At 48.1% G+C, this 56444-nt stretch carries 46 protein-coding genes and 3 pseudogenes; 33 read left to right on the forward strand and 16 right to left on the reverse strand.

Annotation, left to right across the window (positions count from 1 at the left end; translation table 11 throughout):
* Positions 1 to 235: 235 nt before the first annotated feature.
* Positions 236 to 928: a FadR/GntR family transcriptional regulator gene (locus ACJHX7_RS22645; protein WP_001131164.1), complete on the forward strand. Its 693-nt coding sequence runs from the start codon at positions 236 to 238 to the stop codon at positions 926 to 928.
* 22 nt (positions 929 to 950) lie between these two features.
* A complete protein-coding gene (gene mdtD / locus ACJHX7_RS22650) occupies positions 951 to 2378 on the forward strand; it encodes a multidrug transporter subunit MdtD (RefSeq protein ID WP_001280828.1) in 1428 nt (475 codons plus the stop codon).
* On the opposite strand, the gene rbsR is transcribed toward mdtD, so the two are convergent.
* From rbsR to kup, 7 genes are all read right to left on the reverse strand, one after another.
* Positions 2344 to 3336: a ribose operon transcriptional repressor RbsR gene (rbsR, locus tag ACJHX7_RS22655; RefSeq protein ID WP_000224467.1), complete on the reverse strand. Its 993-nt coding sequence runs from the start codon at positions 3334 to 3336 to the stop codon at positions 2344 to 2346. The two genes, mdtD and rbsR, sit on opposite strands and share 35 nt — an antisense overlap.
* 3 nt (positions 3337 to 3339) lie before the next feature.
* The gene (gene rbsK, locus ACJHX7_RS22660) at positions 3340 to 4269 is read right to left on the reverse strand and encodes a ribokinase (RefSeq protein WP_001361088.1); all 930 of its coding nucleotides are present in this window, start codon (positions 4267 to 4269) and stop codon (positions 3340 to 3342) included.
* 125 nt (positions 4270 to 4394) lie between these two features.
* A complete protein-coding gene (gene rbsB / locus ACJHX7_RS22665) occupies positions 4395 to 5285 on the reverse strand; it encodes a ribose ABC transporter substrate-binding protein RbsB (protein ID WP_001297966.1) in 891 nt (296 codons plus the stop codon).
* Positions 5286 to 5309: 24 nt separating this feature from the next.
* Positions 5310 to 6275: a ribose ABC transporter permease gene (gene rbsC / locus ACJHX7_RS22670; RefSeq protein WP_000211858.1), complete on the reverse strand. Its 966-nt coding sequence runs from the start codon at positions 6273 to 6275 to the stop codon at positions 5310 to 5312.
* Positions 6276 to 6279: 4 nt separating this feature from the next.
* Positions 6280 to 7785, reverse strand: coding sequence for a ribose ABC transporter ATP-binding protein RbsA (gene rbsA, locus ACJHX7_RS22675; protein ID WP_032172585.1), 1506 nt, complete (start codon positions 7783 to 7785; stop codon positions 6280 to 6282).
* A gap of 7 nt (positions 7786 to 7792) precedes the next feature.
* Positions 7793 to 8212, reverse strand: a complete 420-nt coding sequence (gene rbsD, locus ACJHX7_RS22680) for a D-ribose pyranase (RefSeq protein ID WP_000715936.1) — start codon at positions 8210 to 8212, stop codon at positions 7793 to 7795.
* A 166-nt stretch (positions 8213 to 8378) separates the two neighbouring features.
* Positions 8379 to 10247 carry a low affinity potassium transporter Kup gene (gene kup, locus ACJHX7_RS22685; RefSeq protein WP_000102319.1) on the reverse strand — a complete coding sequence of 623 codons (1869 nt, stop codon included), beginning with the start codon at positions 10245 to 10247 and terminating at the stop codon, positions 8379 to 8381.
* Between the two features lie 222 nt (positions 10248 to 10469).
* Between kup and ravA the strand changes: the two genes are divergently transcribed.
* On the forward strand, positions 10470 to 11966 hold the full coding sequence (gene ravA, locus ACJHX7_RS22690; RefSeq protein ID WP_094030524.1) for an ATPase RavA: 1497 nt from the start codon (positions 10470 to 10472) through the stop codon (positions 11964 to 11966).
* A complete protein-coding gene (gene viaA, locus ACJHX7_RS22695; protein ID WP_094030525.1) occupies positions 11960 to 13411 on the forward strand; it encodes an ATPase RavA stimulator ViaA in 1452 nt (483 codons plus the stop codon). The genes ravA and viaA overlap by 7 nt, the downstream gene beginning before the upstream one ends.
* A 4-nt stretch (positions 13412 to 13415) precedes the next feature.
* Here viaA and asnA read toward each other — a convergent pair whose 3' ends face one another.
* A complete protein-coding gene (gene asnA, locus ACJHX7_RS22700) occupies positions 13416 to 14408 on the reverse strand; it encodes an aspartate--ammonia ligase (protein ID WP_000845107.1) in 993 nt (330 codons plus the stop codon).
* 151 nt (positions 14409 to 14559) lie between these two features.
* Here asnA and asnC point away from each other — a divergent pair, with 151 nt between their 5' ends.
* The 26 genes and pseudogenes from asnC to ACJHX7_RS22830 all read left to right on the forward strand — a co-directional run bounded on the left by asnC (position 14560) and on the right by ACJHX7_RS22830 (position 42765).
* A complete protein-coding gene (gene asnC, locus ACJHX7_RS22705) occupies positions 14560 to 15018 on the forward strand; it encodes a transcriptional regulator AsnC (RefSeq protein ID WP_000432970.1) in 459 nt (152 codons plus the stop codon).
* Positions 15019 to 15107: 89 nt separating this feature from the next.
* Positions 15108 to 15551, forward strand: coding sequence for an FMN-binding protein MioC (gene mioC / locus ACJHX7_RS22710; RefSeq protein ID WP_000763742.1), 444 nt, complete (start codon positions 15108 to 15110; stop codon positions 15549 to 15551).
* 378 nt (positions 15552 to 15929) lie between these two features.
* Positions 15930 to 17819 carry a tRNA uridine-5-carboxymethylaminomethyl(34) synthesis enzyme MnmG gene (gene mnmG, locus ACJHX7_RS22715; RefSeq protein WP_000499788.1) on the forward strand — a complete coding sequence of 630 codons (1890 nt, stop codon included), beginning with the start codon at positions 15930 to 15932 and terminating at the stop codon, positions 17817 to 17819.
* Positions 17820 to 17882: 63 nt separating this feature from the next.
* Positions 17883 to 18506 (forward strand): 16S rRNA (guanine(527)-N(7))-methyltransferase RsmG, encoded by a 624-nt coding sequence (gene rsmG / locus ACJHX7_RS22720; protein ID WP_000932863.1) that lies wholly within the window; start codon positions 17883 to 17885, stop codon positions 18504 to 18506.
* A gap of 616 nt (positions 18507 to 19122) precedes the next feature.
* Positions 19123 to 19503, forward strand: coding sequence for a F0F1 ATP synthase subunit I (gene atpI / locus ACJHX7_RS22725; RefSeq protein WP_000116695.1), 381 nt, complete (start codon positions 19123 to 19125; stop codon positions 19501 to 19503).
* A gap of 8 nt (positions 19504 to 19511) precedes the next feature.
* Positions 19512 to 20327: a F0F1 ATP synthase subunit A gene (gene atpB, locus ACJHX7_RS22730; RefSeq protein WP_000135618.1), complete on the forward strand. Its 816-nt coding sequence runs from the start codon at positions 19512 to 19514 to the stop codon at positions 20325 to 20327.
* Between the two features lie 46 nt (positions 20328 to 20373).
* Positions 20374 to 20613 (forward strand): F0F1 ATP synthase subunit C, encoded by a 240-nt coding sequence (gene atpE / locus ACJHX7_RS22735; RefSeq protein WP_000429386.1) that lies wholly within the window; start codon positions 20374 to 20376, stop codon positions 20611 to 20613.
* Positions 20614 to 20674: 61 nt separating this feature from the next.
* Positions 20675 to 21145 (forward strand): F0F1 ATP synthase subunit B, encoded by a 471-nt coding sequence (gene atpF / locus ACJHX7_RS22740; protein WP_001052219.1) that lies wholly within the window; start codon positions 20675 to 20677, stop codon positions 21143 to 21145.
* Between the two features lie 14 nt (positions 21146 to 21159).
* The gene (gene atpH / locus ACJHX7_RS22745; protein ID WP_001288587.1) at positions 21160 to 21693 is read left to right on the forward strand and encodes a F0F1 ATP synthase subunit delta; all 534 of its coding nucleotides are present in this window, start codon (positions 21160 to 21162) and stop codon (positions 21691 to 21693) included.
* A gap of 12 nt (positions 21694 to 21705) precedes the next feature.
* Positions 21706 to 23247 carry a F0F1 ATP synthase subunit alpha gene (atpA, locus tag ACJHX7_RS22750; protein ID WP_001176745.1) on the forward strand — a complete coding sequence of 514 codons (1542 nt, stop codon included), beginning with the start codon at positions 21706 to 21708 and terminating at the stop codon, positions 23245 to 23247.
* Between the two features lie 50 nt (positions 23248 to 23297).
* Positions 23298 to 24161 (forward strand): F0F1 ATP synthase subunit gamma, encoded by an 864-nt coding sequence (gene atpG, locus ACJHX7_RS22755; protein ID WP_000896498.1) that lies wholly within the window; start codon positions 23298 to 23300, stop codon positions 24159 to 24161.
* Between the two features lie 26 nt (positions 24162 to 24187).
* The gene (gene atpD / locus ACJHX7_RS22760; RefSeq protein WP_000190506.1) at positions 24188 to 25570 is read left to right on the forward strand and encodes a F0F1 ATP synthase subunit beta; all 1383 of its coding nucleotides are present in this window, start codon (positions 24188 to 24190) and stop codon (positions 25568 to 25570) included.
* 20 nt (positions 25571 to 25590) lie between these two features.
* On the forward strand, positions 25591 to 26010 hold the full coding sequence (locus tag ACJHX7_RS22765; protein ID WP_001251965.1) for a F0F1 ATP synthase subunit epsilon: 420 nt from the start codon (positions 25591 to 25593) through the stop codon (positions 26008 to 26010).
* 348 nt (positions 26011 to 26358) lie between these two features.
* Positions 26359 to 27729, forward strand: a complete 1371-nt coding sequence (gene glmU / locus ACJHX7_RS22770; RefSeq protein WP_000933723.1) for a bifunctional UDP-N-acetylglucosamine diphosphorylase/glucosamine-1-phosphate N-acetyltransferase GlmU — start codon at positions 26359 to 26361, stop codon at positions 27727 to 27729.
* A gap of 161 nt (positions 27730 to 27890) precedes the next feature.
* Positions 27891 to 29720, forward strand: a complete 1830-nt coding sequence (glmS, locus tag ACJHX7_RS22775; RefSeq protein ID WP_000334081.1) for a glutamine--fructose-6-phosphate transaminase (isomerizing) — start codon at positions 27891 to 27893, stop codon at positions 29718 to 29720.
* A 307-nt stretch (positions 29721 to 30027) separates the two neighbouring features.
* Positions 30028 to 30600, forward strand: a complete 573-nt coding sequence (lpfA-O113, locus tag ACJHX7_RS22780; RefSeq protein ID WP_000827811.1) for a long polar fimbria major subunit LpfA-O113 — start codon at positions 30028 to 30030, stop codon at positions 30598 to 30600.
* A 47-nt stretch (positions 30601 to 30647) separates the two neighbouring features.
* Positions 30648 to 31379 (forward strand): long polar fimbrial chaperone LpfB-O113, encoded by a 732-nt coding sequence (lpfB-O113, locus tag ACJHX7_RS22785; protein WP_000088122.1) that lies wholly within the window; start codon positions 30648 to 30650, stop codon positions 31377 to 31379.
* A gap of 24 nt (positions 31380 to 31403) precedes the next feature.
* Positions 31404 to 33926, forward strand: a complete 2523-nt coding sequence (gene lpfC-O113 / locus ACJHX7_RS22790; RefSeq protein WP_094030232.1) for a long polar fimbrial usher protein LpfC-O113 — start codon at positions 31404 to 31406, stop codon at positions 33924 to 33926.
* A gap of 10 nt (positions 33927 to 33936) precedes the next feature.
* Positions 33937 to 35010, forward strand: a complete 1074-nt coding sequence (locus ACJHX7_RS22795) for a fimbrial protein (RefSeq protein ID WP_001330695.1) — start codon at positions 33937 to 33939, stop codon at positions 35008 to 35010.
* A 249-nt stretch (positions 35011 to 35259) separates the two neighbouring features.
* Complete coding sequence (pstS, locus tag ACJHX7_RS22800; protein ID WP_000867146.1) at positions 35260 to 36300, forward strand: phosphate ABC transporter substrate-binding protein PstS; 1041 nt, start codon at positions 35260 to 35262, stop codon at positions 36298 to 36300.
* Between the two features lie 86 nt (positions 36301 to 36386).
* The gene (pstC, locus tag ACJHX7_RS22805; protein ID WP_000741620.1) at positions 36387 to 37346 is read left to right on the forward strand and encodes a phosphate ABC transporter permease PstC; all 960 of its coding nucleotides are present in this window, start codon (positions 36387 to 36389) and stop codon (positions 37344 to 37346) included.
* Positions 37346 to 38236, forward strand: coding sequence for a phosphate ABC transporter permease PstA (pstA, locus tag ACJHX7_RS22810; protein WP_001251985.1), 891 nt, complete (start codon positions 37346 to 37348; stop codon positions 38234 to 38236). The genes pstC and pstA overlap by 1 nt, the downstream gene beginning before the upstream one ends.
* 90 nt (positions 38237 to 38326) lie before the next feature.
* Complete coding sequence (gene pstB, locus ACJHX7_RS22815; protein WP_000063125.1) at positions 38327 to 39100, forward strand: phosphate ABC transporter ATP-binding protein PstB; 774 nt, start codon at positions 38327 to 38329, stop codon at positions 39098 to 39100.
* Between the two features lie 14 nt (positions 39101 to 39114).
* Positions 39115 to 39840, forward strand: coding sequence for a phosphate signaling complex protein PhoU (gene phoU, locus ACJHX7_RS22820; protein ID WP_000377785.1), 726 nt, complete (start codon positions 39115 to 39117; stop codon positions 39838 to 39840).
* 426 nt (positions 39841 to 40266) lie between these two features.
* Positions 40267 to 40414, forward strand: a pseudogene (locus ACJHX7_RS22825) (hypothetical protein).
* Positions 40381 to 42765 carry a type III effector protein gene (locus ACJHX7_RS22830; protein WP_410231702.1) on the forward strand — a complete coding sequence of 795 codons (2385 nt, stop codon included), beginning with the start codon at positions 40381 to 40383 and terminating at the stop codon, positions 42763 to 42765. Before ACJHX7_RS22825 ends, ACJHX7_RS22830 begins: the two are co-directional and overlap by 34 nt.
* 469 nt (positions 42766 to 43234) lie before the next feature.
* Here ACJHX7_RS22830 and ACJHX7_RS22835 read toward each other — a convergent pair whose 3' ends face one another.
* Positions 43235 to 44422: a type III effector protein gene (locus ACJHX7_RS22835; protein WP_094030233.1), complete on the reverse strand. Its 1188-nt coding sequence runs from the start codon at positions 44420 to 44422 to the stop codon at positions 43235 to 43237.
* 300 nt (positions 44423 to 44722) lie between these two features.
* On the opposite strand from ACJHX7_RS22835, the pseudogene ACJHX7_RS22840 reads away from it, so the two are divergent.
* Positions 44723 to 47131, forward strand: a pseudogene (locus tag ACJHX7_RS22840) (type III effector).
* Between the two features lie 136 nt (positions 47132 to 47267).
* Here ACJHX7_RS22840 and yieH read toward each other — a convergent pair.
* The gene (yieH, locus tag ACJHX7_RS22845) at positions 47268 to 47933 is read right to left on the reverse strand and encodes a 6-phosphogluconate phosphatase (protein ID WP_000078050.1); all 666 of its coding nucleotides are present in this window, start codon (positions 47931 to 47933) and stop codon (positions 47268 to 47270) included.
* A 166-nt stretch (positions 47934 to 48099) separates the two neighbouring features.
* Between yieH and adeP the strand changes: the two genes are divergently transcribed.
* A complete protein-coding gene (adeP, locus tag ACJHX7_RS22850) occupies positions 48100 to 49437 on the forward strand; it encodes an adenine permease AdeP (protein ID WP_000082693.1) in 1338 nt (445 codons plus the stop codon).
* Between the two features lie 53 nt (positions 49438 to 49490).
* On the opposite strand, the gene yieF is transcribed toward adeP, so the two are convergent.
* From yieF to tnaA, 6 genes are all read right to left on the reverse strand, one after another.
* The gene (yieF, locus tag ACJHX7_RS22855) at positions 49491 to 50057 is read right to left on the reverse strand and encodes a class I chromate reductase YieF (protein WP_001291261.1); all 567 of its coding nucleotides are present in this window, start codon (positions 50055 to 50057) and stop codon (positions 49491 to 49493) included.
* Between the two features lie 21 nt (positions 50058 to 50078).
* Positions 50079 to 50828 carry a 4'-phosphopantetheinyl transferase family protein gene (locus ACJHX7_RS22860; protein ID WP_032172577.1) on the reverse strand — a complete coding sequence of 250 codons (750 nt, stop codon included), beginning with the start codon at positions 50826 to 50828 and terminating at the stop codon, positions 50079 to 50081.
* 156 nt (positions 50829 to 50984) lie between these two features.
* Positions 50985 to 51944 (reverse strand): HTH-type transcriptional regulator YidZ, encoded by a 960-nt coding sequence (gene yidZ, locus ACJHX7_RS22865; RefSeq protein ID WP_001361797.1) that lies wholly within the window; start codon positions 51942 to 51944, stop codon positions 50985 to 50987.
* Positions 51919 to 53094 carry a multidrug efflux MFS transporter MdtL gene (gene mdtL, locus ACJHX7_RS22870; RefSeq protein ID WP_094030234.1) on the reverse strand — a complete coding sequence of 392 codons (1176 nt, stop codon included), beginning with the start codon at positions 53092 to 53094 and terminating at the stop codon, positions 51919 to 51921. Before mdtL ends, yidZ begins: the two co-directional genes overlap by 26 nt.
* Before the next feature lie 132 nt (positions 53095 to 53226).
* Positions 53227 to 54474 carry a low affinity tryptophan permease TnaB gene (tnaB, locus tag ACJHX7_RS22875; RefSeq protein WP_000131911.1) on the reverse strand — a complete coding sequence of 416 codons (1248 nt, stop codon included), beginning with the start codon at positions 54472 to 54474 and terminating at the stop codon, positions 53227 to 53229.
* Between the two features lie 90 nt (positions 54475 to 54564).
* Entirely contained in the window at positions 54565 to 55980 is a 1416-nt protein-coding gene (gene tnaA, locus ACJHX7_RS22880; RefSeq protein ID WP_094030235.1) for a tryptophanase, read from the reverse strand.
* A gap of 150 nt (positions 55981 to 56130) precedes the next feature.
* On the opposite strand from tnaA, the pseudogene ACJHX7_RS22885 reads away from it, so the two are divergent.
* Positions 56131 to 56444, forward strand: a pseudogene (locus ACJHX7_RS22885) (IS1-like element IS1A family transposase); the annotation flags it as partial.

Raw genomic sequence — 56444 nt, forward strand, 5'->3', positions numbered from 1 at the left:
AGAACCCCGCTGACCCGGCGGCGTGTTTGCCGTTGTTCCGTGTCAGTGGTGGCGCATTATAGGGAGTTATTCCGGCCTGACAAGAGGAAATTTAAAATAATTTTCTGACCGAGCATTTTTTCAGCAAAAGCCCCGTTAATGTGCCATAAAACAAGCAATTTGCCGTTTTTGCAACCGTAATCACACTTCCTGGTGGCATACTAAGGAGGAATAAAAAGAAAAAGGAAGATTAGTAATGCCTTTAAGCGCACAACAGTTAGCTGCACAGAAAAACCTTTCGTATGTTCTGGCTGAGAAGCTGGCGCAACGCATCTTAAAAGGTGAATATGAACCCGGCACCATTTTGCCTGGTGAGATTGAGCTGGGCGAGCAATTTGGAGTGAGTCGTACAGCGGTACGCGAAGCGGTCAAAACGTTAACGGCAAAAGGGATGGTTTTACCGCGACCGCGAATTGGTACCCGGGTCATGCCACAATCAAACTGGAATTTTCTTGATCAGGAATTGCTTACCTGGTGGATGACAGAAGAGAACTTTCATCAGGTCATCGATCACTTTCTGGTTATGCGTATCTGTCTGGAGCCGCAAGCTTGCCTACTGGCAGCAACGGTTGGCACCGCGGAACAGAAGGCGCATCTCAATACGTTAATGGCCGAAATGGCGGCATTAAAAGAGAACTTTCGCCGTGAACGCTGGATCGAAGTCGATATGGCCTGGCATGAGCATATCTATGAAATGAGCGCCAATCCGTTTTTGACCTCATTCGCCTCGCTATTCCATTCGGTTTATCACACTTACTTCACGTCAATTACCAGCGACACAGTGATAAAGCTGGATCTGCACCAGGCGATTGTTGACGCGATTATCCAAAGCGATGGCGACGCGGCATTTAAAGCTTGTCAGGCGCTGCTACGCTCACCTGATAAGTGACACCCCGATAACAGGACATTGAATGAGCGATAAAAAGAAGCGCAGTATGGCGGGTTTGCCGTGGATCGCGGCGATGGCCTTCTTCATGCAGGCACTTGATGCCACTATTCTGAATACCGCCTTACCCGCAATCGCTCATAGCCTTAATCGTTCTCCTCTCGCGATGCAATCAGCCATCATCAGTTATACGCTGACGGTGGCGATGCTTATTCCGGTAAGCGGATGGCTAGCCGATCGCTTCGGTACACGTCGCATTTTTACCCTTGCCGTGAGTCTGTTCACGTTGGGTTCTCTGGCCTGCGCACTTTCCAACTCGCTACCACAGCTGGTTGTCTTCCGGGTTATTCAGGGGATAGGCGGCGCAATGATGATGCCTGTTGCTCGGCTGGCCTTACTGCGCGCTTATCCTCGTAATGAACTTCTTCCTGTATTGAATTTTGTCGCCATGCCGGGTCTGGTGGGGCCAATTTTAGGCCCCGTTCTTGGCGGCGTGCTGGTCACCTGGGCAACCTGGCACTGGATATTTTTAATCAATATCCCCATAGGTATTGCGGGCCTTCTTTACGCGCACAAACATATGCCCAATTTCACCACCGCACGACGCAGATTCGATACCACTGGCTTTTTGCTGTTTGGCCTCAGCCTTGTTCTCTTCTCAAGCGGAATAGAGCTATTCGGGGAAAAGATTGTCGCCAGCTGGATTGCCTTGACGGTAATTGTCACCAGCATCGGGTTACTGCTTCTCTATATTCTCCATGCGCGACGCACGCCAAACCCATTAATTTCATTAGATTTATTTAAAACCCGCACTTTCTCGATCGGTATCGTAGGCAATATTGCAACCCGTCTGGGGACCGGCTGTGTACCGTTCCTTATGCCATTGATGTTACAGGTAGGATTTGGGTATCAGGCGTTTATTGCTGGCTGTATGATGGCACCGACAGCGTTAGGTTCCATTATTGCAAAATCGATGGTTACCCAAGTCTTACGTCGTCTGGGCTATCGCCATACGTTAGTGGGGATCACGGTGATTATTGGGCTAATGATCGCTCAGTTCTCTTTGCAATCACCAGCAATGGCGATATGGATGCTGATCTTGCCGTTGTTTATATTAGGGATGGCTATGTCGACACAATTTACCGCGATGAATACCATCACACTTGCCGATCTGACCGATGACAACGCCAGCAGCGGTAACAGTGTTCTGGCGGTCACGCAGCAACTGTCTATCAGTTTAGGCGTTGCTGTAAGTGCGGCCGTCCTTCGCGTTTACGAAGGGATGGAAGGCACAACGACAGTCGAACAATTCCACTATACGTTTATCACGATGGGGATTATTACTGTTGCTTCAGCAGCAATGTTCATGCTACTGAAAACAACCGATGGTAATAATTTGATCAAAAGACAGCGTAAATCTAAGCCGAACCACGTTCCATCAGAATCGGAGTAAGTTGTAATCGTTGTTGCTGTAGGGCCGGCTGGGTTATCCGATGGATGAGTACATCAATCGCCAGCTCCCCCAGTTCATCTTTCGGTTGGTGGATAGTTGTTAATGGTGGCGTCATAAAGCTTGCCAGTTCGATATCGTCATAGCCAATCACCGCGATATCCTGCGGAACCTGTAACTCTGCCTGATATAACGCTTGGTAAACGCCAACAGCCATAGCGTCATTTCCGGTAAAGACAGCCTGAGGACGCAGCGGATGTGATAACAGTTGGCGCATGGCGTCAAACCCGCCGTTAAATTCAAAATCACCAGTGACTTCATAGCCATCAGGAATGTTGAGACCCGCACGTTTCATCGCCGCCCGATAACCTTCCAACCGCAGGCGCGCCGGAGTTTTATCCAGCGGACCGGTAATACAGGCAATACGGGTATGACCTTTATCGATCAGATATTGCGTTGCTAAGTCTCCGCCCAGCAACGAGTTATCCTGAATAAGATCGCTGTCGCCATCGAACGGAGCCCAGTCCATCATCACGGTAGGCACTGTCGGATAACGTTGCATGATTTCACGCGAAGGCTGATGCGTTTCGGTGCACAGTAACAGCAAGCCATCAACGCGTTTTTGCATCAGCGTTTCCAGATTACGATTCATCCGCTGTTCATCGCCTTCGGTATTGCAAAGGACAAGACTATAACCGCGTTCGAAGCAGCTGCGTTCAACGCCACGCACCAGTTCTGAATAGAAAGGATTGGTACTGGCAGTGATCAACATGCCAATGGTATGTGTTTGATTGAGTTTGAGGCTACGCGCCAGAGCTGATGGCGCGTAATTGAGTTCTTTAATCGCCGCTTCAACTTTGGCTGTAATCGCTTCACTGACGAAGCGATCTTTATTGATAACGTGAGAAACTGTTGAGGTAGAAACGCCCGCCAGGCGGGCAACATCTTTCATTGTAGCCAAGCGTCACCTCTGCCTGTCTAAAAATGCGTCGATCTCTTCACGCCACGGTACGGAAGGTTGTGCGCCTTTACGTGTTACGGCAATCGCAGCGGCTGCATGGGCAAAACGAATCGCCTCTGGCAATGGTTTTTCTTCCAGCAACGCCGTGATTAACGCGCCGTTAAAGGTATCTCCGGCAGCAATAGTATCGACAGCCTGCACCCGGAATCCAGGAACGCGCTGACCTTCACCATTCACGCTAGCCCATACACCACGACTTCCTAAAGTAATCAGTACAGTACGGATACCTTTTTCATGCAGTACCTGCGCCGCCTTCGCTGCATCTTCATCATTTTCAACACGAATACCGGTGAGCTTTTCTGCTTCCGTTTCGTTTGGCGTAATAATGTCCACCAGCGCCAGCAGTTCGTCAGGAAGTTCGCGAGCCGGAGCCGGGTTAAGCGCAACGATAGTCTTATTTTGATGGGCGATTTTCGCCGCTGCCATCACACTTTCGAGTGGTGATTCCAGCTGCATTAATAATGCTGACGCGTTGGCAATACGCTCACGTTGCGCTTCCACCAGCGCCGGGGAAAGGGCAGCATTAGCGCCGGCATGAATACCGATGACATTCTCACCTTCGCCATTAACAAAAATCAGCGCCACACCTGTTGATTCGCCTTTGATCACGCTGACCGGAGAAATATCGATGTTATCAGTGGCGAGCTGCTGGCGAACGCTCTCACCAATGCTGTCATCGCCAGTGCAGGCAATAAACGCGATATTCGCACCGCTACGCCCAGCAGCCACCGCCTGATTCGCGCCTTTGCCGCCAAATGCAACCTGATAGTGGTTACCGGTTACGGTTTCGCCTGGAGTAGGAAAAGATTGAAGATTAAGAATGTGGTCAGCATTAATGCTGCCAAGAACAACGAGGCTGCCTGCGTTTTGCATATTCGGGATGTCCATAAAATGCGCCACCGTGTTAGGGTGGCGCGTGCCCTGCTTTTCTTTATATTACACGTTCATCTGTCGATGACGTATTTATGTCACCATCAGGTCATACAACCTGATTAAAACTACTGCTTAACAACCAGTTTCAGATCAACCGGATACTTAGCCTGAACTTTCTCGCCTTTCAGCACTTTATCTGCGGTTTCGACGCCTTTCGCGCCAATCTGATCGGGTAGCTGAGCGATAGTCGCTGCTAGTTTGCCATCATTCACCGCTTTTTCGCCATCCGGTGTACCGTCAAATCCGACGACCATCACATCCGATTTACCGGCAGTTTGCAGTGCGCGCAGCGCGCCAAGCGCCATTTCATCATTCTGCGCGAATACAGCCTGAACATCCGGATGAGCGGTCAACAGGTTCTGCATTACGTTCAAACCTTTGGTGCGATCAAAATCTGCAGGCTGGCTGGCAAGAACATTAAACTTGTGAGCAGCAACGGCCTGCTGGAAACCTTCGCCACGTTCACGGGCTGCGGATGTACCGGCAATGCCTTGCAGCTCGATAACTTTGGCACCTTCACCCACTTTCTTCGCGATGTAATCACCGGCGATTTTGCCGCCCAGTACGTTATCAGATGCAATGTGGCTCACCACTTCACCTTTCGTTGCCTGGCGGTCAAGAGTGATAACCGGGATGTTCGCCTGGTTAGCCATCTTCACAGCATTACCTACTGCGTCGGAGTCGGTCGGGTTAATCAGCAGAATTTTGGTGCCGCGGACGGTTAAGTCCTGCACGTTCGCCAGCTCTTTCGCCGGGTTGTTCTGGGAGTCCAGCACCACCAAGTTATAGCCAAGTTTATCCGCCTCTTTCTGCGCGCCATCTTTCAGCGATACAAAGAATGGGTTGTTAAGCGTGGAGACCACCAGCGCGATGGTGTCTTTTGCCATCGCATTCGCACTGACGGTGGCGCTTAGCGCAACAGCGGAAACCAGGGTAGCCAGTTTTTTCATGTTCATATTCAAGATGTCCTGTAGTCGTTATTACTGCTTTTTGTTGTCTACCAGCACCGCCAGCAAAATCACCACCGCTTTGACGATCATCTGGTAATAGGAGGAAACACCTAACAAATTCAATCCATTATTAAGGAAGCCAAGAATTAATGCGCCGATCAACGTCCCAACAATGCGACCTTTTCCGCCCGCCAGACTCGTACCGCCCAGAACCACCGCAGCAATAGCATCCAGCTCATAGCCAGTCCCCGCCGTGGGTTGTGCGGAGGAGAGACGCGCCACTTCAATGATCCCGGCCAGCGATGCCAGCAGACCACAAAGAGAATAGACGATGATTTTGATTTTATTGACGTTGATACCAGAAAGACGCGTTGCCGCTTCATTGCCGCCCAGCGCGTAGATGTAACGCCCCAGACGCGTGTGATGCAGCATGTACCAGGCCGCGAGGAAGACAATCCCCATGATCCAGACTGGCGTCGGTACGCCCAGCGGACGACCAATACCAAACCAGCCAAACAGATCGGCGTTCTCAGTAAAGCCGGTATTCACTGGGCTACCATTGGTATAAACCATGGTCACGCCGCGCAGTAAAAGCATCATAACCAGCGTAGCGATAAACGCCTGGACGCGACCTTTCGCTACAATCACCCCAGTTACCGCACCAATTGCGGCACCTAACGCGAGAGCGGCAGCGACAGCCACCAGCGCATTGACTTCAATGCCGACGATAGATGCAGCAACTGCGCCGGTCAGCGCCAACAGAGAACCTACCGACAAGTCGATACCCGACGTCAGGATCACCAGCGTCATCCCGACCGCCATAATGGCGTTCACCGAGGTTTGCTGAAGAATATTGAATAAGTTATTGATGGTGAAAAAGTTCGGGCTTAACGTCGAGACAATCGCGATCAGCACCAGCAGAGCGATAAGCGATTTCTGCTCCATCAGCCACGCTTTCGTGAAATAACGGCGACCAGAGACAGTCTGGGTTGTCATTTTTTTACTCCTGATTCACGCGATTAAGCTTGCCCACAGCGGCAGCCATTAACACTTCCTGGGTGGCCTGCTCACGAGTAAATTCCCCGCTGAGATGCCCTTCATGCATGACGATGATGCGATCGCTCATGCCTAATACTTCTGGCATCTCCGATGACACCAGAATGATGCTCAAGCCATCGGCTTTGAACTGGTTAATCAGTTGATAGATCTCTTTTTTCGCGCCGACATCTACGCCACGGGTAGGCTCATCGAGGATCAACACTTTAGGGCGTGTCATCAGACCACGGGCAATCGCTACTTTTTGCTGATTGCCACCGGAAAGCAGACCAATTGCCTGTTCCATTGACGGCGTTTTCACATTAAACAGACGAATGAAATCACTTACTGCCTGCTGTTCATCGGCATGCTTCAAACTGCCGCCAGCGCGGCTGAAGTAGCGCAGCGCTGTCAGCGACATGTTCTCTTTTACTGACATGCCCAGCACTAAACCGTCACGTTTACGGTCTTCGGAGATATACACAATGCCGTTTGCCAGGCCATCCTGCGGTGAACGGGTAACGACTTCATGCCCATCCAGGGTGACGTAACCGCTGGTGCGCGGCAGTGCGCCGTAGAGCACTTTCATCAGTTCGGTACGACCTGCGCCCATCAAACCAGAGACGCCAAGAATTTCGCCTTTGCGTAAAGTAAAAGAGACATCGTTAACGCCAGGTCCGCAGAGATTATCGACTTTCAGGCGGATATCTCCCGGCGCTTTGTCCAGGTGCGGATATTGCTCTTCCAGCTTGCGACCCACCATCATCTCAATCAGCGAATCTTCGGTCAGTGATGCTACTTCACGCTCAGCAATAAATTGCCCGTCACGAAAAACGGTAACGTCATCGCAAATCTCGAAGATTTCTTTCATGCGGTGGGAGATATAGACAATACCGCGGCCTTGCGATTTCAGCTCGCGGATGACGCGGAACAAGGATTCGGTTTCGGTATCGGTCAGCGCATCGGTCGGTTCATCCATAATGATGACTTTCGACTCAAAGCTCAGCACTTTGGCGATTTCAACCATTTGCTGGTCACCGATGGAAAGATCGCCCACCAGCTTGTCGCTTTTAAAGCGCAGGTTAAGTTTAGCCAGTAATTTATCCGCTTCGGCATACATGGTTTTCCAGTCAATTTTGCCAAAGCGATTAACAAACTCACGACCGAGGAAAATGTTTTCGGCAATGGTTAACTGCGGGATCAGGTTCAGTTCCTGGTGGATAATCCCAATCCCGGCTTCCTGGGAAGATTTCGGCCCGGTAAATGTCGTTTCTTTCCCCAGCCATAAAAGCGTGCCGGCATCGCGAGTATAGATACCAGTAAGCACTTTCATCATGGTGGATTTACCCGCGCCGTTTTCGCCCACCAGCGCCATCACGCGGCCCGGATAGACATTTAACGCTGCGCCCGAGAGGGCTTTTACGCCCGGGAAGGCTTTATCGATGCCTTTAAGCTGAAGTAATGCTTCCATGACGGCCTCAGAACGTCACGCCAGCACAGAGAATGATATTCGCATACGGAGAACATTCTCCGCTGCGAATTACCGCCTGACTTTCTGCGGTTTGTTGTTTGAATTGTTCATGCGTGGTGTAACGAATTTCAATGGTATTTCCCTGGTGTTTTTGCAGCTGCTCAAGGTGAGTGAGCAACGTTTCGTGGAGTTGCGGATTATGTTGTTTGATCTCTTCCGCGATAATGGCAGCTTCGACCTGCATTTCATTTGTGACGACGCCCAGCACCTGCATAAAAGAAGGTACCCCCTGGGTTAATGCCATATCGATACGCGTTGTACTTTTGGGGATGGGTAAACCAGCATCACACACCACCAGCGTATCGGTATGTCCCAGACGGGAGATCACCGATGAAATATCAGAATTAAGAACGGTGCCTTTTTTCATTTTTTTCTCCATCAGCGAAACGTTTCGCTGACCCGCAGTTTAATCCTGACTGAGTTGGGAAAACCATCGTGACGTTACGGAAATGTGATCAACCTCGAAACGTTTTACATGGTGATTAACCATGAAAACAAAAACGCCCCCTTATGGAGAAAGGAGGCGTCTGGCGTTAGATTTCGACCTGAGTACCCAGTTCGATAACCCTGTTTGGCGGGATTTCAAATTGATCCGGCGCACGCAGCGCATTACGTTGCAGCAGCAAGTACAGCTTGCCGCGCAGACGCAAATACCACGGGCGTTTGCCGAGGATCAACGACTCATGCGACATAAAGAAGGAGGTTTCCATCATCCGGCAACTTAATCCTTCCAGACCGCAGCGGTGGAAAACTTCTTCCACGTTTGGCGTTTCTCGCCAACCATAACTTGCCACCACGCGCCAGAAAGTGGGCGACAGTTGTTCAATCTGTACCCGACGGACGTTATGGACATAAGGCGCGTCTTCGGTGCGCAGAGTTAACAGAATCACCCGCTCATGCAATACCTTGTTATGTTTCAGGTTATGCATCAGCGCAAAGGGAATGACGTTGATTGCACGCGACATATACACCGCGGTCCCAGGCACGCGAACGGGCGGTGATTTCTCCAGCGAAGCAATCATCGCCTCCAGAGAGTTACCATGTTCATGCATCCGCCGCAGCAAACGGAAACGTTCGCTCTTCCAGGTGGTCATCACGATAAACATCACCGTACCGAGGCTCAATGGCAACCAGCCGCCGGAGAGCAGTTTATCGAGGTTAGCGGTGAACAAGGGAATATCGACACAAAGGAAAGCAATCAGGATCAGCGCAACAAAATACTTATTCCAGTGCCAGTTCTGACGTGCCACGGTAGTCGAGAGAATAGACGTCAGCACCATGGTTCCGGTCACCGCAATCCCGTACGCCGCCGCCAGGTTGCTGGAGTGCTCAAAGCTGACAATCACAATCACGACCGCGACATAGAGCATCCAGTTCACAAAGGGAATATAGATTTGCCCTGACTCCATTTCGGAAGTGTGAATAATGCGCATCGGCGACAAATATCCCAGACGTACCGCCTGACGCGTCAATGAGAAGACGCCAGAGATAACCGCTTGCGAGGCAATTACCGTCGCCAGTGCGGCGATGATCAGCAGCGGGATCAGCGCCCAGTCCGGTGCCAACAGGAAGAACGGGTTCTTAATCGCTTCCGGATTCTTTAACAACAGCGCTCCCTGGCCGAAGTAATTAAGGGTTAAGGAAGGCAATACGACGGTGAACCACGCCAGACGAATAGGGAACTTACCAAAGTGCCCCATATCAGCATACAGCGCCTCGACCCCCGTAATCGACAGCACCACTGCCCCTAATGCAATAAAAGAAACCGTTTTGTATTCAAGGAAGAAATGCACCGCCCACATCGGATTCAGTGCATGCAGCACTTCCGGGTTAGCAATAATGCTACGTAACCCCAGCCCTGCCAGAATCAAAAACCAGGTCAGCATGATCGGCGCAAACAGCTTACCGACCATAGCCGTGCCATGTTTTTGAATCATGAATAATAATGTGAGAACGATAATTGAGAGGGGAACTATCCAGGTATCCAGCTGCGGGGCGACGATTTCCAGACCTTCAATGGCGGACATCACCGAAATAGCGGGAGTAATGACGACTTCACCATAGAAAAAGCTGCCGCCGATTAGCCCCATAATCACCAGCATTGATGTGGTTCGCGCCGACGTATTACGCCCGGCAAGCGACATCAACGTCAGGATCCCCCCTTCACCGGCGTTATCTGCCCGCATCACGAAGGTGAGATATTTAATGGAAACCACAAAGATTAGCAGCCAGAAGATCAGCGATAAAAAGCCAAACACGGCATCGCGTTCAACGCCAAAACCAAACTGGCCGGACAAACATTCACGAAGTGTATATAACGGGCTGGTACCAATATCGCCGTAGACAACTCCAATCGCCGCGAGGGTAATCGCGGGCAATGATTGCTTATTATCAGTGCTCATAGACTAGTCTTTCGTTGAAATATGAAATGTGTGCTTAGTCCCTTGGCCCACAAAAAAGCGCACAGTATGCACGATTAACGGCAAAATCGTACTCCTAAATGCGGCCACATTAACCTGGCTCAAAGAAAAATACCCCTCCTTTGAGACTATTTTAGCCACCAGCAAGAAACGTCTATACTCGCAATTTACGCAGAACTTTTGACGAAAGGACGCCACTTCATTATGGCTCACCCTCATTTATTAGCGGAAAGAATTTCCCGCCTGAGCAGTTCGTTGGAAAAGGGGCTTTATGAACGTAGCCACGCCATCCGCTTGTGTTTATTAGCGGCATTAAGTGGTGAAAGTGTGTTCCTCCTTGGCCCACCAGGTATTGCCAAAAGTTTGATCGCCCGGCGCTTAAAATTCGCCTTTCAGAATGCCCGCGCGTTTGAATATCTGATGACCCGCTTCTCCACGCCGGAAGAAGTTTTTGGTCCCCTTTCTATTCAGGCGCTAAAAGATGAAGGGCGCTATGAACGTTTAACCAGCGGTTACCTGCCGGAAGCTGAAATCGTCTTTCTGGATGAGATCTGGAAAGCGGGTCCGGCAATTCTTAATACCCTGCTCACCGCCATTAACGAGCGCCAGTTCCGCAACGGCGCACTCGTAGAAAAAATCCCGATGCGTCTGCTGGTGGCGGCCTCCAACGAGCTGCCGGAAGCAGACAGCAGTCTGGAAGCGTTATATGACCGCATGCTGATTCGTCTGTGGTTAGATAAAGTGCAGGATAAAGCGAATTTCCGCTCCATGCTGACCAGTCAACAGGATGAAAATGACAATCCGGTTCCTGCCTCCTTGCAGATCACAGATGAAGAATATGAACGCTGGCAGAAAGAGATTGGTGAAATTACGCTGCCCGATCATGTATTTGAGCTGATTTTTATGCTGCGCCAGCAACTGGATAAATTACCGGATGCGCCTTATGTCTCGGATCGTCGCTGGAAAAAAGCGATCCGCTTATTGCAGGCCAGCGCCTTTTTTAGCGGTCGCAGTGCTGTCGCCCCGGTTGATCTCATTTTGCTGAAAGATTGCCTGTGGTATGACGCGCAAAGCCTGAATTTGATACAACAACAAATTGATGTATTGATGACCGGTCACGCCTGGCAACAGCAAGGGATGTTGACCCGCCTGGGCGCGATTGTGCAACGTCACCTGCAACTCCAGCAGCAACAAAGCGATAAAACAGCCTTAACGGTAATTCGTCTGGGCGGCATTTTCAGCCGTCGTCAGCAGTATCAACTTCCTGTTAACGTTACTGCTTCCACTCTGACTCTGCTGCTGCAAAAACCGTTAAAATTGCATGATATGGAAGTGGTTCATATCTCCTTTGAGCGTAACGCGCTGGAACAGTGGCTGAGTAAAGGTGGTGAAATTCGCGGCAAACTGAACGGTATTGGCTTTGCCCAGAAACTGAATCTGGAAGTTGATAGCACCCAACATCTTGTTGTACGCGATGTAAGTTTACAAGGCAGTACGCTGGCACTTCCCGGTTCATCGGCTGAAGGTCTGCCAGGTGAAATAAAACAACAACTGGAAGAGCTTGAAAGCGACTGGCGCAAGCAACACGCTTTATTCAGCGAACAGCAAAAATGTCTGTTTATCCCTGGCGACTGGTTAGGTCGCATTGAAGCCAGCCTACAGGATGTCGGCGCACAGATTCGCCAGGCACAACAATGCTAACGCTGGATACGCTTAATGTGATGCTGGCCGTCAGCGAAGAGGGATTGATCGAAGAGATGATCATCGCGCTGCTGGCCTCACCGCAGCTGGCGGTCTTCTTTGAAAAATTCCCACGACTGAAGGCGGCTATCACTGATGATGTTCCCCGCTGGCGTGAGGCGCTGCGCAGTCGGCTGAAAGATGCCCGAGTCCCGCCGGAACTCACCGAAGAGGTGATGTGCTATCAGCAAAGCCAGCTCCTCTCCACGCCGCAGTTTATTGTGCAGCTACCACAGATCCTGGACTTACTGCATCGTCTGAATTCCCCATGGGCAGAACAAGCCCGACAGTTGGTTGATGCTAACAGTACGATCACTTCAGCGTTACACACGCTTTTTCTCCAGCGCTGGCGTTTAAGCCTGATCGTGCAAGCAACGACGTTAAATCAGCAGCTATTAGAAGAAGAACGCGAACAACTGTTGAGTGAAGTTCAGGAACGCATGACGCTGAGCGGGCAACTTGAACCGATTCTCGCAGATAACAATACCGCAGCTGGTCGTCTGTGGGATATGAGCGCCGGTCAGCTTAAACGTGGCGACTATCAGTTGATTGTGAAATACGGTGAATTTCTTAACGAACAGCCGGAACTGAAACGTCTGGCAGAACAACTGGGGCGTTCCCGGGAAGCCAAATCAATACCGCGCAACGATGCGCAGATGGAAACCTTCCGCACCATGGTGCGCGAACCGGCGACGGTTCCTGAGCAGGTTGATGGTCTGCAGCAAAGCGATGATATTTTACGTCTCTTGCCTCCAGAACTGGCGACACTAGGGATAACGGAACTGGAGTATGAGTTTTACCGTCGGCTGGTGGAAAAACAGTTGCTCACCTATCGCCTGCACGGTGAGTCGTGGCGTGAAAAAATGATCGAACGCCCGGTGGTGCATAAAGATTACGACGAACAGCCGCGCGGACCGTTTATTGTCTGCGTGGATACTTCCGGCTCAATGGGCGGCTTTAATGAACAGTGTGCGAAAGCGTTCTGCCTGGCCTTGATGCGCATAGCCCTCGCTGAAAACCGGCGCTGCTATATTATGCTATTTTCCACCGAGATCGTCCGTTATGAGCTTTCAGGCCCACAAGGTATTGAGCAAGCGATCCGCTTTTTAAGTCAGCAGTTTCGTGGCGGCACCGATCTTGCCAGTTGTTTTCGCGCCATTATGGAACGCTTGCAAAGCAGGGAATGGCTTGATGCCGATGCGGTGGTGATTTCTGATTTTATCGCCCAGCGGTTGCCTGACGACGTGACGAGTAAAGTGAAAGAGCTACAGCGGGTACATCAGCATCGCTTTCATGCCGTGGCGATGTCGGCACATGGCAAACCCGGCATCATGCGCATTTTCGATCATATCTGGCGCTTTGATACCGGGATGCGAAGCCGCCTGCTCAGACGCTGGCGGCGATAAATTATTACAGCAGAGAAGGGACGCTCTCGCGAACAGCTGCCGGCCATACACCACACTGAACCTGGCCGATATGTGGCAGTTGCAGCAGCAGCATGGTCAAACGAGACTGCCCGATACCGCCGCCGATGGTCTGCGGCATTTCACCGCGCAGCAGCGCCTGATGCCACTCCAGCTGCAGGCGATCTTCGTCACCGGTCAGCGCCAGCTGATGCTTCAGCGTGTCGGCATCCACGCGGATCCCCATGGAAGAAAGCTCAAACGCATCTTCCAGTACCGGGTTCCATACCAGAATATCGCCGTTCAGACCCGCATGGCCCAGCTCTGACGGGGTGCTCCAGTCATCATAATCCGGTGCGCGCACGTCGTGGCGATGACCATCACTCAACTTGCCGCCAATCCCGACGAGGAATACCGCGCCAAGATCTTTCGCAATCGCCCGCTCACGCCCTTTGGCATCGAGATCCGGATAACGAGACAGTAACTCCTGGCTGTGTACGAAGTGGATCTGATCCGGCAGGAACGGTGCCAGGCCAAACTCTTCGCTAACTGCAGCTTCGGTTGCTTTAATTCCCGCCCAGATCGCCTCTACCGTGCTTTTCAGAGTCGAGAATTGACGCTCGCCGTCGCCCATTACGCGTTCCCAGTCCCACTGATCAACATAGACCGAGTGCAACGGGGAAAGACGGTCTTCATCGGGGCGAAGGGCTTTCATGTGCGTGTACAGCCCTTCGCCCGCGCTGAAGTCGTGTTGCCCTAAGGTCTGACGTTTCCACTTCGCCAGTGAATGAACCACTTCGAACTGGGCATCAGGCAGAGCTTTCACTTTTACCTGCACCGCTTTTTCACAGCCCGACAAGTTATCCTGCGTGCCATCCCCCACACGGCTAAGAATCGGCGCCTGGACTTCGATCAGCCCCAGACGTTCTTCCAGTTGACGAGAAAAGTGAGATTTCACGAAGCTAATTTGACGTTGTTTGGCAATGTAAGCGGTTTTCATTTTTTATACTCCTGCGTCCTGTTGCTTATGATTAAGCAACAAAAACCGACACACATGCAATAATCATTCAATAAAAAGCCTCATGCACTTTTGATTCATTAAAAAAGAAGGCTAAAATAGAATGAATCATCAATCCGCATAAGAAAATCCTATGGAAAATTATCTGATCGACAATCTGGACCGTGGCATCCTGGAAGCATTAATGGGCAATGCGCGCACCGCTTACGCCGAACTGGCGAAACAATTTGGCGTCAGTCCGGGGACGATTCACGTTCGAGTAGAGAAAATGAAGCAGGCGGGGATCATTACCGGGGCGCGTATTGATGTCAGCCCGAAGCAGCTCGGTTATGACGTAGGCTGCTTTATCGGCATTATATTAAAGAGCGCCAAAGACTATCCTTCCGCGCTGGCAAAGCTGGAAAGCCTCGATGAAGTCACTGAAGCCTATTACACAACTGGCCACTACAGCATCTTTATCAAAGTAATGTGCCGTTCGATCGATGCTCTCCAGCATGTACTTATCAACAAGATCCAAACAATTGATGAAATTCAGTCCACCGAGACATTGATCGTCCTGCAGAACCCGATCATGCGTACCATCAAGCCCTGATCGGCTTTTTTAATCCCATACTTTTCCACAGGTAGATCCCAACGCGTTCACAGCGTACAATACGCCACTCTTAATAAAGGTGGCGGTTTATGGCAGATATCACTCTTATCAGCGGCAGCACCCTCGGCGGTGCCGAATATGTAGCAGAACACCTGGCTGAAAAGCTGGAAGAGGCGGGTTTTACCACCGAAACGCTGCACGGTCCGCTGTTGGAAGATTTATCTGCCTCGGGGATCTGGCTGGTTATCAGCTCCACCCACGGTGCCGGAGATATTCCGGACAACCTTTCTCCTTTCTATGAAGCATTGCAGGAACAGAAGCCCGATCTTTCTGCGGTCCGCTTTGGCGCAATCGGTATTGGTAGTCGTGAATATGACACCTTTTGTGGGGCTATTGATAAACTCGAGGCTGAACTCAAAAATTCCGGTGCAAAACAGACGGGCGAAACACTGAAGATCAACATTCTTGATCACGACATTCCGGAAGATCCGGCAGAAGAATGGCTGGGATCGTGGATTAATTTACTCAAATAAGTATACAGATCGTGCGATCCACTGTGGATAACTCTGTCAGGAAGCTTGGATCAACCGGTAGTTATCCAAAGAACAACGGTTGTTCAGTTTTTGAGTTGTGTATAACCCCTCATTCTGATCCCAGCTTATACGGTCCAGGATCACCGATCATTCACAGTTAATGATCCTTTCCAGGTTGTTGATCTTAAAAGCCGGATCCTTGTTATCCACAGGGCAGTGCGATCCTAATAAGAGATCACAATAGAACAGATCTCTAAATAAATAGATCTTCTTTTTAATACCCAGGATCCCAGGTCTTTCTCAAGCCGACAAAGTTGAGTAGAATCCACGGCCCGGGCTTCAATCCATTTTCATACCGCGTTATGCGAGGCAATCACCATGTTTTATCCGGATCCTTTTGACGTCATCATCATTGGCGGGGGTCATGCAGGCACCGAGGCCGCGATGGCCGCGGCGCGTATGGGTCAACAGACTCTGCTTTTGACACACAATATCGACACTCTGGGGCAGATGAGCTGCAACCCGGCGATCGGCGGTATTGGGAAGGGACATCTGGTAAAAGAAGTGGATGCACTCGGCGGTCTGATGGCGAAAGCGATCGATCAGGCGGGTATCCAGTTTAGGATACTAAACGCAAGTAAGGGACCGGCAGTTCGCGCTACCCGAGCTCAGGCGGATCGTGTGCTCTACCGGCAGGCGGTACGTACGGCGCTGGAGAACCAACCGAACCTGATGATCTTCCAGCAGGCGGTTGAAGATCTTATTGTCGAAAACGATCGCGTGGTCGGTGCTGTTACCCAAATGGGACTGAAATTCCGTGCCAAAGCCGTCGTGCTCACCGTTGGGACGTTCCTCGACGGTAAAATTCATATCGGTCTGGATAACTACAGCGGTGGCCGTGCTGGTGATCCGCCGTCCATTCCGCTCTCTCGCCGTTTGCGTGAACTGCCGCTGCGCGTTGGTCGTCTGAAAACCGGGACACCGCCGCGTATTGATGCGCGTACTATCGACTTCAGCGTGCTGGCGCAACAGCATGGCGATAACCCAATGCCGGTATTCTCGTTTATGGGCAATGCGTCCCAGCATCCCCAGCAGGTGCCGTGTTATATCACTCATACCAACGAGAAAACCCATGATGTGATCCGCAGTAACCTCGATCGTAGCCCAATGTACGCAGGGGTGATCGAAGGTGTCGGCCCACGCTACTGCCCGTCGATCGAAGACAAAGTCATGCGCTTCGCCGACAGAAATCAGCATCAGATCTTCCTTGAACCGGAAGGGCTGACCTCTAACGAAATTTATCCGAACGGTATCTCCACCAGCCTGCCGTTCGATGTGCAGATGCAAATCGTCCGCTCCATGCAGGGGATGGAAAACGCAAAGATCGTGCGTCCGGGTTATGCCATTGAGTATGACTTCTTCGATCCACGCGACCTGAAACCGACGCTGGAGAGCAAGTTTATCCAGGGGCTGTTCTTTGCTGGTCAGATTAACGGCACTACCGGTTACGAAGAAGCCGCTGCGCAAGGTTTGCTGGCCGGTCTTAACGCTGCCCGTCTGTCTGCTGACAAAGAAGGTTGGGCTCCGGCGCGTTCTCAGGCGTATCTCGGCGTACTGGTTGATGACCTGTGCACTTTAGGAACCAAAGAACCGTATCGTATGTTTACCTCGCGCGCAGAATATCGTCTGATGCTGCGCGAAGATAATGCGGATCTGCGTTTGACTGAAATCGGTCGTGAACTGGGCCTGGTGGATGACGAACGTTGGGCGCGCTTTAACGAGAAACTTGAGAATATCGAGCGTGAGCGTCAGCGTCTGAAATCGACCTGGGTAACCCCGTCGGCGGAAGCTGCAGCCGAAGTGAATGCTCACCTGACTGCGCCACTTTCCCGTGAAGCCAGTGGTGAAGATCTGCTGCGTCGTCCGGAAATGACTTATGAAAAATTAACCACGCTGACGCCGTTTGCCCCTGCGTTGACAGACGAACAGGCGGCGGAACAGGTTGAGATTCAGGTTAAATACGAAGGTTATATCGCGCGCCAGCAAGATGAGATCGAAAAGCAACTGCGTAACGAGAACACCCTGCTACCAGCGACGCTGGATTACCGCCAGGTATCCGGTCTTTCTAACGAAGTGATCGCCAAACTTAACGATCACAAACCGGCCTCTATCGGTCAGGCTTCGCGTATTTCTGGCGTCACGCCTGCGGCCATCTCCATTCTGCTGGTGTGGCTGAAAAAACAGGGTATGCTGCGTCGTAGCGCATAACGCATTAAAAATGCCTGGTAAGCACCCGCTTACCGGGCAACGCATCAAGAACAGGTAATCACCGTGCTCAACAAACTCACCTCTCTGCTGAAAGACGCAGGAATTTCGCTTACCGATCACCAGAAAAACCAGCTAATTGCCTACGTGAATATGCTGCATAAATGGAATAAAGCGTACAACCTGACTTCGGTCCGCGATCCTAATGAGATGCTGGTACGCCATATTCTCGATAGCATTGTGGTGGCACCGTATCTGCAAGGTGAACGGTTTATCGATGTCGGCACCGGACCAGGACTGCCTGGCATTCCACTCTCTATCGTGCGTCCTGAAGCCCACTTCACGTTGTTGGATAGCCTTGGTAAACGCGTGCGTTTCCTTCGTCAGGTGCAACATGAGCTTAAACTGGAGAATATTGAGCCAGTACAGAGCAGGGTAGAAGAGTTTCCTTCTGAGCCGCCATTTGATGGCGTAATTAGCCGCGCTTTTGCCTCTCTGAACGATATGGTGAGCTGGTGCCACCATCTTCCTGGTGAGCAAGGTCGTTTCTACGCGCTGAAAGGCCAAATGCCGGAAGATGAAATCGCTTTGTTGCCCGAAGAATATCAGGTCGAATCAGTGGTTAAACTTCACGTTCCGGCCCTGGATGGCGAACGTCATCTGGTGGTGATTAAAGCAAATAAAATTTAATTTTTATCAAAAAAATCATAAAAAATTGACCGGTTAGACTGTTAACAACAACCAGGTTTTCTACTGATATAACTGGTTACATTTAACGCCACGTTCACTTTTTTGCATCAACAAAGTAACGTGGCTTTTTTTGGTAAGCAGAAAATAAGTCATAAGTGAAAATATCAGTCTGCTAAAAATCGGCGCTAAGAATCATCATTGGCTGTTAAAACATTATTAAAAATGTCAATGGGTGGTTTTTGTTGTGTAAATGTCATTTATTAAAACAGTATCTGTTTTTAGACTGAAATATCATAAACTTGCAAAGGCATCATTTGCCAAGTAAATAAATATGCTGTGCGCGAACATGCTCAATATGTGATCTGAAGCACGCTTTATCACCAGTGTTTACGCGTTATTTACAGTTTTTCATGATCGAACAGGGTTTGCAGAAAAGTCGCAATTGTATGCACTGGAAAAATATTTAAACATTTATTCACCTTTTGGCTACTTATTGTTTGAAATCACGGGGGCGCACCGTATAATTTGACCGCTTTTTGATGCTTGACTCTAAGCCTTAAAGAAAGTTTTATACGACACGCGGCATACCTCGAAGGGAGCAGGAGTGAAAAACGTGATGTCTGTGTCGCTCGTGAGTCGAAACGTTGCTCGGAAGCTTCTGCTCGTTCAGTTACTGGTGGTGATAGCAAGTGGATTGCTGTTCAGCCTCAAAGACCCCTTCTGGGGCGTCTCTGCAATAAGCGGGGGCCTGGCAGTCTTTCTGCCTAACGTTTTGTTTATGATATTTGCCTGGCGTCACCAGGCGCATACACCAGCGAAAGGCCGGGTGGCCTGGACATTCGCATTTGGCGAAGCTTTCAAAGTTCTGGCGATGTTGGTGTTACTGGTGGTGGCGTTGGCGGTTTTAAAGGCGGTATTCTTGCCGCTGATCGTTACGTGGGTTTTGGTGCTGGTGGTTCAGATACTGGCACCGGCTGTAATTAACAACAAAGGGTAAAAGGCATCATGGCTTCAGAAAATATGACGCCGCAGGATTACATAGGACACCACCTGAACAACCTTCAGCTGGACCTGCGTACATTCTCGCTGGTGGATCCACATAACCCCCCAGCCACCTTCTGGACAATCAATATTGACTCCATGTTCTTCTCGGTGGTGCTGGGTCTGTTGTTCCTGGTTTTATTCCGTAGCGTAGCCAAAAAGGCGACCAGCGGTGTGCCAGGTAAGTTTCAGACCGCGATTGAGCTGGTGATCGGCTTTGTTAATGGTAGCGTGAAAGACATGTACCATGGCAAAAGCAAGCTGATTGCTCCGCTGGCCCTGACGATCTTCGTCTGGGTATTCCTGATGAACCTGATGGATTTACTGCCTATCGACCTGCTGCCGTACATTGCTGAACATGTACTGGGGCTGCCGGCACTGCGTGTGGTTCCGTCTGCGGACGTGAACGTAACGCTGTCTATGGCACTGGGCGTATTTATCCTGATTCTGTTCTACAGCATCAAAATGAAAGGCATCGGCGGCTTCACGAAAGAGTTGACGCTGCAGCCGTTCAATCACTGGGCGTTCATTCCTGTCAACTTAATCCTTGAAGGGGTAAGCCTGCTGTCCAAACCAGTTTCACTCGGTTTGCGACTGTTCGGTAACATGTATGCCGGTGAGCTGATTTTCATTCTGATTGCTGGTCTGTTGCCGTGGTGGTCACAGTGGATCCTGAATGTGCCGTGGGCCATTTTCCACATCCTGATCATTACGCTGCAAGCCTTTATCTTCATGGTTCTGACGATCGTCTATCTGTCGATGGCGTCTGAAGAACATTAATTTACCAACACTACTACGTTTTAACTGAAACAAACTGGAGACTGTCATGGAAAACCTGAATATGGATCTGCTGTACATGGCTGCCGCTGTGATGATGGGTCTGGCGGCAATCGGTGCTGCGATCGGTATCGGCATCCTCGGGGGTAAATTCCTGGAAGGCGCAGCGCGTCAACCTGATCTGATTCCTCTGCTGCGTACTCAGTTCTTTATCGTTATGGGTCTGGTGGATGCTATCCCGATGATCGCTGTAGGTCTGGGTCTGTACGTGATGTTCGCTGTCGCGTAGTAAGCGTTGCTTTTATTTAAAGAGCAATATCAGAACGTTAACTAAATAGAGGCATTGTGCTGTGAATCTTAACGCAACAATCCTCGGCCAGGCCATCGCGTTTGTCCTGTTCGTTCTGTTCTGCATGAAGTACGTATGGCCGCCATTAATGGCAGCCATCGAAAAACGTCAAAAAGAAATTGCTGACGGCCTTGCTTCCGCAGAACGAGCACATAAGGACCTTGACCTTGCAAAGGCCAGCGCGACCGACCAGCTGAAAAAAGCGAAAGCGGAAGCCCAGGTAATCATCGAGCAGGCTAACAAACGCCGCTCGCAGATTCTGGACGAAGCGAAAGCTGAGGCAGAACAGGAACGTACTAAAATCGTGGCCCAGGCGCAGGCGGAAATTGAAGCCGAGCGTAAACGTGCCCGTGAAGAGCTGCGTAAGCAAGTTGCTATCCTGGCTGTTGCTGGCGCCGAGAAGATCATCGAACGTTCCGTGGATGAAGCTGCTAACAGCGACATCGTGGATAAACTTGTCGCTGAACTGTAAGGAGGGAGGGGCTGATGTCTGAATTTATTACGGTAGCTCGCCCCTACGCCAAAGCAGCTTTTGACTTTGCCGTCGAACACCAAAGTGTAGAACGCTGGCAGGACATGCTGGCGTTTGCCGCCGAGGTAACCAAAAACGAACAAATGGCAGAGCTTCTCTCTGGCGCGCTTGCGCCAGAAACGCTCGCCGAGTCGTTTATCGCAGTTTGTGGTGAGCAACTGGACGAAAACGGTCAGAACCTGATTCGGGTAATGGCCGAAAATGGTCGTCTTAACGCGCTCCCGGATGTTCTGGAGCAGTTTATTCACCTGCGTGCTGTGAGTGAGGCTACCGCTGAGGTAGACGTCATTTCCGCTGCCGCACTGAGTGAACAACAGCTCGCGAAAATTTCTGCTGCGATGGAAAAACGTCTGTCACGCAAAGTTAAGCTGAATTGCAAAATCGATAAGTCTGTAATGGCAGGCGTTATCATCCGAGCGGGTGATATGGTCATTGATGGCAGCGTACGCGGTCGTCTTGAGCGCCTTGCAGACGTCTTGCAGTCTTAAGGGGACTGGAGCATGCAACTGAATTCCACCGAAATCAGCGAACTGATCAAGCAGCGCATTGCTCAGTTCAATGTTGTGAGTGAAGCTCACAACGAAGGTACTATTGTTTCTGTAAGTGACGGTGTTATCCGCATTCACGGCCTGGCCGATTGTATGCAGGGTGAAATGATCTCCCTGCCGGGTAACCGTTACGCTATCGCACTGAACCTCGAGCGCGACTCTGTAGGTGCGGTTGTTATGGGTCCGTACGCTGACCTTGCCGAAGGCATGAAAGTTAAGTGTACTGGCCGTATCCTGGAAGTTCCGGTTGGCCGTGGCCTGCTGGGCCGTGTGGTTAACACTCTGGGTGCACCAATCGACGGTAAAGGTCCGCTGGATCACGACGGCTTCTCTGCTGTAGAAGCAATCGCTCCGGGCGTTATCGAACGTCAGTCCGTAGATCAGCCGGTACAGACCGGTTATAAAGCCGTTGACTCCATGATCCCAATTGGTCGTGGTCAGCGTGAATTGATCATCGGTGACCGTCAGACCGGTAAAACCGCACTGGCTATCGATGCCATCATCAACCAGCGCGATTCCGGTATCAAATGTATCTATGTCGCTATCGGCCAGAAAGCGTCCACCATTTCTAACGTGGTACGTAAACTGGAAGAGCACGGCGCACTGGCTAACACCATCGTTGTGGTAGCAACCGCGTCTGAATCCGCTGCACTGCAATATCTGGCACCGTACGCTGGTTGCGCAATGGGCGAATACTTCCGTGACCGCGGTGAAGATGCGCTGATCATTTACGATGACCTGTCTAAACAGGCTGTTGCTTACCGTCAGATCTCCCTGCTGCTCCGTCGTCCGCCAGGACGTGAAGCATTCCCGGGCGACGTATTCTACCTCCACTCTCGTCTGCTGGAGCGTGCTGCGCGTGTTAACGCCGAATACGTTGAAGCCTTCACCAAAGGTGAAGTGAAAGGGAAAACCGGTTCTCTGACCGCGCTGCCGATTATCGAAACTCAGGCGGGTGACGTTTCTGCGTTCGTTCCGACCAACGTAATCTCCATTACCGATGGTCAGATCTTCCTGGAAACCAACCTGTTCAACGCCGGTATTCGTCCTGCGGTTAACCCGGGTATTTCCGTATCCCGTGTTGGTGGTGCAGCACAGACCAAGATCATGAAAAAACTGTCCGGTGGTATCCGTACCGCTCTGGCACAGTATCGTGAACTGGCAGCGTTCTCTCAGTTTGCATCCGACCTTGACGATGCAACACGTAAGCAGCTTGACCACGGTCAGAAAGTGACCGAACTGCTGAAACAGAAACAGTATGCGCCGATGTCCGTAGCGCAGCAGTCTCTGGTTCTGTTCGCAGCAGAACGTGGTTACCTGGCGGATGTTGAACTGTCGAAAATCGGCAGCTTCGAAGCCGCTCTGCTGGCTTACGTCGACCGTGATCACGCTCCGTTGATGCAAGAGATCAACCAGACCGGTGGCTACAACGACGAAATCGAAGGCAAGCTGAAAGGCATCCTCGATTCCTTCAAAGCAACCCAATCCTGGTAACGTCTGGCGGCTTGCCTTAGGGCAGGCCGCAAGGCATTGAGGAGAAGCTCATGGCCGGCGCAAAAGAGATACGTAGTAAGATCGCAAGCGTCCAGAACACGCAAAAGATCACTAAAGCGATGGAGATGGTCGCCGCTTCCAAAATGCGTAAATCGCAGGATCGCATGGCGGCCAGCCGTCCTTATGCAGAAACCATGCGCAAAGTGATTGGTCACCTTGCACACGGTAATCTGGAATATAAGCACCCTTACCTGGAAGACCGCGACGTTAAACGCGTGGGCTACCTGGTGGTGTCGACCGACCGTGGTTTGTGCGGTGGTTTGAACATTAACCTGTTCAAAAAACTGCTGGCGGAAATGAAGACCTGGACCGACAAAGGCGTTCAATGCGACCTCGCAATGATCGGCTCGAAAGGCGTGTCGTTCTTCAACTCCGTGGGCGGCAATGTTGTTGCCCAGGTCACCGGCATGGGGGATAACCCTTCCCTGTCCGAACTGATCGGTCCGGTAAAAGTGATGTTGCAGGCCTACGACGAAGGCCGTCTGGACAAGCTTTACATTGTCAGCAACAAATTTATTAACACCATGTCTCAGGTTCCGACCATCAGCCAGCTGCTGCCGTTACCGGCATCAGATGATGATGATCTGAAACATAAATCCTGGGATTACCTGTACGAACCCGATCCGAAGGCGTTGCTGGATACCCTGCTGCGTCGTTATGTCGAATCTCAGGTTTATCAGGGCGTGGTTGAAAACCTGGCCAGCGAGCAGGCCGCCCGTATGGTGGCGATGAAAGCCGCGACCGACAATGGCGGCAGCCTGATTAAAGAGCTGCAGTTGGTATACAACAAAGCTCGTCAGGCCAGCATTACTCAGGAACTCACCGAGATCGTCTCGGGGGCCGCCGCGGTTTAAACAGGTTATTTCGTAGAGGATTTAAGATGGCTACTGGAAAGATTGTCCAGGTAATCGGCGCCGTAGTTGACGTCGAATTCCCTCAGGATGCCGTACCGCGCGTGTACGATGCTCTTGAGGTGCAAAATGGTAATGAGCGTCTGGTGCTGGAAGTTCAGCAGCAGCTCGGCGGCGGTATCGTGCGTACCATCGCAATGGGTTCCTCCGACGGTCTGCGTCGCGGTCTGGATGTAAAAGACCTCGAACACCCGATCGAAGTCCCGGTAGGTAAAGCGACTCTGGGCCGTATCATGAACGTACTGGGTGAACCGGTCGACATGAAAGGCGAGATCGGTGAAGAAGAGCGTTGGGCGATTCACCGCGCAGCACCTTCCTACGAAGAGCTGTCAAACTCTCAGGAACTGCTGGAAACCGGTATCAAAGTTATCGACCTGATGTGTCCGTTCGCTAAGGGCGGTAAAGTTGGTCTGTTCGGTGGTGCGGGTGTAGGTAAAACCGTAAACATGATGGAGCTTATTCGTAACATCGCGATCGAGCACTCCGGTTACTCTGTGTTTGCGGGCGTAGGTGAACGTACTCGTGAGGGTAACGACTTCTACCACGAAATGACCGACTCCAACGTTATCGACAAAGTATCCCTGGTGTATGGCCAGATGAACGAGCCGCCGGGAAACCGTCTGCGCGTTGCTCTGACCGGTCTGACCATGGCTGAGAAATTCCGTGACGAAGGTCGTGACGTTCTGCTGTTCGTTGACAACATCTATCGTTACACCCTGGCCGGTACGGAAGTATCCGCACTGCTGGGCCGTATGCCTTCAGCGGTAGGTTATCAGCCGACCCTGGCGGAAGAGATGGGCGTTCTGCAGGAACGTATCACCTCCACCAAAACTGGTTCTATCACCTCCGTACAGGCAGTATACGTACCTGCGGATGACTTGACTGACCCGTCTCCGGCAACCACCTTTGCGCACCTTGACGCAACCGTGGTACTGAGCCGTCAGATCGCGTCTCTGGGTATCTACCCGGCCGTTGACCCGCTGGACTCCACCAGCCGTCAGCTGGACCCGCTGGTGGTTGGTCAGGAACACTACGACACCGCGCGTGGCGTTCAGTCCATCCTGCAACGTTATCAGGAACTGAAAGACATCATCGCCATCCTGGGTATGGATGAACTGTCTGAAGAAGACAAACTGGTGGTAGCGCGTGCTCGTAAGATCCAGCGCTTCCTGTCCCAGCCGTTCTTCGTGGCAGAAGTATTCACCGGTTCTCCGGGTAAATACGTCTCCCTGAAAGACACCATCCGTGGCTTTAAAGGCATCATGGAAGGCGAATACGATCACCTGCCGGAGCAGGCGTTCTACATGGTCGGTTCCATCGAAGAAGCTGTGGAAAAAGCCAAAAAACTTTAACGCCTTAATCGGAGGGTGATATGGCAATGACTTACCACCTGGACGTCGTCAGTGCAGAGCAACAAATGTTCTCTGGTCTGGTCGAGAAAATCCAGGTAACGGGTAGCGAAGGTGAACTGGGGATCTACCCTGGCCACGCACCGCTGCTCACCGCCATTAAGCCTGGTATGATTCGCATCGTGAAACAGCACGGTCACGAAGAGTTTATCTATCTGTCTGGCGGCATTCTTGAAGTGCAGCCTGGCAACGTGACCGTTCTGGCCGACACCGCAATTCGCGGCCAGGATCTCGACGAAGCGCGAGCCATGGAAGCGAAACGTAAGGCTGAAGAGCACATTAGCAGCTCTCACGGCGACGTAGATTACGCTCAGGCGTCTGCGGAACTGGCCAAAGCGATCGCGCAGCTGCGCGTTATCGAGTTGACCAAAAAAGCGATGTAACACCGGCTTGAAAAGCACAAAAGCCAGTCTGGAAACAGGCTGGCTTTTTTTACGCGTGACCCGTCCTGAAGAGCGTTCACATAGATCCTGCTGATATAAAACCCCCTGTTTTCCCGTTTATTCATTGATCGAAATAAGAGCAAAAACATCCACCTGACGCTTAAATGAAGGTATTGCCTTAATTTTCTGCAGACAAAAGGCGTGACGATGGTCGAAAATGGCGCTTTCGTCAGCGGGGATAATCCGTTATTGAACAATTTATCCTCTGTCCATTTCACGATGAAAAAAATGTAGTTTTTTCAAGGTGAAGCGGTTTAAATTCGTTCTCAAATTACAGTCAGGACGCGTATGTTGAATAATGCTATGAGCGTAGTGATCCTTGCCGCAGGTAAAGGCACGCGCATGTATTCCGATCTTCCGAAAGTGCTGCATACCCTTGCCGGGAAAGCGATGGTTCAGCATGTCATTGATGCTGCGAATGAATTAGGCGCAGCGCACGTTCACCTGGTGTACGGTCACGGCGGCGATCTGCTTAAGCAGGCGCTGAAAGACGACAACCTGAACTGGGTGCTTCAGGCAGAGCAGCTGGGTACGGGTCATGCAATGCAGCAGGCCGCACCTTTCTTTGCCGATGATGAAGACATTTTAATGCTCTACGGCGACGTGCCGCTGATCTCTGTCGAAACACTCCAGCGCCTGCGTGATGCTAAACCGCAGGGTGGCATTGGTCTGCTGACGGTAAAACTGGATGATCCGACCGGTTATGGACGTATCACCCGTGAAAACGGCAAAGTTACCGGCATTGTTGAGCACAAAGACGCCACCGACGAGCAGCGTCAGATTCAGGAGATCAACACCGGCATTCTGATTGCCAACGGCGCTGATATGAAACGCTGGCTGGCGAAGCTGACCAACAATAACGCGCAGGGCGAATACTACATCACCGACATTATTGCGCTGGCGTATCAGGAAGGACGTGAAATCGTCGCCGTTCATCCGCAACGTTTAAGCGAAGTAGAAGGCGTGAATAACCGCCTGCAACTCTCCCGACTGGAGCGCGTTTACCAGTTCGAACAGGCTGAAAAACTGCTGTTAGCAGGCGTTATGCTGCGCGATCCGGCGCGTTTTGATCTGCGCGGTACGCTTACTCACGGGCGCGATGTTGAAATTGATACTAACGTTATCATCGAGGGCAACGTGACTCTCGGTCATCGCGTGAAAATCGGCACCGGTTGTGTGATTAAAAACAGCGTGATTGGCGATGATTGCGAAATTAGCCCGTATACCGTTGTGGAAGACGCGAATCTGGCGGCGGCCTGTACCATTGGCCCGTTTGCCCGTCTGCGTCCTGGTGCTGAGTTGCTGGAAGGTGCACACGTCGGTAACTTCGTTGAGATGAAAAAAGCGCGTCTGGGTAAAGGCTCGAAAGCCGGGCATCTGACTTATCTGGGCGATGCGGAAATTGGCGATAACGTTAACATCGGCGCGGGAACCATTACCTGCAACTACGACGGTGCGAATAAATTTAAGACCATTATCGGCGACGATGTGTTTGTCGGTTCCGACACTCAGCTGGTGGCCCCGGTAACAGTAGGCAAAGGCGCGACCATTGCTGCGGGTACAACTGTGACGCGTAATGTCGGCGAAAATGCCCTGGCGATCAGCCGTGTGCCGCAGACTCAGAAAGAAGGCTGGCGTCGTCCGGTAAAGAAAAAGTAATTCTGGCTGGGAAATCCGGTCATATGGGATGAGGAGATAACATAATCTCCCGCCCACAAGCAGTAACTATAAAAATAACCCCACTCTCTACAAGGCTCGGGGCGCCCGAAAAAACGGGCATACAGGTTGACCGACAACGATATAAATCGGAATCAAAAACTATGTGTGGAATTGTTGGCGCGATCGCGCAACGTGATGTAGCAGAAATCCTTCTTGAAGGTTTACGTCGTCTTGAATACCGCGGATATGACTCTGCCGGTCTGGCCGTTGTTGATGCAGAAGGTCATATGACCCGCCTGCGTCGCCTCGGTAAAGTCCAGATGCTGGCTCAGGCAGCGGAAGAACATCCTCTGCATGGCGGCACCGGTATTGCTCATACTCGCTGGGCAACCCACGGTGAACCTTCAGAAGCTAACGCGCATCCGCATGTTTCTGAACACATTGTGGTGGTGCATAACGGCATCATCGAAAACCATGAACCGCTGCGTGAAGAGTTAAAAGCGCGTGGCTATACCTTCGTTTCTGAAACCGACACCGAAGTGATTGCCCATCTGGTGAACTGGGAGCTGAAACAAGGCGGTACTCTGCGTGAGGCAGTTCTGCGTGCTATCCCGCAACTGCGTGGTGCGTACGGTACAGTGATCATGGACTCCCGTCACCCGGATACCCTGCTGGCGGCACGTTCTGGTAGCCCGCTGGTGATTGGTCTGGGCATGGGCGAAAACTTTATCGCTTCTGACCAGCTGGCGTTGCTGCCGGTGACCCGTCGCTTTATCTTCCTTGAAGAGGGCGATATTGCGGAAATCACTCGCCGTTCGGTAAACATCTTCGATAAAACTGGCGCGGAAGTAAAACGTCAGGATATCGAATCCAATCTGCAATATGACGCGGGCGATAAAGGTATTTACCGCCACTATATGCAGAAAGAGATCTACGAACAGCCGAACGCGATCAAAAACACCCTTACCGGGCGCATCAGCCACGGTCAGGTAGATTTAAGCGAGCTGGGACCGAACGCCGACGAACTGCTGTCGAAGGTTGAGCATATTCAGATCCTCGCCTGCGGTACTTCTTACAACTCCGGTATGGTTTCCCGTTACTGGTTTGAATCGTTGGCAGGCATTCCGTGCGACGTTGAAATCGCCTCTGAATTCCGCTATCGCAAATCTGCTGTGCGTCGCAATAGCTTGATGATCACTCTGTCGCAGTCTGGCGAAACCGCGGATACCCTGGCGGGCCTGCGTCTGTCGAAAGATCTGGGTTACCTTGGTTCGCTGGCTATCTGTAACGTTCCGGGTTCTTCTCTGGTACGCGAATCTGATCTGGCGCTGATGACCAACGCCGGTACGGAAATCGGCGTGGCGTCTACTAAAGCATTCACCACCCAGTTAACTGTGCTGTTGATGCTGGTGGCGAAGCTGTCTCGCCTGAAAGGTCTGGATGCCTCCATTGAACATGACATCGTGCATGGTCTGCAGGCGCTGCCGAGCCGTATTGAGCAGATGCTGTCTCAGGACAAACGCATTGAAGCGCTGGCAGAAGATTTCTCTGACAAACATCACGCGCTGTTCCTGGGCCGTGGCGATCAGTACCCAATCGCGCTGGAAGGTGCATTGAAGCTGAAAGAGATCTCTTACATTCACGCTGAAGCCTACGCTGCTGGCGAACTGAAACACGGTCCGCTGGCGCTGATAGATGCCGATATGCCGGTTATCGTCGTTGCACCGAACAACGAATTGCTGGAAAAACTGAAATCCAACATTGAAGAAGTTCGCGCGCGTGGCGGTCAGTTGTATGTCTTCGCCGATCAGGATGCGGGTTTTGTGAGCAGTGACAACATGCACATCATTGAGATGCCGCATGTGGAAGAGGTGATTGCACCGATCTTCTACACCGTTCCGCTGCAACTACTGGCTTACCACGTTGCGCTGATCAAAGGCACCGACGTTGACCAGCCGCGTAACCTGGCAAAATCGGTAACGGTTGAGTAATATCTCTCGTTGATAGAAAAGGGCTGCCGACCGGCGGCCCTTTTTTTATAAGTGATATCAATAATTACATTATTCATATACCCATTGATATAAATATATTCTGAATTATTGATAATGTCTGATAATAAACTTGATTTCTTGCTGTTTTAATAATATTTAAATAATAAATTTATATTTAAGATTGAGTAATTAATATTATTTTTAGATAAAACTATCTCATTGGTGTACTATGCCTGTGAATCAAAGCACACTTATTATTTTAAGTGATGATTCATGGTAAAGGATATATTATATCAATGGAGTTTTTATGAAGCGTAATATTATAGGCGGTGCATTCACTCTGGCATCTCTAATGCTGGCCGGACATGCACTGGCAGAAGATGGTGTTGTTCACTTCGTCGGTGAAATTGTCGACACTACTTGTGAAGTTACCTCCGATACAGCCGATCAAACCGTCCCACTGGGTAAAGTCAGTAAAAATGCTTTTTCAGGTGTAGGTAGTCTGGCGTCACCACAGCAGTTCAGTATTAAGCTTGAAAAGTGCCCGGCAACCTACACTCAGGCAGCCGTTCGTTTTGATGGTACAGAAGCGCCTGGCGGCGACGGCGACCTGAAAGTGGGTACGCCGCTTACAGCGGGCAACCCTGGCGATTTTACCGGTACAGGACAAGCGATTGCGGCAACGGGTGTCGGTATTCGTATTTTTAACCAGTCAGATAACTCGCAGGTTAAACTTTATAACGATTCTGCCTATACCGCTATCGACGCGGAAGGCAAGGCTGAAATGAAGTTTATTGCACGCTATGTGGCAACCAATGCAACCGTAACGGCGGGTACGGCGAACGCCGATTCACAATTTACTGTCGAATATAAGAAATAATTTATCAAGGGCCTTTTTATTCAGTTGGCTTTGGCCAGGGAGTCGTTATGTCCAGAAAAAGTTGTTTAATCAGGCTCTTTAAAACAACCGTTTCATGTAAGTTATTTACCGCGATTATACTCAGTGTTTTTTTAGTCCAACCAGCATTAACCTATGCAGGCGTTGTCATTGGTGGTACACGGGTAGTTTACTTAAGTAATAACCCAGATAAATCTATTTCTGTATTTAGCAAGGAAGAAAAAATTCCTTATCTCATCCAGGCATGGGTAGATCCGTTTAATAAAGAGGATAAAAGCAAAGCACCGTTTACCGTTATTCCTCCGGTATCACGATTAGAACCCGCGCAAGAAAAAGTATTACGTATTATTCACACCAAAGGTGTGTCATTGCCTGATGATCGCGAGTCAGTCTTCTGGCTAAATATTAAAAATATTCCGCCCTCTGCGAGCAACAAAGCGGCGAACTCACTGGAAATCGCAGTTAAAACGCGTATCAAGCTGTTCTGGCGACCGGCAAGCATTCGCCTGATTCCCGAAGATGCTGCACCGAAGGTGAAGTGGCACCGGGAAGGGCGAAACCTGATTGCAGAGAATCCCAACCCGATTCATATCAGTGTGATGGATGTCATCGTTGATGGTCATGATGTGCCCCTCAACATGATCCGTCCTTTTGAAACGCTCACGTTACCTTTACCTGCTAATTCTGCGGGAGGCCAAATGATCTGGCGATTTATTAATGATTACGGCGCAGTCAGTGACCCGATAAAAATGACGCTGTAAGCAAGGGAAAAGGATAGGCGTATTATGATGACGACCAGAATAAAGGTTGGCCTCACGGCAGGGACGTGTCTGATTTTCTCGCAAAGCCTGATGGCCGAGGTCAGTGTATTCAATCCGGCGCTTCTGGAAATCGACCATCAATCCGGAGTCGATATTCGCCAGTTTAATCGGGCAAACCTGATGCCCCCAGGTGTTTATAGCGTTGATATTTTTATCAACGGTAAAATGTTTGAACGTCAGGATGTGACCTTTGTTCAGGATAATCCCGATGCTGATTTACACGCCTGCTTTGTCGCTATTAAAAAAACGCTAACCACCTTTGGCGTAAAAGTTGATGCGCTGAAATCGCTCAATGATGTAGATGAAACAGTCTGTATTGATCCTGGGCCACGCATTGAAGGCTCATCATGGCAGTTCGACAGCGATAAACTGCAACTGAATATCTCCATTCCCCAAATCTATATGGATGCGATGGCTTATGATTACATCAGCCCCTCGCGTTGGGATGAGGGGATTAACGCGCTCACCATCAACTACGATTTTTCTGGTTCACATACTCTACGTTCGGATTATGGTTCACAAGAGACAGATACCAGTTATCTCAATCTGCGCAATGGACTGAATATTGGGCCGTGGCGATTACGCAATTACAGCACCTTAAATACGACCGATGGCAGTGCAGAATACAACTCTATAAGCACCTGGATACAACGTGATATAGCTGCGTTAAGAAGCCAGATTATGATAGGTGATACGTGGACGGCGAGCGATATCTTCGACAGTACGCAAATTCGTGGCGCACGCTTGTATACCGATAACGATATGTTGCCTGCCAGCCAAAACGGATTTGCCCCCGTAGTGCGTGGGATTGCAAAGTCTAACGCCACTGTCATTATTCGCCAGAATGGCTACGTGATTTATCAGTCAGCCGTTCCACAAGGTGCTTTTGAAATTACCGACCTCAACACCGCCAGTACAGGTGGTGATCTGGACGTAACCATCAAAGAAGAAGACGGTAGCGAACAACGATTTACTCAACCTTATGCGTCGTTAGCCATCCTCAAACGTGAAGGTCAAACTGATGTTGATGTCAGTGTGGGAGAATTACGCGATGAAGATGGCTTTACCCCTGACGTTCTTCAGGTGCAGATCCTTCATGGTTTTCCCTACGGTTTCACCTTGTATGGAGGTATGCAGGCTGCTGAAAAGTATGGTTCTGCCGCTTTGGGTGTCGGTAAAGATCTTGGCGCACTGGGTGCAATTTCTTTCGATGTGACACATGCCCGTGCGAAATTTAGCCATGATGATACGGAAACCGGTCAGTCTTATCGCTTTCTGTATTCGAAACGCTTTGACGATACGGATACCAGCTTGCGCCTGGTTGGCTATCGTTACTCCACCGAAGGTTACTATACTCTCAATGAATGGGCGTCGCGGCGCAACAGTCCTGATGATTTCTGGCAAACCGGTAATCGCCGAAGTCGTGTGGAAGGAACGTTAACTCAGTCACTGGGCAGAGATTATGGCAACTTATATCTGACATTAAGTCGCCAGCAGTACTGGCATACCGATGATGTTGAACGATTAATGCAATTTGGCTACAGCAGTAGCTGGAAGCGTCTCTCGTGGAACGTCTCCTGGAGTTATTCCAATACTGCCCGGCAGGGGACGGGGAACAACCATGCCAGTGATAACACCAGCGAGCAGATCTACATGCTCTCCTTATCCGTTCCTTTATCGGGCTGGTGGGGAAATAGTTATGCCACCTATTCTGTTTCACAAAACGATAATTCCGGTAGCTCACATCAACTTGGACTCAGCGGTACGGCGCTGGAAAGAAATAACCTTTCCTGGAATTTAATGCAGTCCTATAACAGCCATGATGATGAGGTTGGCGGTAATATGTCCCTCACCTATGATGGCACTTACGGCACGGTGAACGGCAGCTATAACTACAGCCAAAATTCTCAGAGGCTGAATTATGGTATCAGAGGGGGAATTCTGGCGCACAGCGAAGGGGTAACGTTAAGCCAGGAGTTGGGTGAAACCATTGCTCTTGTTAAAGCACCAGGGGCTGCCGGGTTAGAAATAGATAATATGCGCGGTGCTGCGACGGACTGGCGCGGCTATACGGTCAAGACACAGCTAAACCCTTATGATGAAAACCGGGTAGCAATCAGCGATAACTATTTCTCGAAGTCGAATATAGAACTTGATAATACCGTCGTTACGATGGTTCCCACGCGTGGTGCAGTGGTTAAGGCCGAATTTGTTACTCGTGTAGGTTATCGTGTGCTTTTCAGAGTGGCGGGTACACAAGGTAAACCAGCACCTTTTGGCGCTATTGCTACAGTACAAAATACAAGCTCCGCTGATTCAGGAATTGTCGGTGACCAGGGGGAGCTTTATCTTTCGGGCCTTCCTGAAAAAGGGCAGGTGATGCTCTCCTGGGGAGAAAATGTCGCCACTACATGCACCTTCGATTATTCACTTTCAATACCAGAAAGTGAAAGCGGCTTAATTGAACAAGGTGTGACATGTCATTAAAAGGATTTTTATGAAAAAGTATATTATAGAGTGGTGTTTTACTGTTTTTCTCCTCTCCTTTAGTGGTGCAACACTTGCAACCCCTAAAGGTATCTGTACCCCTGATAATGGTGCTTTTCATAGTACGCTTGATTTTTCAGGTTATCTGATTATGGCAAGCCAAAACCAAGTCGGAACGATGTTTAATACTACAGTCACAAATGGAGAAAGTTATCCTGCACACTGCTATTGTGATACAGGAAATGTGGGGGAGTTTCCTCATATTTACTATACAGCAAGAATAAATGAAGCATTAAGTTATGCAGGAGTTCGTTCTAATGTTAATTACTATAATCTAAACCCAAACCTTGATGTAGGCATATCAATAGATATTCTTGGTGTAGGATTTGTTAATGCCCCTTTTGAGTATCATGCTAACATTCTTCCCACCTCCGATATTTATAAATGTAGTCGCCAAGAGCCATTAACTATTTCTAGTGGTGCTAAAGCTATGATTTATTTTTATATCAAAAAGACATTTGCTGGGAAGGTAATTATCCCAGAAACACTTGTGGCGAAATTGTATGGAACTATAAGTCGTGATACGCCGATTGATTATTCACAACCGATGGCTGGTGTTTATATTCGTGGTGATATCACTGCACCGCAAAGCTGTGAAATTAACAGTTTAAGACCCATTGATTTTGATTTTAAAGAAATTCCTGCGGCAGATTTTTCATCGGTTGTCGGGAGTACGGTGACAACGCATAAAATAACCAAAACTGTCACCGTGGAGTGTGTAAATTTAGGTATTCTGAATACCGATGATATCAGTACGTCTTTTTATGCTACCGAACCCAGTACTGATAACTCGATGGTTGTAACATCAAATCCTGGTGTAGGGATAAAAATTTACGATAAAAATAATAAGGAAATCAAAGTCAATGGTGGCGAATTGCCGACTGATATGGGGACAACAACCGTTTATGGCGAGAAAGTCGGTAGTGTCACTTTTTCTGCCGCTCCTGCAAGTCTCACTGGCGATCGCCCCGCTCCAGGTATATTTACCGCGACAGCAACGATAACAGTTGAGATTGTTCGCTAATCGAACTGACAACGGCGAATCCTCACGCCGTTGTCATCTTATGCATTTTCCCTTGCGCATTTTTACGCATCATGACAAAAAAATGACATCACTTTCATTTTTAATAATCCATAAAAATCAATTTATTACGCGATAACTTTGTTTTGTCATAAAACTGTCATAAACCTTACATATAACTGTCACCTGTTTGTCCTATTTTGCTTCTCGTAGCCAACAAACAATGCTTTATGAATCCTCCCAGGAGACATTATGAAAGTTATGCGTACCACTGTCGCAACTGTTGTCGCCGCGACCTTATCGATGAGTGCTTTCTCTGTGTTTGCAGAAGCAAGCCTGACAGGCGCAGGTGCAACCTTCCCTGCGCCGGTGTATGCCAAATGGGCTGACACTTACCAGAAAGAAACCGGTAATAAAGTTAACTACCAGGGTATCGGTTCTTCCGGCGGCGTAAAACAGATTATCGCCAACACCGTTGATTTCGGTGCTTCTGACGCGCCACTGTCTGACGAAAAACTGGCTCAGGAAGGTCTGTTCCAGTTCCCGACCGTAATTGGCGGCGTGGTGCTGGCGGTCAACATTCCGGGGCTAAAATCTGGCGAACTGGTGCTGGATGGTAAAACGCTCGGTGACATCTACCTGGGCAAAATCAAAAAGTGGGATGATGAAGCCATCGCCAAACTGAATCCGGGTCTGAAACTGCCTTCACAGAACATTGCTGTCGTGCGCCGCGCAGATGGTTCCGGCACTTCTTTCGTCTTCACCAGCTACCTGGCGAAAGTGAACGAAGAATGGAAAAACAACGTTGGTACTGGCTCTACCGTAAAATGGCCGATCGGTCTGGGTGGTAAAGGTAACGACGGTATTGCCGCGTTCGTTCAGCGTCTGCCGGGTGCAATTGGCTACGTTGAATATGCTTACGCTAAGCAGAACAACCTGGCGTACACCAAACTGATCTCCGCTGATGGTAAACCGGTTAGTCCGACCGAAGAAAACTTCGCTAATGCAGCAAAAGGCGCAGACTGGAGCAAAACATTCGCTCAGGATCTGACCAACCAAAAAGGCGAAGATGCATGGCCTATTACCTCTACCACGTTCATTCTGATCCATAAAGATCAGAAGAAACCAGAACAAGGCACCGAAGTGCTGAAGTTCTTCGACTGGGCATACAAAACCGGGGCTAAACAGGCGAACGACCTGGATTATGCCAGCCTGCCGGATAGCGTAGTTGAACAGGTTCGCGCTGCGTGGAAGACCAATATTAAAGACAGTAGCGGCAAGCCGCTGTACTAATAAAACTCCAGGCCGGGTACGGTGTTTTACGCCGCATCCGGCATTACAAAACGACTTTGTAAACGCGTTTAACTGAAGAGTAACTTATGGCTGCAACCAAGCCTGCTTTTAACCCACCGGGTAAAAAGGGCGACATAATTTTCAGCGTGCTGGTAAAACTGGCGGCGCTGATTGTGCTATTGATGTTGGGTGGCATTATTGTCTCTCTGATCATCTCCTCCTGGCCGAGCATTCAGAAATTTGGTCTGGCTTTCCTGTGGACCAAAGAGTGGGATGCGCCGAACGATATCTACGGGGCGCTGGTGCCGATCTACGGTACGCTGGTGACCTCGTTTATCGCGCTGCTGATCGCCGTCCCGGTGAGTTTTGGTATCGCCCTGTTCCTGACCGAGCTTGCGCCTGGCTGGCTGAAGCGCCCACTGGGTATCGCCATTGAGCTGCTGGCAGCCATTCCAAGTATCGTGTACGGCATGTGGGGCTTGTTTATCTTCGCGCCACTGTTCGCCGTTTACTTCCAGGAGCCGGTCGGCAATATCATGTCGAATATCCCAATTGTCGGCGCGCTGTTCTCCGGCCCAGCCTTTGGTATCGGTATCCTCGCGGCAGGCGTAATCCTCGCCATTATGATTATTCCGTACATTGCAGCGGTAATGCGCGATGTATTCGAACAAACCCCGGTGATGATGAAAGAGTCAGCCTACGGTATCGGCTGCACCACCTGGGAAGTTATCTGGCGTATCGTTCTTCCGTTCACCAAAAATGGGGTTATCGGCGGCATTATGCTGGGTCTGGGGCGTGCGCTCGGTGAAACCATGGCGGTGACCTTTATCATCGGTAACACCTACCAGCTCGACAGCGCCTCGCTGTACATGCCGGGCAACAGTATCACCTCTGCGCTGGCGAACGAATTTGCGGAAGCGGAATCCGGTCTGCACGTTGCCGCACTGATGGAACTGGGCCTGATCCTGTTTGTGATTACCTTCATCGTCCTCGCCGCATCGAAGTTTATGATTATGCGCCTGGCTAAGAATGAGGGGGCACGCTAATGGCTATGGTTGAAATGCAAACCACTGCGGCGCTGGCTGAATCTCGCCGCAAAATGCAGGCGCGTCGTCGCCTCAAAAACCGTATTGCGTTGACGCTCTCAATGGCGACGATGGCCTTCGGCCTGTTCTGGCTGATCTGGATTTTAATGTCCACCATCACTCGCGGTATCGATGGTATGTCGCTGGCGCTGTTCACTGAAATGACGCCGCCGCCCAATACGGAAGGCGGTGGTCTGGCGAACGCCCTGGCGGGTAGCGGGCTGTTAATTTTGTGGGCCACGGTATTCGGTACGCCGCTGGGCATTATGGCGGGGATTTACCTGGCTGAATATGGTCGTAAATCCTGGCTGGCAGAAGTGATTCGCTTCATTAACGACATTCTGCTCTCCGCACCGTCGATTGTGGTTGGGCTGTTTGTTTACACCATTGTGGTGGCGCAGATGGAGCACTTCTCCGGCTGGGCGGGCGTGATTGCGCTGGCGCTGTTGCAGGTGCCGATTGTTATCCGCACCACCGAGAACATGCTGAAACTGGTGCCAGACAGTCTGCGTGAAGCGGCTTATGCGCTGGGTACACCGAAGTGGAAGATGATCGCCGCGATCACGCTGAAAGCGTCGGTGTCCGGGATTATGACCGGTATCCTGCTGGCGATTGCCCGTATTGCCGGTGAAACCGCGCCGCTGCTGTTTACCGCGCTCTCCAACCAGTTCTGGAGCACGGACATGATGCAGCCGATCGCCAACCTGCCGGTGACGATCTTTAAGTTTGCGATGAGCCCGTTTGCGGAATGGCAGCAACTGGCCTGGGCCGGGGTGTTGATCATTACCCTGTGCGTCCTGCTGCTGAACATTCTGGCGCGCGTTGTATTTGCGAAGAATAAACACGGTTAACACTTTGCCGGATGCGGCGTGAACGCCTTATCCGGCCTACGGTAAGCCTGATTCGCGAAGTGCATCAGGCACGATGAGGAAAAGATTGCAATGAGTATGGTTGAAACTGCCCCGAGTAAAATTCAGGTTCGTAATTTGAACTTCTACTACGGCAAATTCCATGCCCTGAAAAACATCAACCTGGATATCGCCAAAAACCAGGTTACGGCGTTTATCGGGCCGTCCGGCTGCGGTAAATCGACGCTGCTGCGTACCTTCAATAAAATGTTTGAACTGTACCCGGAACAGCGTGCGGAAGGTGAAATTCTGCTCGATGGCGACAACATCCTGACCAACTCTCAGGATATCGCCCTGCTGCGTGCGAAAGTGGGCATGGTGTTCCAGAAACCGACGCCGTTCCCGATGTCCATCTACGACAACATCGCCTTTGGCGTTCGTCTGTTTGAGAAGCTCTCCCGTGCCGACATGGACGAGCGCGTGCAGTGGGCATTGACCAAAGCCGCATTGTGGAACGAAACCAAAGATAAATTGCACCAGAGCGGTTACTCTCTCTCTGGTGGTCAGCAACAGCGTCTGTGCATTGCGCGTGGTATCGCCATTCGCCCGGAAGTGCTGCTGCTCGACGAACCATGTTCGGCGCTCGACCCCATCTCCACCGGGCGTATTGAAGAGCTGATCACCGAACTGAAGCAGGATTACACCGTGGTGATCGTCACCCACAACATGCAGCAGGCTGCGCGTTGTTCCGACCACACGGCGTTTATGTACCTGGGCGAATTGATTGAGTTCAGCAACACGGACGATCTGTTCACCAAGCCAGCGAAGAAACAAACAGAAGACTACATCACCGGTCGTTACGGTTGATTCAGGAGTGCGTTATGGACAGTCTCAATCTTAATAAACATATTTCCGGCCAGTTCAACGCCGAACTGGAAAGTATCCGCACGCAGGTGATGACCATGGGCGGCATGGTGGAGCAGCAGCTTTCTGATGCAATCACCGCGATGCATAACCAGGACAGCGATCTGGCGAAGCGCGTCATCGAAGGCGACAAGAACGTCAACATGATGGAAGTGGCGATCGATGAAGCTTGCGTGCGCATTATCGCCAAACGTCAGCCGACGGCGAGCGACCTGCGTCTGGTTATGGTGATCAGTAAAACCATTGCCGAGCTGGAGCGTATTGGCGACGTGGCGGACAAAATCTGCCGTACTGCGCTGGAGAAATTCTCCCAGCAGCATCAGCCGTTGCTGGTAAGTCTGGAGTCGCTGGGCCGTCATACCATCCAGATGCTGCACGACGTGCTGGACGCGTTCGCGCGGATGGACATTGACGAAGCGGTACGTATTTATCGGGAAGATAAAAAAGTCGATCAGGAGTACGAAGGTATTGTTCGTCAACTGATGACCTACATGATGGAAGATTCGCGCACCATTCCGAGCGTACTTACCGCGCTATTCTGTGCGCGTTCAATCGAACGTATCGGCGACCGCTGCCAGAATATTTGTGAGTTTATCTTCTACTACGTGAAGGGGCAGGATTTCCGTCATGTAGGCGGTGATGAGCTGGATAAACTGCTGGCCGGAAAAGACCCGAAAGAGTAACGCTAACAGTAGGTCAGATAAGGCTTTTACGCCGAATCTGGCAATCAGCCCGGTCATACATAGTTACCGGGCTGATAAACTTTCTCCCTGAAATATTGCCACACAAACTCACCTCGAAACTCTCCCCAGTGCAATGCAAATATATTATTTCATTTGAATTATTTTACTTTTAATGTAGTGCCCCGTTATAAATTTTTTTTTGTTATTCCTTTCATTTATATCGTTACCCGCACAGAAAATGGAAAAGAAAACAAAAAACCAGGGTAAAAGCCCTATATCGGAACATAAAAAATGAGCGATTTTTTACAGTATTCATAGATGGTTTAGTCATAATCGTATCAAAACAACACCAAAGTGTTCTTTTTTATACAAAACGGTTATGTATTGTGAGCGGGCGAATAAATATTGTGTTCAGGAGAAATGATTATGGCTATATCATCATATAGTACAGTTACAGATAAATTTGCTACTCTGACTAAAATGCCAGATGAAAATCTGAATGAAAAAAATAGAACGCAAAAATATTCAGGAAAAATTGGTTTGTCTCTTGATGATGTGGGTAAGTATTCAGTAACTCATAAAGATATAACAAACATTTTAGCTGGTGATAGTCAATCTTTTCTTAAACGAAGTCTTTGGGAGTTTATACTCGATCTTTTTCCCATGTCTCATATTAAGGAGGCTAAACAAGCCATTGTAGATTTTGTGACGAAAACTGATGATAAAGTTGAGATGTTTAATAGAGTTAAATCTCTCGCCGATCAAGATCAACAATGGCGCTTTAATACGACTACAGAATTTACTGTAGATGAAAATAAAGACATTATTGTTAGTAGAGTATTTAATATAAATATTAATGCGCAAGATTATCATAATGATGCTGAAAAAAACACAATGCGTTCTTTATTTTCTGAAGAACTCAGCTTGGATATTTATAAGCATGATATTCATTTTGATCAGAAGGCTTTTCAATCAGGGATGCTGAAAATACAGTTCCCAAATGATAATGAAAAGCTTAGCGTATATTTAAAAAATAAAATCCCCTTTGAAAATATCACAATCGATTTATCTGCTCTGGAAAAAGAAGCCCTGGCATCTCTAAAATATTGTAACTTTAAAAAAGTGACATTCACTGGTGCTATATCTTACGAAAATCTTAATGGTTCAGTATTTGGAAATTGTTTTTTTGAGGACTGTATTTTTGAGAATGTGTCACTTGTTAGCTCCAGGTATCGAGTAAAACCAAATAATGAAATACCTATTTACGGCGTGTTTAAAGAGTGTTTTCTGTATCGATGTGAAATAAAAAATTTTAACATAGATACATCAAAAATATACTCTGTAAATCAAGATCCCAATGTGGGTAAGCCAGTTGGTGCATATCTGTTTATGCAGTCATTTGTAGATGAGTGTACTCTTCAGGATGGAGTGTGTAAAAATGCAAGTGTTATTGCAAGCAGTTTGTTATGTTGTAAAATAGCAAAGCTTAATGGTGCTGAAATGGATTTCATAGGGACTTCGTTTTATCACAAATATAAATGTGAATTAAAATATGATAATCATTTTTATAATTGTGATTTTAGCTCCTCTGATATGACATACAAGCGAAATGGAATTCGCAAAGATTTACTGGATTTTGATCCCAGAGAGTATTTCAAAAAGGATGGAGGTAAACTTAATCTGGATAAACGCATTTCTGACCTTATCTACATTAATCTTTTCCCTAATATGAGTGGCGGTCGTTATATAAATGATAAATACGTTGCTGGTGATATAGAAAAATATTTAAAACTTAGTAATTGCAATTTACTTGAAACTTGTTTGGGCGAGTCAATCAATGGAATTACCTTGAATGATTGTGCTATTGATCATTTAACCACTTGGTTAAGTGGTAATCTTGCTGCGAACACCCAGATTAGAATTCCTGTTTATATGGACATGAAAGGAGCTATAGCTGAAAATGGCATTTCAGATTTCATGAAAAATTTAATGGAAGTTAATTCATGGGTGGAAGAATTCAATAATTATGGCAAGGATGCGATAAGTCATTACGAAAAGGAACTATTATATTTACAATCTTTGTTGGTCAAGCTGGGGCGCTTCAATCTTGATGATGAAGGAAAAAAATATCAACTTAATGGTGAAGCTATCCAGTATATTATATTAAAAGTTTTGTACAATATAGAAAAAGATATAGCCAATGAAATAGATATTGATAAAGTGAATTTCATGCATAAGCTCTATACTGGATTCTTTTGGCAAAGACCTTACGATCAACGTAACTATTTAAAAATAAATCGTTCTGCTATTTCAAACAGCAAAACATTTCATTTCCACTTTGATTTTAATGATTTGCGAAATATTTACAAAGAATATAATAAAAATCATAAAGATGATAGTTTTGATAAAATGCAAAAGATTTTTTTAGCATTGAATGAATTTAAGGAAAGAACGGAAATAAATTATAGGGATTATAGAAAAGTATCAAAATATGTAGATGATAAAGTCGATTTATTCTCTGGCATTGAGCAATACTTACGGGAAGTAATTGAGAAAAATAATAGCTATAATAAGGAGAATTATGGAGATATAAAAGACAAATATGCCAAACTTATGGTTGAAAGAAATGACTTAGTCGACACAAAGGATCAATTGATTAAAGAGGTTTTTTACTTAAATAATAAAGACAATAAAGATAAAAAATATGCTGACAGAATTAATGAGATTAAGGGAATAATAAAGACAATAGATGAAAAAGTACCAAATATAAGTAAAGAGATTCTACATCTTAAGGATAAAACAGAGAGATTGGAGAAAGAGTATGAACAAGAAAATACACTTAATGATGTAGTTCAAAATATCAGGAGTTGGCTAAAAGAAAATCAAAATATGGTGAAAGCTATTAAGAAAATTGATACTGAATAACATGGCGAATAAATAAACGGATCAAGTCGTTCCTGTGACAATGAGGTTATACAAAAAGACGCTTACTCATCAGAAATCTGGTATGCTTTAATTAAACCAGTGTCGCTGATGTGTAAGCGTTGACGTTGGGAGGCGATTAAATGGTTATACCACTCCTACGCCTTTTCCAGACGGCGTATAAGAGTGCAACATGTTGAGTTTTCCGAGTGAATGGTGCATTTTACTAACCGAGCCATTTGAATCAACCAACGCAATAAAAAAGACTGGAATAATAAGCCTGTATTTATTATTCATCGCAATCGCACTCTACGGTTTTATCCTGCAGAAATGAGACTACTTCCAGCGGTTGTGGATTATCCCTGGGCGATAGTCATAGTCTGGTGTCAGGATTCACAAATGACCTGTTACCTGACATGGATATAAACACAACATAGAGTGCGGTAGTTAATCTGAATCATCTATTTTTCGGCTACACAGCACAAAACAACATTATTGATTCTTTATAAGAGAGAATCTCTCCATCATTTTTATATAAATCATTATTAAGAAAATCCAGAAGCTCTTGCCTTACACTATAAATATTGGCTTTTTGGTCAACCAACGACAGTAATATATCCTTGATACATTTTAATTTTATATCTCTATCAGATATTGTATTAAGTGTGAAGATGATATTACGTTTATTAGAACTGGAGAACCAATATTTTAGAGTATTATTCGTCCACTTTGTTGGTGTCTTAATTAGTTGTGCTGTTGTTGTTTTTACATTGTTAAACGTAGAACCGCTAAAATTTGTCCCGACGCACGAAATGAAATTCATTTCTGAATTGTCAAAATTGCAATTCTTTATCTCACACATATCAAAATTAATATCATGAAATGTCGAACATTTCATGTTTGCATGTGAAAATAAACATGCAATAAACGTTATATATTGCAAACTGGAATGACAAAAAGATTTATTTTTAAAATCAAAGGAACAGGTTTTTTTGACTTTGAAGTTGTTATTATATCTGCAATGTAAAGAAATCATGTTTTTTATTAACTGATAACACCACTGTGATGATTCTGGTAATTCATTGGTGTATAAAAGGACGTTTTCATCGAATATAACCTGTGCATTATGGTTATTTATTGAAGATATATGGAAGCTATCATTTGTTAAAGCTATGGTTGTGCTAAAATTATGATGGTGATCATAGCTCATGAAATCAAATGTAACAATGTCGTTGTTTCCTTTCTTTTCTTTGTGATATGCGTTTAAAAAAGAAATATTTTCGATCTGTTCATCAGTTAATGTAAATGGCATTTCGTCATCAAAGAAAGCATAATCGGCATTTGGGACTGGAATATTTTCAATTGAGCATAGTTTTAATAAAAAAATATGAAAACAATGGAACTTATTTTTGTCAATAAGAGAACTTAATCTCTGTTGTATCTTCTGTAGTTGTCCTTTGGGAAGTAAATGCTGTAACTTTGAAAAAGAGCCATCTAAAACATATTTGTATGTAAAAAGGTCATCTCTTGGACCATTTATTAAAAAATCGTCAGACAATTTAGAAAAACGATTGAGATGACATAAATATTCCATTTGCTCCATGTCTATATACTTATGGGGAACTGAGTGGTTTGGTGGTGTGCCAATAAGATTATCCATAAATCACCTTGATAAAATTTAATAAAATCTATTTATTTTAACCTCGACAATAAAAGCGGCTATAAAAAAACGCTCATTTTCTGTTGCTGCGGTTAACCCGTGGAATGTACCGTTAACCCCCAAAAAATTGCAAATCCAGGGTGAACACCCTGGGTTAAAATGGAAATAATGAGCTATTTTTTACAGTATTCACCGGTAATATAAGTAACACTTGTTGCTAACCTAACTAGCAGTACAGTTAATTAACAACATAGAAGTTATTGTTTTTCAAACAACTCAATATTGCACGCCGGAGGATTTATGGTCGCTAAATTAAAACCAGATGTTTTTGTTAATACTAATCCTTTTTTAGATGCAATGTATAAGGAGAGGCTTAGTCATAAAGGCTATTCTGATAAAATTGCTTTAAGTATTAATGATAAGAAATATAATGTAAACTCTAAGGATATTGAAAATATTCTTGATGGCAAAGGGGATTTATTTAAAAAACGTACACTGTGGGAGTTTGTTCGCGATCTTTTTCCTGGATCTCATATTAAAGAAGTCAAAGGTTTAATTTACGAATTTGTCACGAAAGTTGATAATAAAGCCGAGGTGTTCGATAAGATTAAATCTCTGGCAAAAAAAGAACAACAATGGCGATTTAGTACTAAGACAGACTTTACCACAAATGAAAATAATGAAGTTATTGTGAGTAGATCCTTTAATCTCTACACGGGGGCTACTTCGAATGATAACGAAAAAAAACAGGTTTCTTCAGAGAGATTAACGCTTGATAATTATATTGATGATTTACATTTTGATAATTCTCCCTTGAAGAGATTTACGTTTGATGATTATGCTGTAAAACTTACGACACTGATTAAAAATAAAATTCCTATTATTAATACAACAATCAATTTATCATCGTTGTCTAAGGATGTTTTAAATTCATTAAAATATTGTAGTTTTAAAAATGTAATTTTTTCAGGAGTGATAAACAGCCCTAACCTTGAAGGTCCGGTTTTTGAAAATTGTTATTTCGAGGATTGTAAATTCAACAACATACAGCTTTATGAGACTAATGATGATACTGTGGGGTCAGGAAATAAAAAACCAATAAAAGGTATGTTTAAAGGTTGTTTTATTTCTAAATGCAAAATTGAAAATTATAGATGTGAGACGTCTAAAATCTACACCGTTACACAACCTGATAGTATTCAAGAAAAATTAGGTTCTTATCTCTTTATGCAGTCTTTCGTTCAGGATTGTATAATTCAGGGAGGACGTTGTCCTGGTTCGAGTATACTTCTGAGTCATTTTTATAACTGTACGATAGCGAAACTTGATGCTCATGGGATGGATTTTTTGGCAAACGCATTCAATAAGTCTGGTGATAACGAAACCAGGGCGCAGGATCAGGGAACTGTGTTTGATTGTTGTAATTTGAATAGTATTAAAATGAACTGTGGTCTTGGTAATGTGAGTTCAGATGAATATAAGTTTAACCCCGAAGAGTATTTTTCTGATTACATTGAAAGAAGATCGAGAAATCTTAAGTTGGATGATAATTTTTCTAACTGCGTAGAGAATATCGAGAAGGCTGTTACAACTTCATTTAGCAAGGAAAATTCAGAGAATGATAATATCTCCTTTAATTGTTGTGATTTGAGGAGGGCCAATTTAGACAATTATTACAGAGATGATTTGTGCAAAGACTGTTCTATTGATCCAGATTCAATTTATTTAGAAGATGGTGTTACACCGATAAAATATATTTATATGAATCTGGACGGAGCTATAAGTAAAGACCAAATACCTAATTTCTTAAAAAAGGTAAGTGCTATCAATAGCGATGTAAAAGATTTTTATAATACTGAGCTAAAGATTAAGGAAGAATATAATAACGCATTTTCAGATTTAGAGTCGTTTTTGTCTACACTTTATGTTGAAAATAAATCGTACAAAGAGAAATATCATTTTAATAACGGTAGGGCTGAGTTTTTTATTTTCAAAGATATGCAGTATAAAGCACAAAATATCATTACTAATATGATAGAAAGTGACCGAATTAAGTTTATTGAATCTATCATAAAAAAAATCATTCCACCGGCAGATGTAAAAATGCCTACTAAAGATTCAGACAAATTTATTCGACAAAAACAGCATGAGTCTCATAACCAATTTGATATTGATTATAAATTGAATTATGGTGACCTTGTCCCCCTTTTTGACGGTGTTGAAGAAAAACAAATTGAAGCGCTAAAAATCCAACTTGAAAATATAAAAAATTTCAAAACATATTACGACTCAGAACTCAATAAGTTTGCTTCCGATTTTCGAAATTTTTCCGGTGCATTTGCAATTAACTGGGAGGATTTACTAAAAAACTATCAGGAAATAAGAGATTCCATTAAAGATTACGATGACTTATTGCGAGAAATTAAATAGTTAACCATAAGTCGGGATAAATCATTAGAGGAGAAAAGTACTTTATTTGATAACAAAAGGGACAAGTGGAATAGTCAAGAAGTACAGGATGAAGTAAAGGCATTAAATAAGAAGATTGCTGACTGTGACAATGAGATACGTTCTAATCTTAATATTGTTCAAAATTTTAGACGCGAGAATCAATATAAAGCTAATAAAAAAATCAGTAACGCGATGCTTAATATTCTGGATTGGTTCGAACGGTATCCCGATATTGTGAAAAATATAACCCAGGCTTAACCATACAGAGGGTGAGCGACTGGACGATTAACGACATAAATTATTTACAGGGAATAGACGCTTACTCATCAGACACCTGGTATTTTTTATCTCAAACCAGCGTGACTGATGTGTAAGCGTTGAAGTAAGGAGGCGATTATCGCGTTATATTCCAGCCGCGTGCCTTCCAGAGTGCAGGCAGCTGCGCCAGCTCGGTAAATGTGGTGACTTTCGGGTGAACGATCGGTTTATTGTGCGGGTCAGCGCAGAAGTAAAATACTTCCATTCCGGCATCTATCCCTGATTGCGCACCGGCGCTGGAGTCATCGACCAGAATGCAGTTTTCAACGTTCACATTCATCGCTTTTGCCGCATGGAACATTAACGCCGGGTCGGGCTTCCAACGCTGGATATCGTAGCCGCTGAACAGTTTTTCCGGGAAGTAGTGCAGCATCTTGAGCTTACCCAGCGAATGCTGCATTTTGTTGATCGGACCGTTAGAGACGACGCACATCGGCACGTTAATGCTCGCCAGCAATTCGTTCGCTCCTGCGATGTCCTCAAGTTCGGTATCAAACAGACGCGCCACTTCTGCGCGGTAAACGTGCTCGGCATCGGCCTGGATCATCGTCACGCCTTGTTCTTTACTGATGATGTCGATGATTTCGTAGAGTTTTACGCCTTTAAAACGGGTAAAAATCTCCTCCAGGTCAACGTGAATGCCAAATTCCCTGAACATCGTGACATAGGCGCGAGAGCAAATGACCTCGCTATCGACCAGCGTACCGTCGCAGTCGAAAAATACCGCTTCTATCTGGGACATGTCTTTCCTTTATCGTTAGTTTAACGTTTTCGTCATGCCAATTCGCATGACGCAATCGTTGCCGTATAAGCAAATACAATGAAAAAAAGTTATCTTCAGCCGTCCATATTGTCTCATTTTGGTATACGATAGCGACGGATTTTCCCTCCTTGTTCGGAAATAGATAATGAGTCAACAACACACAACCCAGGCTTCTGGCCAGGGGATGCTGGAACGCGTGTTTAAACTGCGCGAACATGGCACGACGGCACGGACCGAAGTGATCGCCGGTTTTACCACCTTCCTGACGATGGTTTACATCGTTTTTGTTAACCCGCAAATTCTTGGCGTTGCTGGCATGGATACCAGCGCCGTCTTCGTCACTACCTGTCTGATTGCTGCATTCGGCAGTATTATGATGGGACTGTTTGCTAACCTGCCAGTTGCACTGGCACCCGCTATGGGCCTGAATGCGTTCTTCGCTTTTGTGGTTGTGCAGGCGATGGGCTTGCCGTGGCAAGTCGGGATGGGCGCAATCTTCTGGGGCGCGATTGGTCTACTGTTACTGACGATTTTCCGCGTTCGCTACTGGATGATTGCCAACATTCCGGTGAGTCTGCGTGTGGGCATTACCAGCGGTATCGGTCTGTTTATTGGCATGATGGGGCTGAAAAACGCAGGTGTGATTGTCGCTAACCCGGAAACGCTGGTGAGCATCGGTAATCTGACTTCTCACAGCGTACTTCTGGGTATCCTCGGCTTCTTCATCATTGCTATTCTGGCCTCGCGCAACATTCACGCGGCGGTGTTGGTTTCTATCGTGGTGACGACGCTGCTGGGCTGGATGCTGGGTGATGTGCACTACAACGGCATCGTTTCTGCGCCGCCGAGCGTAATGACAGTCGTGGGTCATGTAGATTTAGCCGGGTCGTTTAACCTCGGGCTGGCAGGGGTGATTTTCTCTTTCATGCTGGTCAACTTGTTTGACTCCTCCGGTACGCTGATTGGCGTGACCGATAAAGCAGGTCTGGCGGATGAAAAAGGTAAATTCCCGCGCATGAAGCAGGCGCTGTATGTCGACAGTATCTCTTCGGTGACTGGTTCGTTTATTGGTACTTCTTCTGTTACGGCGTATATTGAATCTTCTTCCGGCGTTTCCGTTGGCGGTCGTACCGGTCTGACGGCAGTGGTTGTTGGTCTGCTGTTCCTGCTGGTTATCTTCCTGTCGCCGCTGGCAGGGATGGTGCCAGGCTACGCTGCAGCTGGTGCGCTGATTTACGTTGGCGTGTTGATGACCTCAAGTCTTGCTCGCGTGAACTGGCAGGATCTTACTGAATCTGTTCCGGCGTTTATTACCGCTGTGATGATGCCGTTCAGCTTCTCGATTACTGAAGGTATCGCGCTGGGCTTTATCTCCTACTGCGTGATGAAGATTGGTACCGGACGTCTGCGTGACCTTAGCCCGTGCGTAATCATCGTTGCGCTGCTGTTTATCCTGAAGATTGTGTTTATCGACGCTCACTAAAATCGATAGCACGTTAAAAACCCGCCATGCATGATTGCTGGCGGGTTTTTTATTTAGATCTTAACTCGCTGAATAAACTCACCAAATGCGGTCAATTGCCCGGTCAGGTGGTCCAGCGTACCCTGATCAATCACTTCTCCGGTTTGCGGATCAACTTTGTTCTGAATCACGCCGCCCATAAATTCCGGCTTGTTCATCACCATTGCATCGAGGAAAACCAGAATCTGGCGCAGGTGATACTGACAGCGCGCGCCGCCAATCACGCCCATTGAGCTGGTCTGAATCAATACCGGTTTACCAGCCAGCGGTTGATCCGGCAGGCGGGAAAGCCAGTCGATGGCATTTTTCAGCCCACCCGGTACCGAGTAGTTATATTCCGGCGTGACGATCACCACACCGTCAGCCTGACGGATCTGTTCCGCCAGAGCTTCAACCGTTGCTGGAAAACCGTCTTCCTGCTGTACGTCAGCGTCATACAGGGGAATGTCGGCAATGGAAGGTAACGCATTGACTTCCATGCTCGCCGGAGCAATTTTCGGCAGGGTACGTGCAACCATGCCATTAAATGAGCCTTTGCGCAGGCTCCCCAGTAACGTAACCACCTGCAATTTTTCAGACATGATGACTCCTGTGGTTGTCTATCAATTTGGCGAAAAAGCCTTCACGGTAGAGAGCTGGGCAAAACGCATCATCCGGCTGGTAGGATTGTTGGCGCGGCTGTGAATATCGGGCAGGCTTTTCCAGCCGTGTTTGCCATCTAACTCCCAGACACTGAGCTTTTCAATCGTGGGCGTGACCGACACGGACCACACCAGCACGTCCTCCGCGTCGCATAACGCTTCTACATGATTTACATGAGCACATTTCAGGCGTCCGGCAATGGGCAGTAGTTGCAGATCGCGCGGATCGTCATTCAAAACATCACCGGTTAGTTTTAGCACGCTTCGGCGCAGCGTGATGAGCTGCGCCCGCGCTTCGTTAGGATCGTTTTGTTTACTGATCCATAGCGATTCATTGCTGGAAAAGGTGTGGTTATCGGGCGCGTGTGGGCTATGAAACCCGCGCGTCGCACGCTGCAGTTCCATATCGAGGCCACATTCACCTTCGGTTGTTAACGCCACGCCGACCATATTCCCGGCATAGGAAATAGAAAACGAAGGCAAATTTTTATCGCTGAAAACCGGTTTTCCTTTCGGCAGGGTGACGATTTCCGGCAATTCGCCAATGCCATACAGCATGAACATCAGTTCTGCGAGTAAACCTCTGGACGCCAGAAAACGGCTTTGACGATGAGGGGGAATGTTTCGGGCTTCTTGATGACACTGGGAGGGGAGACGAACAGAAATCAGATGTCCTTCCGTTAAAATCCCTCGGGCAAAGTGAGTCGCCATTTTTCGCTCCATGCTTAATGGTCCATTATGAATACAAGAGTAATCATTTACTGGAATGATGGACAGACTAAAGCGACTAAAAGTTCGATTCAGATAAGTTTATTACAACTTTTTTACATTTCATTGTGAAATTGGGTCGCGTTTCATACGATTCGGTTATGCCATCGACGCGTAAAGATTTTTAATGGTTTCCCGTAACCAGACGATCTTCGGATTACGGCTGTTCCGTTTATGCCACAGAAGGGTAAAAGGGACTTCCAGCTTTTTTTGCTGGATTTCATCAAATGGGAGAGGAAGAGCAACTAACGGCAGTTGATGGAGTTGATTGTAGTACTGACAGTAGCGCGGCGCGGTCGCCAGTAGTAGATTGTCGGGTTGCGCTGCCATAAACAGTGACTGCTCGAATTCCGGCAGGCTCATTGCAATAGTACGTTCGCGCCCCAACTCCTGTAACACATTGTCCAGCGCCCAGGTATCGCTCTGTTCCCAGCAAATGCTGATATGCGGATAACGTAAAAAGGTGTCCAGATTCCACGCTTCATGCAGTGCCGGATGATCTTTGCGTAACCAGACGCAGGGCACATCACTAAACAGCACTTCATAATCAATGGCTAACGGTAGCGAGCTTAACAGCTCCCGCGAACGGGGATGACTTTCGCGACCGGAAAAACCAATATCCACTTCACCACGAGTAATGGCATCTAAGGAATCGTAATCCCAGTTACGTAATTTGATGGTCGCCTGCGGGTAACGTTGGTAGATCCGTTTCGACAGCGCATTAAGCATGATCATCATTAGCGGTGATTCTGCTGCCAGCTCAAACTTCAGGCCGCGCGGTGTCTGGTGGTGCGGTTTATCCAGCAGCAGGTTGCTCATTTGCATCCACTCCGCCAGATTTTGCTCCATGCTGACCATTAGCGGTGTGGGCGACAGCCCCAGCGGTGAGTTCACAAAGAGCGGGTCGTCAAACCACGCTCTTAACTTTGCCAGCGACTTACTCACCGCCGAAGGGGTCACGTTCATCCGCTTCGCCGCTTTGGTCACGCTACGCTCCTGCATCAGCAGTTGCAGACAGAGCAGCAGATTGAGATCAAGCGTGGTGATGGATTTCTTCATGAGCGGCAACCGGGCGTCCAGGCGCGACGAACATAATCAGCAACAGGCTCACTATGCTACAGGCAATCAGAATCCCGATCAGCATATTCCATGCGCCGATACCAACCACCGCCGCCAGCCAAATCCACAGTGACGAACCGCAAACTTGCGCAATACCTAAGGTCGAGCTGGCTACGCCCGCGCGTAATGAAAACGGCCCTAACGCCTGACTCATCGCTACGCCAAAACCTACCGAGAAACCGGCGCAAATCAGCGTGATACCAAACAGCGAAACCGCATGGGAAGGTGAAACGGCAAGGGTGATCCCCGCCGCCAGGAATAACACCTGTGAGGTGATCATCAACGTACGTGGCTTAAAAATTCCCAGCGCAAACGGCGTGGAGAATGAAACGGTCATGCTGACGCCAGCGGTCAACGCCATAATGGTGGCGTATTCTCCGCGCTCAAAACCCATGATTTCCATCAGCAATACTGGCGACGTGTTGACGAAGGTGAGGATCACCGAAACGCTGAGGGTGGTGATAACAACACGGCTGAGGAAAAACCGGTTAAGCAGTGACTCGCTATTTTCTCGTGGTTTGTCCGAAGCTGCGGGGGCCGCAGGGCGCGTTTCTTTTAAAATAAACAAAGACAACATCAGTACCGCGATGCCCATCGTTGCCATCGTCCAGAACAGACTCTGCCAAGGGAATTTAAGCATAATCAGGTGTCCGAGCACCGGCGCTAACACCGGAATGATGCAGGTAATGCCGTTGAGTAGCGACAGTACCTTTGCCCGACGTCGATCATCCAGTTTGTCGCGTAAAATGGCGAACGCCACCACGTAACAACAGCCCGCGCCCAGCCCCTGTAGAAAGCGCCCTGCAAGAAATAACGTGCTGGTTTCAGCCAGTGAACAGAACACCGAGGCGATAATAAATAGCGCCGCGCCGGGTATGGCGACAGGCTTTCTCCCTGAACGATCGGCCACTTTACCGGCAAATAACATCGCAGCTGCCATGCCCGCCAGATAAACGGAGAACGCAATATGCAACTGCGCTTCGCTGGCATTGAGATCGGCGGCGATGCGCGGTAAACCAACGAGGTACATATCAATCCCGGCGGGATAAAGTAAAACCAGGGCAAAACTACAAATCAAAAAGCGGGACATGGGCTAAAGCGTCCTGATAGCAAGGTGACGCAAAGCATACGTGGTGAAGGAGAATCAGGCGAGTTGCCATTTGGACATAAGTGATTTCCTGACAGGCAAGAAGCCAGCGAAATGGCTGGCTTCTTGAAGGGATCAGCCAAATTTAGGTAACACGTTAAAGACGTTACCGAACCAGCATAAAATTACGGTTATACCAAAGAGAATGACAATCGCCGGAATAAGATTGCCGCCCCAGACCGTGAACATCTGATTGGGAAACTTCTTGCGAGCTTTGATTGCCAGCACTGCGGGAATAATGACCGCCCAGATGGTGGCGCACAGTCCGGCACCGCCGATCCCGTAAATGAAGCCGTTCGGGAAGATCAGATACAACAAAGCAGGTGGCAGGAAGGTTAACAGCACGGTTTTGAAACGCCCGCCGTGGGAGTTATCAATCTTAAACAGATCCGCCAGATAATCGAACAATCCCAGCGTGACACCAAAGAACGAACTGGCAACAGCTAAGTTGGAGAACACCAGCAGGCAAAACTCGATAATCCCATGCTGTTTGGTGCCGAGGAACGATTTCACCAGCGAATCAACGTTGCCGCCTGAGGAGATTATCGCCTTAAAGCTTTCGCGCGGAATATTCCCCATCGTGCAATAGAGCCAGAAGAGATAAATCACCAGCGCCAGCAGCGAACCAAAGACCACGCTTTTGATTAACTTATCTTTGCGTTTGCCATAGCAAATAATCAGGCTGGGAATATTGCCGTGGAAACCAAATGACGCCAGACACACCGGCAAAGCCATAAAGATATACGGGAAGTAAGACGTTCCCGCAGTGGTGCTGGTGGCATCGCGCAGAATGGAGTAATCGACCTGGAAGAAGAAAGAACCAAACACGATCACAAAGGAGATAATCTTCAGCCCGAGGAACAATGAGGTAATACGACTGGCGGCTAACGAGCTTATCCACAATACGCTGGCAACGAAAATGGCTGTGCAGATCCCGACAATACGCGGATTAGCGTGATAGCCCAAATTCATTGATATCGTTTCACTAATGATCGCACCATTAGCAGAGATATAGGCATAAGTGAGGATATAGAGAACGAAGGCAACGGTAATACCGCTGATAATGTTCCAGGTGTTACCGATTAAATCTTTGGTGATGGTGTTAAAACTGGAGCCGACAGGATAATTTAAATTTGCTTCTAATAACAATAACCCGGAATGAAGCATTGAAAACCAGGCAATGATAAGGATAAAGGCACCCCAGAAAAACCAGGCACCGGCAAGATCAACAGGTAAAGCAAACATACCTCCACCAATTACTGTACCTGCTATAACCATAACACCCCAAAATGCAGAGTGCTTTTTTTCAGCTTGATCAGTCATGATGCCACCTTTAGAGGAAGGCTATTTTTGTTATTGAGGATGTAGGGTAAGAGAGTGGCTAACATCCTTATAGCCACTCTGTAGTATTAATTAAACTTCTTTCAGTTTTGCGGTGAAGTGACGCAATACTTTCGGTTCGTAGGTAAAGGTTAACCCTTTAATATTCGCCGCGTTCTCTTTCACATGTTTGAAGGCTTCAATAATGAAGTCCATATGTGTTTGAGTATATGTTGCGCGCGGAATGGTTAAACGCAGCAGTTCAGCCGGGCATGGCAGTTGTTTACCGGTTTTCGGATCGCGGCCTAACAGGAAAGAGCCAATTTCTACCGCACGGATACCGGCGACTTTATACAACTCGCAGGCCAGCGCCTGTGCCGGGAACTGATCTGCCGGGATATGCGGCAGCAGTTTACCGGCATCAACGAATGCCGCGTGACCGCCCGCCTGCTGGCAGACAACGCCAATCTCTTCCAGACCATCGACCAGATACTGCACCTGCGCGATACGATAAGCCAGCCAGTCCAGATTCATGCCGTCATACAGACCTACCGCCAGACGCTCCATCGCGCCGCCTTCCAGGCCGCCATATGTCGGGAAGCCTTCCTGTACCACGCAAAGGGTTCTGCATTCGGTGTACACATCAAAGAAGCTGTCGTCTTTCATGCACAGCAAGCCGCCCATCGGCACCATCGCATCTTTCTTGGCGGACATCGCCAGCATATCGGCATATTTGTAGGTTTCGCGGGTGATCTGCTCGATGGTCCAGTCTTTGTATTCTGCTTCACGCTGCTTGATGAAATAAGCGTTTTCAGCAAAGCGTGCGGAGTCCATTACCACCGGAATATCATATTTCTTCGCGATGCTGTACATCGCTTTTAAGTTTGCCAGTGAAACCGGCTGACCACCTGCGGAGTTACTGGTGATGGTTGCAACGATATACGGCACGTTATTCGGGCCAGCTTCTTCAATACCGCGTTCTAATCCCTCAAGGTCAAAGTTGCCTTTAAAGTCGTAACGCACGCCAGTATCGAAGGCTTCTTTGATATAGACGTTACGCACGGTACAGCCGTTAATCTGGCTATGGCCCTGCGTGGTATCAAAGAAATAGTTAGAGAACGCCACCATTTTGCTGCGATCCAGGCCTTTTTCCTGCTCGCGTTTTTTAATCAGTACCGGAATATAAATTTGTTCTGCACCACGGCCCTGGTGAGTCGGAATAGTGTATTGATAACCAAAGATATTTTTCACTGACTCGGCTAACGCATAGTAGCTGCGGCTGCCGCTGTAAGCTTCGTCGCCGCGCATCATCGCGGCCTGCATGCTCTGCGTCACCGCCCCGGTGCCGCTGTCGGTCAGTAAATCGATAAACACATCTTCGCTATCCAGCAGGAACGGGTTCATACCGGATTTAATAATTGCTTCTTCACGATAAGCGCGAGTGGTACGTTTTACTGGCTCAATAACACGAATGCGGAACGGTTCAGGGAGATGTTTAAAGTTTTCCATTACATAATCCTTCATTTATTTTAATTACAGTGATCCCTGTGAATATTACATCTGCAATATCCATTAATTCGCCAGATATATATGCAAGCACCATCGGTGATGCTGCCAACTTACTGATTTAGTGTATGATGGTGTTTTTGAGGTGCTCCAGTGGCTTCTGTTTCTATCAGCTGTCCCTCCTGTTCAGCTACTGACGGGGTGGTGCGTAACGGCAAAAGCACCGCCGGACATCAGCGCTATCTCTGCTCTCACTGCCGTAAAACATGGCAACTGCAGTTCACTTACACCGCTTCTCAACCCGGTACGCACCAGAAAATCATTGATATGGCCATGAATGGCGTTGGATGCCGGGCAACTGCCCGCATTATGGGCGTTGGCCTCAACACGATTTTACGTCACTTAAAAAACTCAGGCCGCAGTCGGTAACCTCGCGCATACAGCCGGGCAGTGACGTCATCGTCTGC

The sequence above is a fragment of the Escherichia sp. WS1451 genome (genome assembly GCF_046487365.1).
Taxonomy (GTDB): Bacteria; Pseudomonadota; Gammaproteobacteria; order Enterobacterales; family Enterobacteriaceae; genus Escherichia; species Escherichia coli.

Excerpts from the sequence above, each read along its gene's own strand:
- ACJHX7_RS22645 (WP_001131164.1), top strand. The coding sequence starts at position 236 with ATGCCTTTAAGCGCACAACAGTTAGCTGCACAGAAAAACCTTTCGTAT.
- mdtD (WP_001280828.1), top strand. The coding sequence starts at position 951 with ATGAGCGATAAAAAGAAGCGCAGTATGGCGGGTTTGCCGTGGATCGCG.
- rbsK (WP_001361088.1), bottom strand. The coding sequence starts at position 4,269 with ATGCAAAACGCAGGCAGCCTCGTTGTTCTTGGCAGCATTAATGCTGAC.
- rbsB (WP_001297966.1), bottom strand. The coding sequence starts at position 5,285 with ATGAACATGAAAAAACTGGCTACCCTGGTTTCCGCTGTTGCGCTAAGC.
- rbsC (WP_000211858.1), bottom strand. The coding sequence starts at position 6,275 with ATGACAACCCAGACTGTCTCTGGTCGCCGTTATTTCACGAAAGCGTGG.
- rbsA (WP_032172585.1), bottom strand. The coding sequence starts at position 7,785 with ATGGAAGCATTACTTCAGCTTAAAGGCATCGATAAAGCCTTCCCGGGC.
- rbsD (WP_000715936.1), bottom strand. The coding sequence starts at position 8,212 with ATGAAAAAAGGCACCGTTCTTAATTCTGATATTTCATCGGTGATCTCC.
- kup (WP_000102319.1), bottom strand. The coding sequence starts at position 10,247 with ATGAGCACTGATAATAAGCAATCATTGCCCGCGATTACCCTCGCGGCG.
- ravA (WP_094030524.1), top strand. The coding sequence starts at position 10,470 with ATGGCTCACCCTCATTTATTAGCGGAAAGAATTTCCCGCCTGAGCAGT.
- viaA (WP_094030525.1), top strand. The coding sequence starts at position 11,960 with ATGCTAACGCTGGATACGCTTAATGTGATGCTGGCCGTCAGCGAAGAG.
- asnA (WP_000845107.1), bottom strand. The coding sequence starts at position 14,408 with ATGAAAACCGCTTACATTGCCAAACAACGTCAAATTAGCTTCGTGAAA.
- asnC (WP_000432970.1), top strand. The coding sequence starts at position 14,560 with ATGGAAAATTATCTGATCGACAATCTGGACCGTGGCATCCTGGAAGCA.
- mioC (WP_000763742.1), top strand. The coding sequence starts at position 15,108 with ATGGCAGATATCACTCTTATCAGCGGCAGCACCCTCGGCGGTGCCGAA.
- mnmG (WP_000499788.1), top strand. The coding sequence starts at position 15,930 with ATGTTTTATCCGGATCCTTTTGACGTCATCATCATTGGCGGGGGTCAT.
- atpI (WP_000116695.1), top strand. The coding sequence starts at position 19,123 with ATGTCTGTGTCGCTCGTGAGTCGAAACGTTGCTCGGAAGCTTCTGCTC.
- atpB (WP_000135618.1), top strand. The coding sequence starts at position 19,512 with ATGGCTTCAGAAAATATGACGCCGCAGGATTACATAGGACACCACCTG.
- atpE (WP_000429386.1), top strand. The coding sequence starts at position 20,374 with ATGGAAAACCTGAATATGGATCTGCTGTACATGGCTGCCGCTGTGATG.
- atpH (WP_001288587.1), top strand. The coding sequence starts at position 21,160 with ATGTCTGAATTTATTACGGTAGCTCGCCCCTACGCCAAAGCAGCTTTT.
- atpA (WP_001176745.1), top strand. The coding sequence starts at position 21,706 with ATGCAACTGAATTCCACCGAAATCAGCGAACTGATCAAGCAGCGCATT.
- atpG (WP_000896498.1), top strand. The coding sequence starts at position 23,298 with ATGGCCGGCGCAAAAGAGATACGTAGTAAGATCGCAAGCGTCCAGAAC.
- atpD (WP_000190506.1), top strand. The coding sequence starts at position 24,188 with ATGGCTACTGGAAAGATTGTCCAGGTAATCGGCGCCGTAGTTGACGTC.
- ACJHX7_RS22765 (WP_001251965.1), top strand. The coding sequence starts at position 25,591 with ATGGCAATGACTTACCACCTGGACGTCGTCAGTGCAGAGCAACAAATG.
- glmU (WP_000933723.1), top strand. The coding sequence starts at position 26,359 with ATGTTGAATAATGCTATGAGCGTAGTGATCCTTGCCGCAGGTAAAGGC.
- glmS (WP_000334081.1), top strand. The coding sequence starts at position 27,891 with ATGTGTGGAATTGTTGGCGCGATCGCGCAACGTGATGTAGCAGAAATC.
- lpfA-O113 (WP_000827811.1), top strand. The coding sequence starts at position 30,028 with ATGAAGCGTAATATTATAGGCGGTGCATTCACTCTGGCATCTCTAATG.
- lpfB-O113 (WP_000088122.1), top strand. The coding sequence starts at position 30,648 with ATGTCCAGAAAAAGTTGTTTAATCAGGCTCTTTAAAACAACCGTTTCA.
- lpfC-O113 (WP_094030232.1), top strand. The coding sequence starts at position 31,404 with ATGATGACGACCAGAATAAAGGTTGGCCTCACGGCAGGGACGTGTCTG.
- ACJHX7_RS22795 (WP_001330695.1), top strand. The coding sequence starts at position 33,937 with ATGAAAAAGTATATTATAGAGTGGTGTTTTACTGTTTTTCTCCTCTCC.
- pstS (WP_000867146.1), top strand. The coding sequence starts at position 35,260 with ATGAAAGTTATGCGTACCACTGTCGCAACTGTTGTCGCCGCGACCTTA.
- pstC (WP_000741620.1), top strand. The coding sequence starts at position 36,387 with ATGGCTGCAACCAAGCCTGCTTTTAACCCACCGGGTAAAAAGGGCGAC.
- pstA (WP_001251985.1), top strand. The coding sequence starts at position 37,346 with ATGGCTATGGTTGAAATGCAAACCACTGCGGCGCTGGCTGAATCTCGC.
- pstB (WP_000063125.1), top strand. The coding sequence starts at position 38,327 with ATGAGTATGGTTGAAACTGCCCCGAGTAAAATTCAGGTTCGTAATTTG.
- phoU (WP_000377785.1), top strand. The coding sequence starts at position 39,115 with ATGGACAGTCTCAATCTTAATAAACATATTTCCGGCCAGTTCAACGCC.
- ACJHX7_RS22835 (WP_094030233.1), bottom strand. The coding sequence starts at position 44,422 with ATGGATAATCTTATTGGCACACCACCAAACCACTCAGTTCCCCATAAG.
- yieH (WP_000078050.1), bottom strand. The coding sequence starts at position 47,933 with ATGTCCCAGATAGAAGCGGTATTTTTCGACTGCGACGGTACGCTGGTC.
- adeP (WP_000082693.1), top strand. The coding sequence starts at position 48,100 with ATGAGTCAACAACACACAACCCAGGCTTCTGGCCAGGGGATGCTGGAA.
- yieF (WP_001291261.1), bottom strand. The coding sequence starts at position 50,057 with ATGTCTGAAAAATTGCAGGTGGTTACGTTACTGGGGAGCCTGCGCAAA.
- ACJHX7_RS22860 (WP_032172577.1), bottom strand. The coding sequence starts at position 50,828 with ATGGCGACTCACTTTGCCCGAGGGATTTTAACGGAAGGACATCTGATT.
- yidZ (WP_001361797.1), bottom strand. The coding sequence starts at position 51,944 with ATGAAGAAATCCATCACCACGCTTGATCTCAATCTGCTGCTCTGTCTG.
- mdtL (WP_094030234.1), bottom strand. The coding sequence starts at position 53,094 with ATGTCCCGCTTTTTGATTTGTAGTTTTGCCCTGGTTTTACTTTATCCC.
- tnaB (WP_000131911.1), bottom strand. The coding sequence starts at position 54,474 with ATGACTGATCAAGCTGAAAAAAAGCACTCTGCATTTTGGGGTGTTATG.
- tnaA (WP_094030235.1), bottom strand. The coding sequence starts at position 55,980 with ATGGAAAACTTTAAACATCTCCCTGAACCGTTCCGCATTCGTGTTATT.